Origin of the sequence: Clostridium sp. 7_2_43FAA (assembly GCF_000158375.2) — a bacterium.
Taxonomy (GTDB): domain Bacteria; phylum Bacillota; class Clostridia; order Clostridiales; family Clostridiaceae; genus Clostridium; species Clostridium tertium.
The window spans coordinates 557,588-615,258 of record NZ_JH815222.1 but is presented as its reverse complement, the minus strand read 5'-3'; the positions used below and the strand labels follow the sequence as shown (position 1 = coordinate 615,258).

Annotated in this window: 55 protein-coding genes, 1 tRNA gene, 1 riboswitch and 2 other annotated features (1 of these 59 cut by a window edge); of the genes, 19 read left to right on the top strand and 37 right to left on the bottom strand. The window is 27.0% G+C overall.

Going from position 1 to position 57,671, the window contains the following annotated elements; genetic code table 11:
• Positions 1 to 25 precede the first annotated feature (25 nt).
• Entirely contained in the window at positions 26 to 358 is a 333-nt protein-coding gene (locus tag CSBG_RS04455; protein ID WP_008677440.1) for a hypothetical protein, read from the bottom strand.
• 284 nt (positions 359 to 642) lie between these two features.
• Between CSBG_RS04455 and CSBG_RS04450 the strand changes: the two genes are divergently transcribed.
• Both CSBG_RS04450 and CSBG_RS04445 read left to right on the top strand, forming a co-directional pair.
• Positions 643 to 1,110, top strand: coding sequence for an Lrp/AsnC ligand binding domain-containing protein (locus tag CSBG_RS04450; protein ID WP_008677437.1), 468 nt, complete (start codon positions 643 to 645; stop codon positions 1,108 to 1,110).
• Positions 1,111 to 1,179: 69 nt separating this feature from the next.
• Positions 1,180 to 1,386: a DUF378 domain-containing protein gene (locus tag CSBG_RS04445; RefSeq protein WP_008677436.1), complete on the top strand. Its 207-nt coding sequence runs from the start codon at positions 1,180 to 1,182 to the stop codon at positions 1,384 to 1,386.
• A 99-nt stretch (positions 1,387 to 1,485) separates the two neighbouring features.
• Here the strand turns inward: CSBG_RS04445 and CSBG_RS17670 are convergent, their stop codons facing one another.
• From CSBG_RS17670 to CSBG_RS04430, 3 genes are all read right to left on the bottom strand, one after another.
• A complete protein-coding gene (locus tag CSBG_RS17670) occupies positions 1,486 to 2,844 on the bottom strand; it encodes a DUF2334 domain-containing protein (RefSeq protein WP_008677434.1) in 1,359 nt (452 codons plus the stop codon).
• 119 nt (positions 2,845 to 2,963) lie between these two features.
• The gene (locus CSBG_RS04435) at positions 2,964 to 4,712 is read right to left on the bottom strand and encodes a phosphoenolpyruvate carboxykinase (protein WP_008677432.1); all 1,749 of its coding nucleotides are present in this window, start codon (positions 4,710 to 4,712) and stop codon (positions 2,964 to 2,966) included.
• Positions 4,713 to 5,072: 360 nt separating this feature from the next.
• The gene (locus CSBG_RS04430; RefSeq protein ID WP_008677430.1) at positions 5,073 to 5,786 is read right to left on the bottom strand and encodes a lysophospholipid acyltransferase family protein; all 714 of its coding nucleotides are present in this window, start codon (positions 5,784 to 5,786) and stop codon (positions 5,073 to 5,075) included.
• A gap of 180 nt (positions 5,787 to 5,966) precedes the next feature.
• On the opposite strand from CSBG_RS04430, the gene CSBG_RS04425 reads away from it, so the two are divergent.
• The gene (locus CSBG_RS04425; RefSeq protein ID WP_008677428.1) at positions 5,967 to 6,809 is read left to right on the top strand and encodes a ComEC/Rec2 family competence protein; all 843 of its coding nucleotides are present in this window, start codon (positions 5,967 to 5,969) and stop codon (positions 6,807 to 6,809) included.
• A gap of 61 nt (positions 6,810 to 6,870) precedes the next feature.
• Here CSBG_RS04425 and CSBG_RS04420 read toward each other — a convergent pair whose 3' ends face one another.
• The gene (locus CSBG_RS04420) at positions 6,871 to 7,671 is read right to left on the bottom strand and encodes a ribonuclease H-like domain-containing protein (protein ID WP_008677426.1); all 801 of its coding nucleotides are present in this window, start codon (positions 7,669 to 7,671) and stop codon (positions 6,871 to 6,873) included.
• Positions 7,672 to 7,961: 290 nt separating this feature from the next.
• On the opposite strand from CSBG_RS04420, the gene CSBG_RS04415 reads away from it, so the two are divergent.
• Genes CSBG_RS04415 through CSBG_RS17885 form a run of 3 tightly spaced genes read left to right on the top strand, consistent with a single transcriptional unit; the run spans position 7,962 to position 10,135 of the window.
• Positions 7,962 to 8,183, top strand: a complete 222-nt coding sequence (locus CSBG_RS04415) for a ferrous iron transport protein A (RefSeq protein ID WP_008677424.1) — start codon at positions 7,962 to 7,964, stop codon at positions 8,181 to 8,183.
• 12 nt (positions 8,184 to 8,195) lie between these two features.
• Complete coding sequence (gene feoB / locus CSBG_RS04410) at positions 8,196 to 9,956, top strand: ferrous iron transport protein B (protein WP_008677422.1); 1,761 nt, start codon at positions 8,196 to 8,198, stop codon at positions 9,954 to 9,956.
• Positions 9,957 to 9,970: 14 nt separating this feature from the next.
• Positions 9,971 to 10,135, top strand: coding sequence for a FeoB-associated Cys-rich membrane protein (locus CSBG_RS17885; protein WP_008677420.1), 165 nt, complete (start codon positions 9,971 to 9,973; stop codon positions 10,133 to 10,135).
• Between the two features lie 57 nt (positions 10,136 to 10,192).
• On the opposite strand, the gene CSBG_RS04405 is transcribed toward CSBG_RS17885, so the two are convergent.
• Positions 10,193 to 11,281, bottom strand: a complete 1,089-nt coding sequence (locus CSBG_RS04405; protein WP_008677418.1) for an AI-2E family transporter — start codon at positions 11,279 to 11,281, stop codon at positions 10,193 to 10,195.
• A gap of 163 nt (positions 11,282 to 11,444) precedes the next feature.
• A complete protein-coding gene (gene argS / locus CSBG_RS04400; protein WP_008677416.1) occupies positions 11,445 to 13,136 on the bottom strand; it encodes an arginine--tRNA ligase in 1,692 nt (563 codons plus the stop codon).
• A gap of 61 nt (positions 13,137 to 13,197) precedes the next feature.
• Positions 13,198 to 13,405 (bottom strand) — a binding site (T-box leader).
• Between the two features lie 168 nt (positions 13,406 to 13,573).
• Between argS and CSBG_RS04395 the strand changes: the two genes are divergently transcribed.
• A complete protein-coding gene (locus CSBG_RS04395) occupies positions 13,574 to 15,082 on the top strand; it encodes a Ppx/GppA phosphatase family protein (RefSeq protein ID WP_008677413.1) in 1,509 nt (502 codons plus the stop codon).
• A gap of 155 nt (positions 15,083 to 15,237) precedes the next feature.
• Here the strand turns inward: CSBG_RS04395 and CSBG_RS04390 are convergent, their stop codons facing one another.
• Both CSBG_RS04390 and CSBG_RS04385 read right to left on the bottom strand, forming a co-directional pair.
• Entirely contained in the window at positions 15,238 to 15,885 is a 648-nt protein-coding gene (locus tag CSBG_RS04390) for a site-2 protease family protein (RefSeq protein WP_008677410.1), read from the bottom strand.
• Positions 15,886 to 16,172: 287 nt separating this feature from the next.
• Positions 16,173 to 17,636, bottom strand: coding sequence for an LCP family protein (locus tag CSBG_RS04385; RefSeq protein WP_008677409.1), 1,464 nt, complete (start codon positions 17,634 to 17,636; stop codon positions 16,173 to 16,175).
• Positions 17,637 to 18,233: 597 nt separating this feature from the next.
• Here CSBG_RS04385 and CSBG_RS04380 point away from each other — a divergent pair.
• The 3 genes from CSBG_RS04380 (at position 18,234) to CSBG_RS04370 (ending at position 21,110) form a co-directional block, all read left to right on the top strand.
• Positions 18,234 to 18,878, top strand: a complete 645-nt coding sequence (locus tag CSBG_RS04380; RefSeq protein ID WP_008677407.1) for a hypothetical protein — start codon at positions 18,234 to 18,236, stop codon at positions 18,876 to 18,878.
• A 558-nt stretch (positions 18,879 to 19,436) separates the two neighbouring features.
• On the top strand, positions 19,437 to 20,342 hold the full coding sequence (gene rocF, locus CSBG_RS04375) for an arginase (protein WP_008677405.1): 906 nt from the start codon (positions 19,437 to 19,439) through the stop codon (positions 20,340 to 20,342).
• A gap of 138 nt (positions 20,343 to 20,480) precedes the next feature.
• Complete coding sequence (locus tag CSBG_RS04370) at positions 20,481 to 21,110, top strand: 3'-5' exonuclease (RefSeq protein WP_008677403.1); 630 nt, start codon at positions 20,481 to 20,483, stop codon at positions 21,108 to 21,110.
• A 60-nt stretch (positions 21,111 to 21,170) separates the two neighbouring features.
• Here the strand turns inward: CSBG_RS04370 and pflA are convergent, their stop codons facing one another.
• Both pflA and CSBG_RS04360 read right to left on the bottom strand, forming a co-directional pair.
• Positions 21,171 to 21,884 carry a pyruvate formate-lyase-activating protein gene (gene pflA, locus CSBG_RS04365; RefSeq protein ID WP_008677401.1) on the bottom strand — a complete coding sequence of 238 codons (714 nt, stop codon included), beginning with the start codon at positions 21,882 to 21,884 and terminating at the stop codon, positions 21,171 to 21,173.
• A gap of 312 nt (positions 21,885 to 22,196) precedes the next feature.
• Positions 22,197 to 23,267 carry a GNAT family N-acetyltransferase gene (locus CSBG_RS04360; RefSeq protein WP_008677400.1) on the bottom strand — a complete coding sequence of 357 codons (1,071 nt, stop codon included), beginning with the start codon at positions 23,265 to 23,267 and terminating at the stop codon, positions 22,197 to 22,199.
• A 456-nt stretch (positions 23,268 to 23,723) separates the two neighbouring features.
• Here CSBG_RS04360 and CSBG_RS04355 point away from each other — a divergent pair, with 456 nt between their 5' ends.
• The 5 genes from CSBG_RS04355 to CSBG_RS04335 are packed head-to-tail and all read left to right on the top strand — an operon-like array spanning position 23,724 to position 28,043.
• The gene (locus CSBG_RS04355; protein ID WP_008677398.1) at positions 23,724 to 24,263 is read left to right on the top strand and encodes an XRE family transcriptional regulator; all 540 of its coding nucleotides are present in this window, start codon (positions 23,724 to 23,726) and stop codon (positions 24,261 to 24,263) included.
• A 20-nt stretch (positions 24,264 to 24,283) separates the two neighbouring features.
• Positions 24,284 to 25,336 carry a spermidine/putrescine ABC transporter ATP-binding protein gene (gene potA, locus CSBG_RS04350; RefSeq protein WP_235840783.1) on the top strand — a complete coding sequence of 351 codons (1,053 nt, stop codon included), beginning with the start codon at positions 24,284 to 24,286 and terminating at the stop codon, positions 25,334 to 25,336.
• Positions 25,329 to 26,183: an ABC transporter permease gene (locus CSBG_RS04345; RefSeq protein ID WP_008677395.1), complete on the top strand. Its 855-nt coding sequence runs from the start codon at positions 25,329 to 25,331 to the stop codon at positions 26,181 to 26,183. Before potA ends, CSBG_RS04345 begins: the two co-directional genes overlap by 8 nt.
• Positions 26,177 to 26,989, top strand: coding sequence for an ABC transporter permease (locus tag CSBG_RS04340; protein ID WP_035285020.1), 813 nt, complete (start codon positions 26,177 to 26,179; stop codon positions 26,987 to 26,989). Before CSBG_RS04345 ends, CSBG_RS04340 begins: the two co-directional genes overlap by 7 nt.
• Positions 26,976 to 28,043 (top strand): spermidine/putrescine ABC transporter substrate-binding protein, encoded by a 1,068-nt coding sequence (locus CSBG_RS04335; RefSeq protein WP_035285018.1) that lies wholly within the window; start codon positions 26,976 to 26,978, stop codon positions 28,041 to 28,043. Before CSBG_RS04340 ends, CSBG_RS04335 begins: the two co-directional genes overlap by 14 nt.
• A 112-nt stretch (positions 28,044 to 28,155) precedes the next feature.
• Here CSBG_RS04335 and ndk read toward each other — a convergent pair whose 3' ends face one another.
• Positions 28,156 to 28,566, bottom strand: coding sequence for a nucleoside-diphosphate kinase (gene ndk / locus CSBG_RS04330; protein ID WP_008677394.1), 411 nt, complete (start codon positions 28,564 to 28,566; stop codon positions 28,156 to 28,158).
• A 130-nt stretch (positions 28,567 to 28,696) separates the two neighbouring features.
• Between ndk and CSBG_RS04325 the strand changes: the two genes are divergently transcribed.
• Positions 28,697 to 28,966, top strand: coding sequence for an acylphosphatase (locus CSBG_RS04325; protein ID WP_008677393.1), 270 nt, complete (start codon positions 28,697 to 28,699; stop codon positions 28,964 to 28,966).
• Between the two features lie 173 nt (positions 28,967 to 29,139).
• On the opposite strand, the gene CSBG_RS04320 is transcribed toward CSBG_RS04325, so the two are convergent.
• Both CSBG_RS04320 and CSBG_RS04315 read right to left on the bottom strand, forming a co-directional pair.
• Complete coding sequence (locus tag CSBG_RS04320; RefSeq protein ID WP_008677392.1) at positions 29,140 to 30,105, bottom strand: glucosaminidase domain-containing protein; 966 nt, start codon at positions 30,103 to 30,105, stop codon at positions 29,140 to 29,142.
• 293 nt (positions 30,106 to 30,398) lie between these two features.
• Positions 30,399 to 31,793 carry a sodium:alanine symporter family protein gene (locus CSBG_RS04315; protein WP_008677391.1) on the bottom strand — a complete coding sequence of 465 codons (1,395 nt, stop codon included), beginning with the start codon at positions 31,791 to 31,793 and terminating at the stop codon, positions 30,399 to 30,401.
• A gap of 84 nt (positions 31,794 to 31,877) precedes the next feature.
• Positions 31,878 to 31,978: riboswitch (glycine riboswitch) on the bottom strand.
• Between the two features lie 365 nt (positions 31,979 to 32,343).
• On the opposite strand from CSBG_RS04315, the gene aspD reads away from it, so the two are divergent.
• On the top strand, positions 32,344 to 33,996 hold the full coding sequence (gene aspD / locus CSBG_RS04310; RefSeq protein ID WP_008677390.1) for an aspartate 4-decarboxylase: 1,653 nt from the start codon (positions 32,344 to 32,346) through the stop codon (positions 33,994 to 33,996).
• Positions 33,997 to 34,153: 157 nt separating this feature from the next.
• Here the strand turns inward: aspD and CSBG_RS04305 are convergent, their stop codons facing one another.
• From CSBG_RS04305 to CSBG_RS04245, 14 genes are all read right to left on the bottom strand, one after another.
• On the bottom strand, positions 34,154 to 34,333 hold the full coding sequence (locus CSBG_RS04305; protein ID WP_008677389.1) for a hypothetical protein: 180 nt from the start codon (positions 34,331 to 34,333) through the stop codon (positions 34,154 to 34,156).
• A 330-nt stretch (positions 34,334 to 34,663) separates the two neighbouring features.
• Positions 34,664 to 36,334, bottom strand: a complete 1,671-nt coding sequence (gene leuA, locus CSBG_RS04300) for a 2-isopropylmalate synthase (protein ID WP_008677388.1) — start codon at positions 36,332 to 36,334, stop codon at positions 34,664 to 34,666.
• 53 nt (positions 36,335 to 36,387) lie between these two features.
• Positions 36,388 to 36,585, bottom strand: a binding site (T-box leader).
• A gap of 70 nt (positions 36,586 to 36,655) precedes the next feature.
• Positions 36,656 to 37,615, bottom strand: a complete 960-nt coding sequence (locus tag CSBG_RS04295) for a D-2-hydroxyacid dehydrogenase (protein ID WP_008677386.1) — start codon at positions 37,613 to 37,615, stop codon at positions 36,656 to 36,658.
• A 13-nt stretch (positions 37,616 to 37,628) separates the two neighbouring features.
• Positions 37,629 to 38,261 carry a pyrophosphatase PpaX gene (gene ppaX, locus CSBG_RS04290; protein ID WP_008677384.1) on the bottom strand — a complete coding sequence of 211 codons (633 nt, stop codon included), beginning with the start codon at positions 38,259 to 38,261 and terminating at the stop codon, positions 37,629 to 37,631.
• Between the two features lie 269 nt (positions 38,262 to 38,530).
• Positions 38,531 to 39,421, bottom strand: a complete 891-nt coding sequence (locus tag CSBG_RS04285; RefSeq protein WP_008677383.1) for a radical SAM protein — start codon at positions 39,419 to 39,421, stop codon at positions 38,531 to 38,533.
• Positions 39,422 to 39,432: 11 nt separating this feature from the next.
• Entirely contained in the window at positions 39,433 to 40,197 is a 765-nt protein-coding gene (locus CSBG_RS04280) for an N-acetyltransferase (RefSeq protein WP_008677381.1), read from the bottom strand.
• Positions 40,197 to 40,850: a GyrI-like domain-containing protein gene (locus CSBG_RS04275; protein ID WP_008677379.1), complete on the bottom strand. Its 654-nt coding sequence runs from the start codon at positions 40,848 to 40,850 to the stop codon at positions 40,197 to 40,199. The genes CSBG_RS04280 and CSBG_RS04275 overlap by 1 nt, the downstream gene beginning before the upstream one ends.
• 56 nt (positions 40,851 to 40,906) lie before the next feature.
• Complete coding sequence (locus CSBG_RS18190) at positions 40,907 to 41,044, bottom strand: hypothetical protein (protein WP_008677378.1); 138 nt, start codon at positions 41,042 to 41,044, stop codon at positions 40,907 to 40,909.
• 113 nt (positions 41,045 to 41,157) lie between these two features.
• Positions 41,158 to 42,054: a YafY family protein gene (locus tag CSBG_RS04270; protein ID WP_008677377.1), complete on the bottom strand. Its 897-nt coding sequence runs from the start codon at positions 42,052 to 42,054 to the stop codon at positions 41,158 to 41,160.
• A gap of 333 nt (positions 42,055 to 42,387) precedes the next feature.
• Positions 42,388 to 42,473, bottom strand: a tRNA-Leu gene (locus tag CSBG_RS04265).
• Between the two features lie 227 nt (positions 42,474 to 42,700).
• Positions 42,701 to 44,854, bottom strand: a complete 2,154-nt coding sequence (locus tag CSBG_RS04260) for a YhgE/Pip domain-containing protein (protein ID WP_035285012.1) — start codon at positions 44,852 to 44,854, stop codon at positions 42,701 to 42,703.
• Between the two features lie 202 nt (positions 44,855 to 45,056).
• Positions 45,057 to 46,196, bottom strand: coding sequence for a glycosyl hydrolase family 8 (locus CSBG_RS04255; RefSeq protein ID WP_008677375.1), 1,140 nt, complete (start codon positions 46,194 to 46,196; stop codon positions 45,057 to 45,059).
• 33 nt (positions 46,197 to 46,229) lie between these two features.
• Positions 46,230 to 47,012, bottom strand: coding sequence for a potassium channel family protein (locus tag CSBG_RS04250; RefSeq protein WP_008677374.1), 783 nt, complete (start codon positions 47,010 to 47,012; stop codon positions 46,230 to 46,232).
• Positions 47,013 to 47,200: 188 nt separating this feature from the next.
• Positions 47,201 to 48,244, bottom strand: a complete 1,044-nt coding sequence (locus CSBG_RS04245) for an aldose epimerase family protein (protein WP_008677373.1) — start codon at positions 48,242 to 48,244, stop codon at positions 47,201 to 47,203.
• Between the two features lie 631 nt (positions 48,245 to 48,875).
• Here CSBG_RS04245 and CSBG_RS04240 point away from each other — a divergent pair.
• Positions 48,876 to 49,277, top strand: coding sequence for a bacteriohemerythrin (locus CSBG_RS04240; RefSeq protein ID WP_008677371.1), 402 nt, complete (start codon positions 48,876 to 48,878; stop codon positions 49,275 to 49,277).
• Between the two features lie 53 nt (positions 49,278 to 49,330).
• Here the strand turns inward: CSBG_RS04240 and CSBG_RS04235 are convergent, their stop codons facing one another.
• The 7 genes from CSBG_RS04235 to CSBG_RS04210 form a co-directional block, all read right to left on the bottom strand.
• Complete coding sequence (locus CSBG_RS04235; RefSeq protein ID WP_008677369.1) at positions 49,331 to 49,669, bottom strand: DUF1653 domain-containing protein; 339 nt, start codon at positions 49,667 to 49,669, stop codon at positions 49,331 to 49,333.
• A 10-nt stretch (positions 49,670 to 49,679) separates the two neighbouring features.
• Positions 49,680 to 50,723, bottom strand: coding sequence for an NADH:flavin oxidoreductase/NADH oxidase (locus tag CSBG_RS04230; RefSeq protein ID WP_008677367.1), 1,044 nt, complete (start codon positions 50,721 to 50,723; stop codon positions 49,680 to 49,682).
• Positions 50,724 to 51,081: 358 nt separating this feature from the next.
• Positions 51,082 to 52,224, bottom strand: coding sequence for a glycerate kinase (locus CSBG_RS04225; RefSeq protein ID WP_008677365.1), 1,143 nt, complete (start codon positions 52,222 to 52,224; stop codon positions 51,082 to 51,084).
• A 1-nt stretch (position 52,225) separates the two neighbouring features.
• The gene (locus tag CSBG_RS18460; RefSeq protein ID WP_198007863.1) at positions 52,226 to 52,384 is read right to left on the bottom strand and encodes a hypothetical protein; all 159 of its coding nucleotides are present in this window, start codon (positions 52,382 to 52,384) and stop codon (positions 52,226 to 52,228) included.
• 3 nt (positions 52,385 to 52,387) lie between these two features.
• The gene (locus CSBG_RS04220; protein WP_198007862.1) at positions 52,388 to 52,960 is read right to left on the bottom strand and encodes a ChbG/HpnK family deacetylase; all 573 of its coding nucleotides are present in this window, start codon (positions 52,958 to 52,960) and stop codon (positions 52,388 to 52,390) included.
• A gap of 104 nt (positions 52,961 to 53,064) precedes the next feature.
• The gene (locus CSBG_RS04215; protein ID WP_008677362.1) at positions 53,065 to 54,393 is read right to left on the bottom strand and encodes a 6-phospho-alpha-glucosidase; all 1,329 of its coding nucleotides are present in this window, start codon (positions 54,391 to 54,393) and stop codon (positions 53,065 to 53,067) included.
• A 26-nt stretch (positions 54,394 to 54,419) separates the two neighbouring features.
• Positions 54,420 to 56,018 carry a PTS transporter subunit EIIC gene (locus tag CSBG_RS04210; protein WP_008677361.1) on the bottom strand — a complete coding sequence of 533 codons (1,599 nt, stop codon included), beginning with the start codon at positions 56,016 to 56,018 and terminating at the stop codon, positions 54,420 to 54,422.
• A 216-nt stretch (positions 56,019 to 56,234) separates the two neighbouring features.
• On the opposite strand from CSBG_RS04210, the gene CSBG_RS04205 reads away from it, so the two are divergent.
• Positions 56,235 to 56,972: a MurR/RpiR family transcriptional regulator gene (locus tag CSBG_RS04205; protein ID WP_008677359.1), complete on the top strand. Its 738-nt coding sequence runs from the start codon at positions 56,235 to 56,237 to the stop codon at positions 56,970 to 56,972.
• A 62-nt stretch (positions 56,973 to 57,034) separates the two neighbouring features.
• Here the strand turns inward: CSBG_RS04205 and CSBG_RS04200 are convergent, their stop codons facing one another.
• Together CSBG_RS04200 and CSBG_RS04195 are read right to left on the bottom strand one after the other, a co-directional pair.
• Positions 57,035 to 57,403, bottom strand: a complete 369-nt coding sequence (locus CSBG_RS04200) for a phage holin family protein (RefSeq protein WP_008677358.1) — start codon at positions 57,401 to 57,403, stop codon at positions 57,035 to 57,037.
• Positions 57,404 to 57,549: 146 nt separating this feature from the next.
• Positions 57,550 to 57,671 carry the 3' end of a hypothetical protein gene (locus CSBG_RS04195; RefSeq protein WP_008677356.1) on the bottom strand. The gene runs 169 nt beyond the window's last position, so only the last 122 of its 291 coding nucleotides appear in the window; its start codon lies beyond the right edge, outside the window — the gene reads right to left on this strand; the stop codon is at positions 57,550 to 57,552.

Genomic DNA, 57,671 nt, shown 5'->3' with positions numbered 1-57,671 from the left:
GCCATATTTATATTCAAAACTCAAATTATTTTTTTTGATCTTGCATATGTTTTACTCTGTTAGGTTTAGCCTTAGGTCTTATTTCAATTTTCTTTTCCTTCTTTTTTGGTCCACCAGTACTTTGAATATCAAAGAACCATAAGAAGAACCAAACTATTACTATGGAAAGACCCATATTTATCCATACATTACTTGTCTTAACAAAAAATTGAACTCCAAATAAAACTAAAGATATAGCTAATGGAATCCATTTGTTGATTCTTACTTTTGAAAAAACATATTTTTTCCCTAAAGTAAATAGCATTATCATCACTGCAATAGTCGCTACAATATATGCTATAGAAAATAATATTTGCACGGTATTACTCCTCCTTTAAAAAGCTTCTATATACTATATTAAAAGAAATAATATATATTTTCAAGATATATGCCTTTAAATATTTATAACATTACTATTTTTATTTTATATTATAACTGATAAAATTTTTAATACATTTCAAACACCCATCTTTTACTAATTATTACTAATATATTAATAATTTCATTAAAATTTATTAAATTTATTATAATTCCCTTCTATTTTAATAAATTTTTTGATAGAATAAAGAAAGAAATTATAAAATGTTAATAAGAGGTGATTTTATGAGTTTAAATTTGACCTATCAATTAGATGAATTAGATCTACAAATACTAGATTTATTAATAAAAGATTGTAGAACTCCTTACTTAGAAATAGCAAGAATTTGCCATGTAAGTGGAGGTACAATACATGTTAGAATGAAAAAAATGGAAGAACTAGGAATAATAAAAGGAACTAGAATCCTTTTAAATTTACCTAAGTTAGGTTATGATGTGTGTTGCTTTGTTGGAATATACGTTGATAAAACTTCTTCTTTTGATTCAGTTTTTAATGAATTATCTAGAATTAAAGAAGTTGTTGAATTACACTTAACAACTGGAAATTATTCTATTTTTGCTAAGGTTGTTTGTAGAAATATTACTGATCTTCAAGATATATTATTAAATAAAATTAATACTATTAATGGAATACAAAGAACAGATACAATAATTTCTTTAGATCAACCTATTGATAGAAATATATCTATATAATAATACATAAAATAATTCCTTTTGGTTACACTATTTATTGTAAACCTATTTTAAAAGGAGTGTTTTTTTATGAAAGTTTTAGATTCTATAGCACTTATTTTAGTTATAATTGGAGCTGTTAACTGGGGTTTAATTGGATTCTTTCAATTTAATTTAGTTGACACACTATTTGGAACAATGACTGCATTTAGTAGAATAATTTATGCTTTAGTTGGAATAGCAGGAATATATTCTCTATCATTCTTTGCTAAAGATAGATTTATGGGCTCTAACTAATCAATATAATACAGTGTATTTAATTTGAATTAAGAGGGTGTGATTTTTCACACTCTCTTAATTTATATAAATTTTTATCTTTTATTATATGATGCATTACTATATATTTTTAATATCCTCAAAACCATAACCTAAGTTATCTATACACATTACTATTTTTTTTAAAATTGAATTTTCATTATAACAACATTTTATATTTCCACTATCATCTACTGAAACATCTACACTTTTCACTTCTATACTTAGATGATAAAATAAGCTAAGTTCTTCATCCTTTTTTTTATTCTTTATCCTATCAATCATACCTTTTCCATCATCATCTACATAACTCATTGATGTTGGAATATATTTTGTAACCCTATTATTTGTGCTAGTAATTATCTCTTTATTATATACTCCTATTTGTGGTTCATAAATTATTTTAAAGTATTCTTCAAATATCTTTTGTTGATCATTTGTTACCTTATAATGAGGTGTCTCCCAAAAGTCAATTGGTATATTGAGTTTATCTGATATCCTTATTGCCTCTTCTACTCTTTTTCTGACTTCTTCTTTATCATTATATCCATCATCTCCAAACTCATATCCTGAAACGCTATTACTCTCTTTATATTGATGAGTATATCCATGAAGACCTATTCTACCACTTCTATTTACAATATAATCTAATGTAAATAAAAAATTTGAATTTTGCATTGATTCATTTTTTGATATATCATTATCTATATTATTAGTATTATTTATATATCTTGGTATCCACCCTATACTAAAATCTTCTTCATTTTCATACATATAATCCACTACTGCTCTCACTTTTTCAAGTGCTGATTTTGTAACATAAACATCTCCTGCAGTAAAATCTTCAAACCTTAGAAATCCCTTTTTCTTTTTGTTATCATTTTTAATATTTTCATCATTAAATCCATTTATTAATCTTTTTGATATGTATATATCATTTTTATCGTAATCCCAGTAAGTATTAACCTTTAAAATTTCACATAAGTCAAAAAATGATATATAATATTCATTATTTTTCTTGAATATATCTCCTCTCAAGCTTTTAATTTCATTATCTTCTATGTATGTTCTATTATTTATATCTATATCAGTAATACTTTCTATTTTCAAAGTATCATCATTTGATTTTAAGCTATCTCCAAAATACTTCAAAAATTCTGAAACCGGTATATACAATCTATTGTTTTCATATAATACATCATTATTAAATTTCATTTTTTTATTTAAGAAAATAAAGCATATACTATACGGGACTTTTTTAGTATTCGTCGCATCATTTAAATTTTTTCTATATAATGCTTCTTTTTTCAAGAACTCTGCTCCTCTAGTATTCGAATATTTTGAAATCACTTGATATCTATTTAATTCAAAAAAACTAAATAAATACGAAACATAAATAACTAATAGTATTATAAAAAAAATTTTAACTCTTCTTTTCATAACCCTCTATCTCCCTTATAGATAAATTAATTAGTTTAATATAATTGGTATAATATATACTACTAATTTTATATTCTACATATAAAAAGCCTACTTTTAAAGTAGGCTTTCTTAATAATTTATTTCAATTTCTTTATAATATCAAATAATTCTATTGCAGCTTTTCTTGGTCCTTCTTTTTCTTGACCTTCTAAAGCTAAACAAGTTTTTATTTGTCCAACTTTTACATTTCCATTAAACATATCATCAAAGTATTTTTCTATTAATAGATCTGTTTCCTTTTGTTTCTGAGCTGGTCCAAATGGATTTGCAAAATAGCTTTCAACTAACCCTTTCTCTGAAGTTGTTCCCTTAGCCATCCTTGCTCCTGACTTAAATACCTTTATAGCCTCTTCTGTAGTTTTAAAGTATTCAATTGATTTTTCTCCTTCTTTAACTTCTGTATAGTTATTTGCATAAAGGAATAAATCAACTTCATATCCTTTTACTATTTCCTTATATGGTGCAACAGGCATTACCAGTCTAGCATTTATCTTATCTGGATTCATAAATATACTTCTATCAATTTCTTTAAAAGCATATCCTTGATCCAAGTCATCTAATCTAACAAATGCTCCTATTTCTGTTCCATATCCAATTATCTTTCCATTTACTTCTTTAAATGTTCCCATATCATCAAAGATAATTGTCATATTACTAATATAATCTTCACTTAACGCTCTAAATGCCTCTAAACTTTCTGATTTTCCTGCTCCACTATCTCCCATTATAACAACATTTGCTGTATTTCCATCTTTAAGTTCGATATTAACCATTGCCCCGTGTATAGGTAAATATCCTCTCTTTATCATTACTAGATTGTGTAATGTAAGTGTCATTTTCTTCATATATCCAAAGTAATCAATATCTACAGAATGATTAACGTAACCAACCATAATATCATTTTCTTTATCATCATAGAATACAGTTTTCTTTTCATTTTCATCATCTGTTGCTCCAAATACATAGACTAAATCTGGTTTTTTACCTCTATACTCTTCACATCTAGCCATTTCAAATAAGTTACATAAAGTTATTCCATGCTGCATAAAGTCTCTATGGAAATATATAAATGCTATAAGCTCACCTACTTTAGCTGGATAACAGAACCAATGATCTTTATTTAAAGATGCATATGTCAGTGGGTTAGTATCTATTTCTGTAAAAATTCCACTTCTAGTATTTTTCTTAGGGTATGTTATGAATGGAGTTTCTAATAAGATGCTATCAATAAATTCTATATCCTCTAAAGCTTCATATCCCTTTGGAAGTGGCCATAGAATTTTGTTAATTATAATTGATGCATTTCCTCCAACAGGTATTTGCCTAAATACATTTGGTTTATATCCTAATACATTTTTTTCAACTTTTCTATACAACTTTAATATTAAGTTAGATAATGATGAGTTAGCTTGAGTAAAACTTACTGCTGATAATCCATCTTGACGTTTATTGCTATGAATTATTGTGTATCTTTCTAATCTTCTCCAGAATAAATATAGATCTTCTACAAATGCTATAAAATTATCTTTATCCAAAAATAAATCGTGATAATTAGGATTAGCCTCAACAATTTCATCCACATTCATAACTGTGCAATATTTAAATATTTTAGATAAATTTTTTGATATTTGTGAAACATCTTCTGTTTTTAAACCTGACCTTAAATATCTCCAACTTAATGTAACTTTCTTTTTAGATTTTTTTAAGTAAGTTTCAATTACCTTTCTAAAACCTTCACTTTCTACTAATTCTTCAAATGTACTACAATATTTAGCTGTAAAATTAATTAATACTTTATCATTACTTATTGAAAACTCTTTACGCATACACTTGCCCCCTTTTTTGAAATATATATAATTTAAAAATTTCATTTTCGCACTAATTTTTTATATTATAACATACATTTTGCAAGTTTAGGAAGAAGTCTTTTTCATTTTTCTAAAATTATTATGACTTTTTTATATTTCTTAACAAAGAAAACGTAATCACATTAGTTTTTTTAATCTATTTTTATAAATTCATCAAATTTGCGAATATTTTTATTATAATACTATAAAACATCTATACCCTTCCGAACCTTAAACAAAATATACTTTCTATAATGTGGATATTTTTTTATTTATAAAAAAAACTATACCTTAAATTTCTTTTAACGGTATAGTTTATATATTATTCTTATTATACTTTTATTGTCCTAAATTTTTTGATATTACTTCTCTAACCTTTTCCATTAACCCTTTTTCTTCTTCTCTAGTTAGATTTTCAGTATATATAGGCTTCCCAAATGTAACTGTTATATCTATTGATTTAAACTTTCTATCTATTTCATAAGCCCTATATGCACCATCAATAGAAACTGGAACTACAGGTGCCTTAGCCATTGTAGCTAATTTTAAACTCCCTTTTTTAAATTCTCTTAGCTTTCCATCCTTACTTCTTGTTCCTTCTGGAAATATAGCCATACTATAGCCATTTTTTATATTATCTGCACCTTGTCTTATAACTTTAATTGCTTCCCTTGCATTTTCTCTGTCTAAAGGAACACAATTATACTTTTTCATCCAATACCCTAATATAGGAGCCTTCACCATTTCCTTCTTAGCAACAAACCCCATACACTTTCCTACTGAATCTATTAATAAAGGAATATCTAGAATACTAGTATGATTTCCTATATAACAGCATGGAACATCTGGAATATTTTCTTTTCCTCTTATAGTAACATTCATATTAAGAGTATTATGTATTGTGTATCTTGCCCAATCTTCCCCAACTTTCCCACTATAATCTACTGCTGCTTTTTCACCTTTTGTTTTTTCTAAAATTAAACGCTTTATTGCTTTGAATTGCATAAATATCATATATATACCATAATTTATAATCTTAAAAATACTCATCATTTTTCACCACCATATTTTATTTCTTACTTTATTATAAATGCTTATATTTTTTTCTTCAATTATATTTTTATTATCATATGTCTATAATATATGTATATATTCATATATTATTTTTTTATCTAAAATACTTTGCTTAAATACCCAATAAGTTAAATTTTATTTTATTCGAGGAGATAAAAATTGATAAAAAAATCATTTCATATAATCCTAAATTTCATTCTTATAATTTTACTTTTTCAATGTAGCATAAATACCAAAGAAACTAATATACAAATTAATAAAAATACCCTTCAAGTACATTTCATTGATGTTGGCCAAGGTGATTCTATATTAATTCAAGTTAATAACAAGAATCTACTTATTGATTCTGGACCTAATAAATCTGAAGATAAGTTAAAAAAATACCTGAAAAAATTAAATATATCTAAGTTTGATTATATCATCGCAACTCATCCCCATGAAGATCATATAGGAAATATGAGCTACATAATTAATAATTTTGATGTATTAAATTTTTATGCACCTAAAGTTGAGAATTCTACAAAGGCTTTTGAGACAATGGTAGAATCTCTTATTCGAAAAGATTTAAAAATCAAAGTACTAAAAGCAAATATAAAATCAATAGATCTTGGTAAAAATATAGTAGTAGATGTTTTCTCTCCGCTCTCTAACAGTTATGAAGATTTAAATAATTATTCTCCTATTGTAAAAATATCTTATGGAAATACTTCATTCTTATTTACTGGTGATGCTGAAGAACTTTCTGAAAACGAAGTTTTAAATGCTGGTTTTGATTTGAAATGTGATGTATTAAAAATAGGCCATCATGGATCTTCTAGTTCAACTTCCGAAAATTTTTTAAAGGCAAGTAATCCTTCCATCGCAGTAATTTCAGTAGGAGAAGATAACACTTACGGTCATCCAACTGATACTGTTTTATCAAGACTAAAAGAAACTAAAATTTATAGAACAGATATAAATGGAAACATAGTAATAACATCAGATGGTTTATCTTTAAAATGATAGATGCTCCTAAAATATTAGGAGCATCTATCATTTAAGATTTTATTCTTAAATCAATATTTTAACTTTCTTTTAATGCATCCTTTTCTTCATTTATGCAAGTTTTTTCTTCCGTTTCTTTTATATCTTTAAAGTTTTTATTTTGTATAATAAAAAAATCATCATCTTCTTTTTTATTATCATCTATTTCTTCTATATATTGATCTTCTTGAATTTCATCTTCCTTCTTTATATATGCCCTCCATCTCATATAAATATTATACAAATTGGTAACATCTTGCTCATTATATAGAAGTATAGTTTCTATCTTCTCTTTTGGCATTCTTAGTATATAATCTCTATCTTTTAATACTTTATTAAAAGTTTTAGCCAAATTAGATCCACTAATTAAATCTCCCTCTCTATGAATATCAAACTCTTTTTCTAGATTTTTTAAACCTATAGAGTGTCCATATTCTTTTTCATACTCTCTTTGAATATCTATATCTTCAAATTCCTTAGAAAAATTAAATTCTATTCCATATTTTTTAAACAAGTAATTTATAACTGTATAGTCATTATTTCCTGAGAAAGTAACAATTGCTTTCTTCCCTTTTCTCTTCATATTAACAAAATATCTTTTAGCTAAATCAAGAATTTGAATTACTTCCCCTTTATTTTCAATCATATATTGAGTTACATACAATTTATTATTTTCAAAAACACAGGCTCCAAAGACTCCTATACATTTTGGCTTCTTATACACATAATGCTCTAAATCAAAAAATATTAATTCTTCAGGAGGCCTATTAATTGTATCTGTTTTTAGCATAAAATCTCTTGCTAAATAATCCACCTCTATTATATTCTCTCTTATAATCACATTACCACTCTTTCTTCCTTATCATTTATCACCTTTTAAGTCCTTAGTTTATCTTATAATATTATATCATCTTTTATAACAATATAAAAATAAATATAATTAAATCTTTCTACCTTAATATAATATTATGTAATTTATTATATGTTCAACAAAAATATAACTAAGTTTAAATATAAAAATATTTTATAATTGATAATATTTATCAGTTATACACTTAAAAATATTGACTACATTTTAACATTTTGGTATTATAATAATATGATAATGATTTTCAATACGAGGTGGATGGTATGAGTCTATATGATTTAAATTTAGGAGAAAAAGCTATAATAAAATATATCAATGGTGATGATAAACTTACAAAAAGATTATTAGCTCTTGGTTGTATTGAAGGAACTGAAATTGAACTTAAAAGAATTGCTCCTTTAGGGGATCCAATAATAGTTAATCTTAGAGGATTTGATTTAGCAATTAGAAAAAAGGATGCTAAAAATATATTTTTAGCTGTATAGGGGGAATAACAAATGAAAACAGTAGCATTGCTTGGAAATCCAAATGTTGGTAAGACTACTCTTTTTAATTACTTAACTGGTTCAAATCAAAGAATTGGTAACTGGGCTGGAGTTACAGTAGATAAAAAGGAAGGATTTTTTGGAAATACTAGAATAGTTGATTTACCTGGTATATATGCAATGGATACTTATTCTAATGAAGAAAAAATATCTAAAGCATTTTTAGAAAATGACGACGTTGATGTTATATTAAATATAATAGACGCCTCAAATATTGATAGAAATCTTTATTTGACAACTCAACTAAAGCAATTTAAAAAACCTATTATTTTGGCTATAAACATGATTGATGTTGCTGAAAAAAAAGGAATAAACTTAGATTATAATAAATTATCAGAACTTATGAATGTTACAGTAATTCCAATTGTAGCTTCTAAAGGACAAGGTATTGATAATATAAAATCAGTTCTAGAAAGTGGTAATTATTTATCTAAGATAGATAATAGCAATTATGAATTTAATAATGAAAAAGAAACCTATGAATTTATAGAAGATATTCTTAATAAATGCAATAAAACTATAGATAAATCTAAAACTACATTAAAAGATAAATTAGATAACTTTCTATTAAATCCATGGCTTGCATATCCAATATTTATAATAATAATGGCATTAATGTTCCAAATTACATTTGCATGGATTGGACAACCATTATCTGATATGTTGGATGGATTTTTAAATGATTCTATTTTACCTTATTTATCTGATTTACTTGCTAATACTGCTCCATGGTTTCAATCTCTAATAGTTGATGGTATTGTAGCTGGTGTTGGTGGGATTATTGTTCTATTACCTATAATACTTGCACTATTTGCATGTATATCGATACTTGAAGATAGCGGATACATGGCTAGAGTTGCATTTATCATGGACAAACTAATGAGAAAAATGGGCCTTTCAGGTAAAGCATTTATACCTATGATAGTAGGATTTGGCTGTACAGTTCCTGCTATAATGTCCGCTAGAACATTAGAAAGTGAAAAAGACAGAAAGCTTACAGCTTTATTAGTTCCATTAATGAGTTGTAATGCTAGATTACCTGTTTACGCTGTATTTGCAGCAGTATTTTTCCCAAACTATACAGGATTAGTAGTTGCTCTTTTATATTTATTAGGCGTAATATTAGCATTTATTTTAGGAATAATATTTAAGAATACTTTATTTAAAAAGGATGAAGAACCATTTATTATAGAACTACCTGAATATAAAGCTCCTTCTATAAAAAATGTTGGTAAACAAGTTTATGAAAAAGCTAAGAGCTTCTTAGTAAAAGCCGGAACTATAATATTTGCTATGAGTGTTGTTATTTGGTTCTTATCAAACTTTAACTTCTCAGGTACTGTAGATGTTAATGAAAGTATATTAGCATCAATTGGAAATTTTATAGCTCCAGTATTTAGTCCTTTAGGATTCGGTAACTGGCAAAGTTCAGTTTCTTTATTAACTGGATTATTAGCTAAAGAAACCGTTGTTGCATCAATGGGCATTATATTTGCTGGTGACTTATCAGTAATGCTGCCAGTTTATTTTACTACAGCATCAGCAATATCATTCTTAGTTTTTGTACTTTTATATACTCCTTGTATATCAGTTCTAGGTGCAATGAAAAAAGAGTATGGTACTAAATTTACATTATTTGCAAGTGCATATCAACTTGTTTTAGCTTGGGTAGTTTCATTTATAATTTTTAACATAACTAAATTATTTATATAAAAGAAGGTGTTTCCATGGAAGTATTAATTACTTTAATTATTGTGGCTTTTGCAGGATATACAATATATAAGAACGTAAGAAAATCTTCTAAAGGCGAATGTAATTGTGGTAGTTGCTCAAATCATTGCCCAGCCTATGAAGAAAAAGAAAATGGAATTAAACTTAAGAAGAATAACTAAAAGTAAAATGGCTTAATAAGATTCAATTGAATTTTATTAAGCCATTTTAAATTTCTACTAACTTTTTTCTGCAATCTTTACTAAATCTTCATTCTTTTTCATTATTCTCTCATAATATACTTTTATAGTTGCCGCTGTTGGAGACGCTAAAAGCATTCCTAAAGCTCCATAAAACCCTCCACCTATTAATACTGCTATTATTATAAATAAAGGTCTTACTCCTACTTTATCTCCTATTAACTTAGGATCTAAATACCAACCATCAAATAGTTGAAGTGCTAATAATACTAAAAATACAATTACTCCCTTAGTTGGAGATACAAATACATTAAATAAAAATCCCACTATTTCTCCTATAAATGGCCCAAAGTATGGAATCATATTAGTTATTCCAACTATAACAGCTAATAAAAAAGCATATTCTGATTTAACTATAGTTAACAAAACTAATGCCATAGCTGCAATAATTGCAGAATCTATTGCTTTTATTCCTATATAAGCACCTATCATATTATGATATATTCTAACACCCTCTATTAATTTCTTACCTTTTTTTTCTTTAAGTATTAAGAATGTTACCTTTTTACTTTCTTTTATTAATCTCTCTTTATCTACTAACACATATATAGATATTAATAAACCTAGAAATAATTTAACTATTTGGCTAGAAATAGTAAATATATATGATATTGACCCCTCCAATAAAGTTACTGCCATTGTTCCAAATTGAGTTATTATATGATTGACATTATCCATTGTTCCTGTAGTATTTATAATTTCTTTTACAGATTCATTATTTAAAATTATATCTAACCAATCTTGAGTCTCTTGAATATATATAGGTATTTTTGTTGTTATATCTACAGCACTATCTATCATAATAGGTATTAAGTATATCGATGCTAGTATCAGTAAGGCTAATACTAATAAATAAGTGCTTAATATAGCAACACCTTCTTTTACCTTAAACTTTCTTTTTATAAATTTAACTAAAGGATTTAAAATATATCCAAATAATAAACCATAAACAACCGGCAACATTAAAGACCAAAATTTCTTTGATATACTAAAAAAATATGGGTAATTTTCTATAACCTTAAATCCAACTATACCTAATAATATTGCTATAACACTAGTAATTAACAAATCCTTATTTTTTATATTATTAAAAATATTTATCTACTCCCCTCTTCAATTTCTATAGATTATATCATAATAGTATTATATAGTCTTTCATATTATTATTAACTTTTTATAAATATTAGATACAAATAAGGATGCAAATTTTCGCATCCTCACTTACTATATATTACATCTTATCTACAACTTCAATTCCTAATAAAGCTAAAGAATTCTTGATTACTTGGCATGTAGCTTTTACTAAGCTTAGTCTAGCTTCTTTTAATTCTTCGTCTTCTAAATTTAATACAGAATGTGCATTATAGAATTTATTAAATGATTTTGCAACTTCTATTGCATATCTTGTAACAATTGATGGCTCTAATTTTTCTGTTGCTAAATGTATTTGCTTTGCAAATCCTTCTAATGCTTTTACTAATTCAAATTCTTCTTTTGAAGAAAGCTTAGAATAATCTGCATTTCCCTTAAGCCCTCCTGCTCTTGTTAATATACTATTTGCTCTTGCATATGAATATTGAACATAAGGACCTGTTTCACCATCAAATGAAAGCATTTCTTTCCAATCAAATACTATATCCTTTTCTCTAGAATTTTTTAGATAAGTAAATACTACTGCTCCAACACCTATCTTTTTAGCTACTTCTTCTTTGTTATCTAAATTTGGATTTTTTTCATTTATTACTTCTAACGTTTTATCTATAGATTCTTTTATTAAGTCATCTAATAAAATAACTTCGCCTTTTCTAGTTGAAAGTTTTCTATCTGCAAATTTTACAAGTCCGAAGCCTACATGAACACAATCTTTTGCCCATTCATGACCTGCAAGTTCTAATACCTTGAATACTTGCTTAAAGTGTAGTGCTTGTGGTGTTCCAACTACATATATACTCTTATAGAAATCATATTTTTTCTTTCTATACATTGCAGCAGCTAAATCTCTAGTTGCATATATTGATGCTCCGTCACCTTTTAGAACTATACATGGAGGCATATTATATTCATCAAGCATAACTACTTGTGCCCCATTACTTTCTACTAATAAGTTCTTTTCCTTTAATTCATTTACTACAACATCCATTTTATCATTATAGAATGCTTCGCCTGCATATGAATCAAATTTAACATCAAAAATTTCATATATTCTTTCAAATTCTTTTAAGCTTAAGTCTCTAAATCTCTTCCATAAAGCTTCTACTTCTTTATCTCCATCTTCTAATGCTTTAAAGTAAGCTCTTCCTTCATCTTCAAGTAAAGGATCTTTTTCAGCTTCATCATGAAATTTTACATATATTCTTAATAGCTCATCTATAGCATTCTTTTCTAATGCCTCTTCATTTCCCCATCTTTTATATGCAGATATAAGTTTTCCAAATTGAGTTCCCCAGTCACCTAAGTGATTTATTCCCTCAACAGTATATCCTTCTTTTTTAAATATCTTATATAAAGAATTTCCTATAGCAGTTGTAAATAAATGTCCAACATGGAATGGCTTTGCTATATTAGGTGATGAATATTCAACACAAATAGTTTTTCCTTCTCCTACATTCGATGAACCATATTCATCTCCTTCTGCTAATACTTTTTCTATTGTATTTTTAGTAAATACACTTTTGTCTGCAAAGAAATTAACATATGGCCCAACATTAATTATCTTTTCGAATCCATCATTGTCTATTTTACCAGCTAACTCCTCTGATATCATATTAGGAGCTTTTCTAAAAGTTTTTGCTAATTGAAAGCATGGAAATGCATAATCTCCCATATCACTCTTTGGTGGAATTTCTATTAATTTTTCTATGTTTTCAATATCCATATCAACATATTTACTTATTGCTTCTGCAACTTTTTTCTTGTAATCCATTATGTATCCTCCTTAATTTTTACTAATAATTTGAAAAATAAAAAATCCGTCTCTTAAATAAATAAGAGACGGAAAAAATCCCGCGGTACCACTCTGATTGCATAAAATGCCACTCAATGCTTTAACGCAGCAATACGAACTATCCTACTAATAAAATTTCAGTAGCTATCTCCAAGGCTCTCTTCCTAATATTCTATCTTATAAGGCTTACACCACCCCTTACTCGCTTAAAGAATCAAATATAGTACTCTCCTCTTCATAGATATTAATACTTATTCTAATTTAATATAAACATTATACATAAACAAAACTTTTATTGTCAATAAAAAAGGTATACTTATATAAATATATTTAACTCTTACCTATACTTTATTAATTAAAGTGATATAATATCTATAACAAAAATAATTTTCATAATATTTACTTAAGGAGTCAATATGGATAGAGTTGGTATTATCGATATAGGTCCAAGTTCTCTTAGACTTATGTTAACTGAAGTTAATGAAAATGGATATTTTAAAATAATAGATGAATTAAAAACATCTATCAGATTATGTCATGATTTAGTTACTGATTACGGAATATGTAACGAAAACTCTAAAACTATACTTTCTACACTTAGAGCATATAAATCACTTTGTACTGTTTCAGGTGCAAATAAAATATTTGCTGTTGCTACTGAATCTTTAAGGGAAGCTAAAAATAAAGATATTCTTCTTCCTCTTATTAAAAAAGAATTAGATATTGATATTAGAGTTTTAAGTTGCGACGAAGAAATTTACTATAACTTCCTTGGTATAAAGAGAAGTATTTATATAGGCAATTCCTTAATGATTGAAGTTGCTGGCACTGATACTCATTTAGCTTGGGTCCAAGGTGATAAAATACTAAAAAGTATTACATTGCCTATAGGAAGTGTAAATCTAACATATAAATTTAATTTGAGAGATAGAATATTACCTCAAGATTTAACTGATACATTTGAATTTATAACCTCCAAATTAAATGATATTGATTGGCTTATGGAGACTAAGTTCGATTCTATTATAGGCATAGCATCTACAGTCAGAAATCTTGGTAAAATAGATAGAGTCAGAAAGCGATATCCCTTTGATATTCCTCATAACTATGAACTTTCTGATATTGATGTTCAAGAAATATTTAATTTATTAAAATGTAAGGACTATAAACAAAGACAAAAGCTAGATGGAATGGAACCAGAACTTGCAGATATAATCGTTGGTGGAACTGCTATCTTTAAGAGAGTAGTTAATATGGTTCAATGTAACAAAATAATTATTTCAGGAAGAGGCCTTAGAGAAGGGTTAATGTATGAATATCTTGATAATAAATACTCAATACCAGAAGATATACTAAATTATAGCATAAACGAAATATTAGAAACTTTAAATTGTGATAAAAATCATGCACTAAATGTGTTTAAAATAGCTTATAATTTATTTAATTCTTTAAAGCCATTACACCATTTAGGCGATGAATATTTAAATATTATAAAAACATCTTCAATGCTTCATGATTGTGGAATTAGCATTAACTATTATGGGCATCATAAGCATTCATTTTATATAATATTAAATTCCTATATAAATGGATTAACCCATAAGGAACTTCTTATGAGTGCTGCTATCGCCGCTTCTCATAGATTTAATAGCTATCAAACACCTTTATCACCATTTTCTTCAGTCATTAGCCAATTAGACTTACGATCAGTAAAACTTATTGGAGTTCTTATTAAAATAGCAGAAGGTTTAGACAGAAGCCTCGTTGGCGCAGTTAAAAAGCTTCAAGTGTCATTTGATAGTCATACAGTAACAATTAAAGTTTCTTCAGATATAGATGTTGACTTTGAAATTCGTCAAGCTTTAAGAGCAAGCGAAAAATTTAGAGAAATATATGGAAAAGAACTTATTATTGAAGCTATTTAAATTATTATTTTAATAAAAACTTTTTATTAATTAACCGTGTTCGGGAGAATTTATAAAATTATAAAAAATAAAAAAGTATATTCATCTAAGTGTAATTAAAAGTTCATAAAATCTGGCTTTTAATTACACTTCTTTTTATAGAATCTACTTTTATACTAAAATATTATCCCTACAACTCCAAATGCTATTTTACTAAATATAGTAAAGATTAAATTTGATGGTATTGTTAGTATAAATTGACCTACTAAAACAATACCTAAAAGAATAAACATTTGATATTGATAAAGCTTATCTGCAACTTTATAAAAATTTTTAGGACTTATTTCTCTAAATAACTCAAACCCTGCAAGTCCTGGAAGAGGTATTAAATTAAATACAAATAAATTTATATTAATAATCGAAATAAATTTTAATGCTAATCCAATTATATTGAATGCTGATGACGGCAATTTATAAGCAACATTAATCCATATCGCAAATATAAACATTCCAATAAATCCTACTAATAAATTTGCAAGAGGAGCTGCCATAGTTACCTTTATTGCATCCTTCTGACCTCTTTTATATGCACTTGGATTTGTATCTACAGGCTTAGTCCAACCAAACCCCACTAATAAAATCATAACAAACCCAATAATATCGATATGAGCTGCTGGATTTAATGTTAATCTTCCTTGAAATCTTGGTGTTTTATCTCCTAATTTATCTGCTACTTTAGCTTTTGCATATCCTTGCGCAACAAAAGCTATCAAAATTGCAGGTACTGTTAATATCTTCATTAATAAATAATTTGATCCTAACATTCTAGTCCTCCTTATTCTTTTTTATGATTATACCATATTTATCAAATTTAATACTTCTTGTTTACATTTTTTTAATAAAAAAGTAAGCAAACTTCATATTTATTTTTCATTTATAAGTCTAAGATATATTAAAATAGAATTTCCTACCTTATTTGATAAAAGTAACAACTCATTACCTATATATGTCGTGAGCTTCAAATTTTGAATAATTTTCAAGTATCACAAGTAAATTTAACATTTCTATAATATTAAAAGGGACTTTACTAATAGTAAAGTCCTTTAAGTTTTTATTGATTTGGTTTTTCTCCTTGAGGTTTTTCAAGATTATTTACATTACCGTTATTATTTTCTCCATTTGTTGGTGGTGTTGTTTCATTTCCTCCATTTACTGGAGGTTTTGTTGTTTCATTTTCCCCACTTGCTGGTGGATTAGTTGTTCCATTTCCTCCACTTGCTGGTGGATTAGTTGTTCCATTTCCTCCATTTGCTGGCGGTTTTGTTGTTTCATTTCCTCCACTTGCCGGTGGGTTATTTGTTCCATTTCCTCCATTTGCTGGTGGTTTTATAACATCTTTATCTGGAGTTGGATCTGGAATAACATCTTTATTTTTATCATCATACTCCTCTGGTCTTATGTTATACATGGAGTTATATCTAGCTTCTTCAGAATTATAAGCTGCAGCAACATTTTCAACTGCTAATAAATCAAACTCTTCTGGATTAGGTAGCTTATTATTAAAAATAAAATCATGTAATACTTTTGAGTTCTGTTCAAAATCTATTAATAAGCACCAACCTCTATCTTTATATAAATTATCTCTTGCAATAAGCTCTGTTTGTGGTATTTGTAGTTGTTCAAAATCTAAACTTGGTAACTTATAAATTGTATAAGCTAAATTTAAAGCTTCTGGTATATCTATGTTAGTCTTCACTTGCTCTGATAAAGTATTGGCTATACCTACATATTTTAAAGGATTTACCTCTTTTAACTTTTTAGCAACCTCATGTAATACCTTACTTTGTCTCTCTCCTCTTTCAAAATTTCCATTTCCAACATATCTTATTCTTGCATAAGATAAGGCTTGTTGTCCATTTACCTTTTGAAGTCCTGTTTCAGTAATTGGAGGTGAATTTACACCTGTAGCTTCACCTATATATTTATTTACTTCATCTATCTCATAATCTTTTATATCTACTTCAATTCCACCAATTTGATCTATTATAGCTTCAAATCCCCAAAAGTTTACTATAATATATTTATCTAAATGTAAACCAAAGTTTTGTTCGATAGTATCCATTAGTAAAGCTGCTCCACCTTCAGCCCCTTTAAGTTTTCCTTTATCATCTTCTTCAGAACTTCCAAAGGCAAAGGCAGCATTTATTTTATTTTCTCCATATTCAGGTATATCAACTAATGTATCTCTCATTATTGAAGTCAACTTAACTTTTTTATTGTTATTATCTAATGTTGCAATAATAATAGAATCTGATCTTGCTGGCTCATCTAAAGTTCTTCCATCAGTTCCTATTAATAAAACATTTGTAATTCCATCTACCTCATTGTAGCTAACTTCTTTTTTATTTTCTGGCTTATATTCTACATAAATTTTATTTCTAATATGATTATAATACCCCCAAGCTGTTGCTATAATTATTGCTAATACACTTAGGATAGATATTAATATAATTTTCTTTTTATTTCTCTTTTTTTTCTTAGAACTTTTTCTTTTCACTGAATCATTTTCACTCATCCTAATTCCTCCCTTTAATTTATTATATAACCAAGACCTTCATTTTTACAACAATATCCATTATATTATACTAAATTTATTTGTCATCTTTGTTACAAATATATAACAAAATATAATATTCTTCATATTTATATTATTTAAATTATTTATCTACATTATTTATACTAAAATATTTTTATATTCACGTATTTTATAAGCTAAATTAAACTTAATAATATTTAACTTTTATATAAATTTGATTTTAATTTATACATACACCTCTTTTATTTGAATTATTCAATTAATACTTCAAATGGTTGAGTATGATAATATTTAAGCATCAATGATAATTATTTCAGTAAAATATCATACTTGAAAAGACTTTATTATTTAATCCTTAATAAGTTAATCCTTAATAAGTTAATAAATATTTACTTTATTAAAATTAAATTATTTACTCATAAATTAATTAAATATATATTCTCCCCCATATATAAATTATTTGCTATATTATAAAATTTAATCTTAATCATAAATATCTAAAAAATAATACATTCTTATTTTATAATGTTTAAATTTATGCTTATTTGTTAATAATAGGAATAAGGGGTGATAAATATGGATAATTTAAATAATAATTCAAACTTAAAATCTACCAAAAAGAATATTAATAAAAAACAAAAAGCTGCTATGCTTGTTTCATTTATTTCATTATTAGCAATTTGCTTTTGCTTAAGTTACTTTATAACTGATTATATAACTGATCCCAATAGAGATATAACTAATGCGGAAGCTCAAAATGAAACTGTATATAGTGAAAATAATAAATATTTAGATAATAATATCTATGTAATGCTAAAAACAAATGATAATATAGATATGGCTGAAAACCTAATTAATTTGAAAAGCAAATTAGATTTAAGTGAAAATATTACTAAAGAAGATTTAAGTGAAGAACTGTCAACCCAAGGATACGTTCTTTCTGAGTGGGACAATAATAAATTAGTTTACACAAGAGATGCAGCTGTAAATACAAGTAAATTTAAATCTGATAAATACTATTTAGGTGAAGAAAATGGTTTTATAAGCTTATTCAAAACAGATTCTAATGGTAATATAATTGAATCTGAAAAGAAAGTTTATTCTGATTCTAAACCACTATCAAATTTGCCAGAAATAGATCAAAACTATATTAAAGAACATAAATTTTCTTTTGATACAAAAGAAGAAGCACTACAAAAGTTAAGTGAAATGATATCATAATAACTACCTTCATTACCAAAAGGGAGCACATGCTCCTTTTTTTGATTTGTAAATAAGGCATAACAAATCTTAATAAGGGAATAAATAAATTATAAACTAATTTATTTAGGAACATTATTAATTTATTACTATACACTATACATTTCATTCATAATACTTAGTAGTAGTGGAAATACTAGGGCTTTAAAAATTGCGCATTAGCTAAATAATATGTAAACACATAAGGTGAATAGCAAATTTAAGAATATACTTAGAAAATAATTACAATTTTCACTAATATTGTTAGATATATCAGAAAACACTATATCATTACATACATATAATTTTATATAGGTCAAAGTAGAATTTATATTTTTTTCTTTCTATTTTGATTTTTTTTCACATTTTAAGACAAAAAAGTATAATTATAATATGTATTTAGTTAATATTTTCATAATATATTTTAAAATTGTGTAATTGTAATAATTTTTTCACATTTTTTTATTTACATATCGATATAAAGCTATTAATATATATTTATTGCCCTAAAAAAATTATTCCAAATCGGAGGTTTGTTTTATGAATATTAGTATTATTGATATGCCTATATTCTATGGATGTGATAATCCTGGAGTTGAAAATGGGCCAAAAATTTTAAGAGAGAACAACCTTCTAGATATCTTTAATAAAAGCCACCAAGTCTGTGATATGGGCGAAGTTCATGTAAAAAATGTTTCTTCAAATGATAAATACGCAGCTAACGCAAAAATGAAGTATTTAGATGAAGTTGTGAGATCAAATGTTGGACTAGCTGATAAAGTTTATGAGTCATTAAGTAAATCATATCTTCCTTTAGTTATAGGTGGAGATCATTCACTTGCTATAGGTAGTGTTGCTGGCTCAAGTAAATTTTTTGATGAAGATCTTGCAGTAGTTTGGGTGGATGCTCATGGTGATATAAATACACACGAGACTTCCCCATCTGGAAACATTCACGGAATGCCTTTAGCTAGTTCCATGGGAATAGGCCATGAAATTTTGACTAACCTTTATTCTTCTAGCCAAAAGGTTAAACCTGAAAATGTATTTTTATTAGGTTGCAGAGACTTAGATTTAGGTGAACTTGAATTAATCAAGGAATATAATCTTAACGTATGGACCATGAAAGATATTAAAACTAAGGGCATAAAAATTGTATTAAAAGAACTTTTAGAAGCTTTAAAAATGAAAAATGTAAAAAATATTCATTTTAGCTTTGATATTGATAGTCTAGATCCTTCTTATGTTCCAGGAACAGGTACTCCAGTAGAAGATGGACTAACCTTCTCAGAAGGAAAACAAGTAATTGAAACTATAATTAACACTTCATTAGTTAGAGCTATGGATTTTGTAGAATTTAATCCAGCCTTAGATGATAATAAAAAGACATTGGAAACTTGTCTTGAGTTATTAAAGGTTATATCTAAAGCTTTTGAAGGAAAATAAATAAGAAAAATAACTAATAGATTTCTATTAGTTATTTTTTTATTATTAAGTATATCTTGTAGTTCCATAATTATGTTTTAGGACTTTTTTTAAATTTATGTTATTATATAATAAGAAACTTAATCTTAGGAGGATAAAATGAAACTACTATTTTTTGATACAGAGACAACTAGCATAAAGCCAGGTAATATATGTCAATTAAGTTATATAGTTATAGATGCTTCAGTAAAACCGCAAAAGACTATTGGAAAAAACTTTTTCTTTACAGTAGATAGCATGGATGAAGGTGCAGAAGCTATTCATGGATTTTCACTTGAAAAATTATATGACCTTTCAGAAGGTAAAGAATTTTTAGATTGTGTCCATGAATTTATGCCAGATTTCTTCGATGCAGATTTTATAATAGGACATAATGTTCAATTCGATATAAAATTTTTAAAACATGAGTTACAACAGCTTTGGGAAGCAGGTCTTATAGATACAACTTGGGAGCCTAAAAATACATTTTGTACTATGGCATATTATAAGTCTCCTTGTAACTTACCAAGTCCATCTGGAAATATAAAAAATCCTAAGCTTGCAGAAGTTATAGATTTTCTTCAAATTTCTGAAGATCAAATAACAAATAAGGCAAATGAATTATTTGAAGGTAGTGGAAACTACCATGATGCTAGATTTGATACAGCTGCTACTTATTTAACAGTTATTCAAGGTATGAAAAAAGGATTAATTCCTGCAGGATATTTTTCAAATCTATTAAAAAAATAATTTTTTAATAATAAATCCCTAGAATAGCCTCTAGGGATTTATTATTGCTTAAAATAGATTTTAAAACTCACTAAAAAACTTTTCTTTAAGTAATTTACACTTTTCTTTATCCATAGCTGGAGTTCCATCTAACCTATATTTTAATCCTAATGTTTCATATTTATTTACACCTAATAAATGATATGGCAATAATTCTACCTTTTCAACATTTTCTAATGAATTAATAAACTCTTTAAGTTCTTGCATATACTCTTCACTATCTGTCTTTCCTGGTACAACTACTTGTCTTATCCAAAGCTTAGTACCTGACTTTTTGCATGCATCTAAAAATTTATTTGTTTCATCTATTTTAAAACCTGTCATATCCTTATATCCAGCTTCTGATAAATGCTTGACATCATATAATACTAAATCAGTATATTTTAAAATTTCATCATATTCTCCAAATCCAACACCTGATGTATCTAAACACGTATGTATTCCTTCAGCTTTACATTCCTTAAGAACTTCCAATAAAAACTCTGGTTGTCTTAATGGATCTCCACCTGAAAAAGTAACTCCACCACCTGAAGTAGCAAAATAACTTTTATATCTTTTTATTTTTTTAACCAATTCTTCTGAAGTATATTCATTACCTTCATTTTCACTCCATGTATCTGGGTTATGACAATAAAGACATCTTAATTTGCAACCTTGAAAAAATACTACTACTCTAATACCTGGTCCATCAACTAGACCCATACTTTCAATTGAATGAATTCTACCTTTTAGCATATCTATCTTCTCCTCTTTTGGGAAATTAACAATAAAATTATATTCTCTTATTCATTATAAGTTCTATATAAGAAATTGTCTATTATTTAAAGAGATGTATAAGACACCCCCTTAGTTAGAATATAAAATATTAGGTTTTAGTAGTGTTCTATAATGAAATGCATAAATTTATATTTTTTTAGCCTATTTTTATTACTCTATACCTCACTCTTTAATTCTCAAACATCTACTAGCAAAAAGATATACCTACATAAATAGATATATCTCATATGATTCTATATATTTTTTAGATTTCATAAATAACGCTATATATTATATAAACCCAAGTTCTTTATATAACTCTTTGCTTATATCTTCACCAACTAATTTCTTAATAATTTCTACACAAAGCTCTATAATCCCAATCATATTTGAAGCAAACATTAATTTCCCGTTATCAACAAATGACCTCTTAATTTCAATTGCCCCCTCTATTTTCCATTTAGATTCAGGAATTGCAACTCCGTTTATATCATTAAACTTATCGAGAAAGTAAATTCCATTAGAAAATGCAGTTATATAATCACACTCATTATATCTTTTTCTTATATAATTCATAAGAATACTATCATTGGTAGCTATAGATGCCCCTACTCCTCCTGGGATTATAACTATGTTTGGATTAAATATATCAGTACCTACTATTTTATCAACTGTTATGTCTATATTATTTGATTTAATTTTTGCCTTACTTGATACCGAATGTATTTTAAAGTAATCATCTTCCAAAAGTTCATTTATCTTTGCGAATATATTAAATACAATCGAATATTCCATTATATCCATATCATCATACGCTAAAATAGCAATTTTTTTCTTATTACTTATTTTACAATTTAAAAAGTTATTCTTAGTTAATTTATATGTGTATTGCTTTCTAAAATTATTTATTTCTTCAAATCCGACTTTCTTTAATAAGGATTTAGCCTCATTTGTTCTTACTGTATCTATTATAGCTTCTCCCCCGAAGTCTAAAAAATAATACTCTAACAGTAATCTTAAGGCCTCTTCTCCATATCCCATTCTTCTATATTCATGATGTATTTTTATATTTATTCTCGCTACCTTAGTTGCAGAATTGTATCCATGAAAACTCACTTCTCCAATAGCCTTATCATCAGTTGTATATATCAAGCAATAAAAGTTTTTCCCATCAGTAGGTTGTATCATTTTGTTATAAAACATTTCCCATTTTTCTCTTGGGAATGAATATGCCTCACCAATATCACCCATATTCTCCTTATTTCCCCATAACTCTTTAACAAAAGATAGCTCTTCAAAGCTAGGTTTCCTTATATAAGCTATCTTTCCATTTCTTCTATATAAACTTAACTTTTCATTCATTATCTCACCTATAAATATTACTTTATTCTTCCAGTCAACATATAGTTTACTATCTCATAAAATCGATGTTTTATCAAGCTATATAGACTTAATATAAGAAATAAGCAATTTAAATTTAATATTTTTTTAATAATACTAATTAATCTTATTATAGGTAATAAATTGAAAATGTAGATTTCTTCTATATTTTAAAGCTATAATAATTTTCAGTAATTTCAGACAGTCTATTTTTTTACTTAGTATTTCTAAACTTTTAGTGTTGTTTTATTAAACTAATTTTTAAAGAAATCCAATGTACTTTAATAGAATCAACACTTTCAGGAAAATTTTTTTATATGTTTTTTCACAAAAAATATTGATTTATATATAATTAAAATATATAATATCTATTGTTTGTTTAGTAATTTTAAACCTAAGGTTTAGTATTATAAAATTTATTGAAGTAGAGGTGTAGTTGTGGAAATCGGAGAAAAGATACGTAGATTACGTATCGAAAAGCAATTAACTCAAGAAGAACTTGCTAATAGATGTGAACTGTCTAAAGGATTCATATCTCAAGTAGAAAATGATTTAACTTCTCCATCAATAGCAACGTTAATAGATATCCTGGAGATACTTGGAACTAATCTTACAGAGTTCTTTAGTGAGGCTAGTGAGGAAAAGGTTACATATACATATGAAGATATGTTTGAAACTGAAAATGAAGATTTAAAATATAAGCTAATGTGGCTTATACCAAATGCTCAAAAAAATGAAATGGAACCAATTATGATAACTTTAGAACCAGGTGGGCAATATATAGAAGAAGAACCTCATGAAGGTGAAGAATTTGGTTTTGTTTTATCTGGAACTATACTATTACATTTAGGAAAAAAGAAGTTCAAAGTTAAAAAGGGCGAAAGCTTCTATTTTAAGCCTAGATCTAATCACTATATTTCAAACGGAGGAAAAACCCAAGCCAAAGTTATTTGGATAAGTACTCCACCATCATTTTAAATCAACAGAAAGAGGTGTTTATTTTGAAACAAAATATAATTGAAATAAAAGGTGTTTCTAAAACCTTTAAAGATAATTGTGTTTTAGACAACCTTTCATTAAATATTAAAAAGAATGAATTTTTAACATTACTTGGCCCTAGTGGATGTGGAAAAACAACAACATTAAAAATAATTGCTGGATTTGAAGATGCAGATAAAGGTGAAGTTTTATTTAACGGAACCGATATCTCAACTTTACCTCCCTATAAAAGGCAAGTAAACACCGTATTCCAAAAATATGCTTTGTTTCCTCATATGAATGTATATGAAAATGTTGCATTTGGATTAAAAATTAAAAAGACTCCTAAAAATGAAATAGATTCAAAGGTTAAAGAAATGCTTAAATTAGTTTCTTTAGAAGGATTTGAAAAAAGAAGTGTTGATTCCTTAAGTGGTGGACAACAGCAAAGAGTTGCAATTGCAAGAGCTTTAATAAATGAACCTGAAGTTCTTCTTTTAGATGAACCTCTTGGGGCACTTGATTTAAAACTTAGAAAAGAAATGCAAATTGAACTTAAAAGAATACAACAAAGACTTGGAATTACATTTATATTTGTAACTCATGACCAAGAAGAAGCTTTAACTATGTCTGATACTATCATAGTTATGAACAAAGGTAAAATTCAGCAAATGGGTTCTCCCGAAGACATATATAATGAACCAGCTAATGCTTTTGTTGCTGACTTTATAGGTGAAAGCAACATTTTAGATGGTACTATGTTAGAAGATTTTAAAGTAGAATTCTGTAATAAAACTTTCGAATGTGTTGACAAGGGATTTAATCAAAACGAATTAATTGATGTAGTTATAAGACCAGAAGATATAAAAATTGTATCTCCTGATAAAGGAATGATAAAAGGAACTGTTAAATCAATAATTTTTAAAGGTGTTCATTATGAAATAGAAGTTGAAGAAGGAAGTAATACATGGATAATCCATAATACTAAATTTGCAGAAGTAAATTCTGTTATAGGATTAGATATTTATCCAGAAGATATTCATATTATGAGAAAGGTTTCAAATAATGAGTAAGGCAAATAAAGCTAATAGAAACATTGCTGCATCTCCTTTCATAATCTGGAGTGCCCTATTTATTGTAATTCCTTTATTAATAGTTCTATTCTTCGGCTTTACTGTAACAACACCTGAAGGAGACTATTCTTTCTCCTTAGAAAACTTTACAAGACTACTTCAACCTCAATATATAAAGGTTTTTGGACGAAGCTTATGGCTTGCTTTATTATCTACAATATGGTGCTTAGTTTTAGGATATCCTGTTGCATATATTATATCTAAAATGAAACCTTCTAAAGGTAACATTTTAATAATGCTTTTTATAGTACCTATGTGGATGAACTTTTTACTTAGAACTTATGCTTGGTTACCTATATTAGGTAAAAACGGATTTATAAATAATATTCTTGGATATTTCGGAGTTGGTCCTTTTACTTTCTTATATAATGACGGTGCTGTAATACTTGGTATGATTTATAACTTTTTACCATTTATGGTACTACCAATCTATACTGTATTAACAAAAATGGATAAAGACTTATTAAATGCCGCTGCTGATTTAGGTGCAAATAGAAGTGAAATATTTAGAAAAATAGTACTTCCATTAAGTATGCCAGGAGTAGTTTCAGGAATAACTATGGTATTTATGCCTGCTGTTTCTACATTTGTAATATCTAGATTACTTGGTGGCGGACAATATATGCTTTTAGGTAACTTAATTGAACAACAATTTACTATGATGGGTGATTGGAACTTTGGTTCATCTATCTCAATATTTATGATGATAATAATATTAATTTCTATGGCTATAATGAGTAAATTTGATAATTCTGATGCTAAAGAAGGAGGCGGTCAATTATGGTAAAGAAACTAGAAAATTTTATTAAAAAGTTTTATTTATTATTAGTATTTATCTTTTTATATACACCTATAGTTGCCTTAATAGTATTCTCCTTCAATGATTCTAAGACTATGGGAAAATGGTCAGGCTTCACATTTAAATGGTATGGTGAGCTTTTTAAGAACGAAAGAATTATGCAAGCTTTATTCTTTACAGTTGTTATAGCTGTTATTTCTTCTATAGTAGCTACAATAATTGGTACTTTAGCAGCAATTGGAATAAATAAAATGAAAGGTCCTAAAAAAGCCCTTTTATTAAATATAAATTATCTGCCTGTATTAAATCCTGATATAGTAACTGGTATTGCCTTAATGAGTTTATTTATATTCATTAGACCACTTACAAAATTAGATTTTGGATTTACTACAATGTTACTAGCTCATATTACATTTAATATTCCTTATGTTATATTAGCAGTTTTACCAAAGCTTAGACAATTACCTGAAAATATTGAAGAAGCTGCATTAGATTTAGGAGCTACACCGTCTTATACATTAAGAAAAATAATATTGCCTCAAATTAAACCTGGTATCTTTGCTGGTATGCTAATGGCATTTACAATGTCTATTGATGATTTTGTTATTAGTTTCTTCACAGCTGGCCCAGGAGTTACAAACCTTTCTATAGAAATTTTTGCTATGGCAAGAAGAGGTATTAAACCTGAAATTAATGCCCTTTCTACTTTAATGTTTGTAACTGTTCTAACTCTTCTATTAATTGCTAATAGAAAAGAATTTACATCAAGAGGTGATAAAATTGAAGAAGCTTAAGAAGTCTATTGCTATTTTATCTTCATTATTTTTAATATCCTCATCTTTTGTAGGATGTTCTAAAAATGAAGATAGCTCTAAAAGTACAAGGACCCTCAATGTATTTAACTATGGGGATTATATAAATGAGGATTTAATTTCAAAGTTCGAAGAAGAAACAGGTATAGATGTAATCTATGATACCTATGAATCTAATGAAATTATGTATCAAAAAGTTAAAAATAGTCCCGGTACATATGATTTAATTTTTCCTTCTGATTATATGGTGGAAAAAATGATTAACGAAGATATGTTAGAAAAAATAGATTTTAATAACATCCCAAATTATAAGAATATTGGTGAAGACTTCAAAAATCTTCCTTATGATCCTAAGAATGAATATTCTGTTCCTTATATGTGGGGAACAATAGGTATAATATATGATGCTGATAAAGTTGATGATCCTGTTGACAGCTGGGATATTTTATGGAATTCTAAATATAAAGGTGAAATATTTATGTTTGATTCAATAAGAGATACCCTTGCAATTTCCTTAGTTAAACTTGGCTATTCATTAAATTCAGTTGACAAAAATGAATTAGATGAAGCTGCTAAAGAATTAATAAGACAAAAACCATTAGTTCAATCATACGTTATGGACGAAGTTAAAGATAAGATGATTAATGGTGAAGCTACATTTGCTACTGTTTATTCTGGAGATGCTATATTTATTCAAGAAGAAGCTCCTGATTTAAACCTTCAATATGTAGTTCCAAAGGAAGGTTCTAATAAATGGTTTGACGTTATGGTTATACCAAAGGGTGCTAAACATAAATCTGAAGCTGAAGAATTTATAAACTTCTTATCAGAACCTGAAAATGCTAAAGAAAATGTTGAATATATAGGCTATGCAACACCTAATACAGCAGCTTATGAATTATTAGATGAAGAAACTCAAGAAGATGAAACTGTTTATCCTCCTGAAGAAGTTCTTGATAAATGCGATATATTTAAAGATCTAGGGAACAAGATAAAATTATATGATGATGCATGGTTAAAAGTAAAAATAGACTAAAAAATATTCCATAATACAATTAGAAATATGGTAGCATTTTATACCGAAAGGCTACCATATTTTTTTAATTTTATATACTAAATTAGGTGTTCTTTGCAATATATTTTTTAGTTTATAAGTTTGAATCTCCAAACCATAATTTAATTTCTCTTTTAGCACTTTCTATGCTATCAGATGCATGAACACAGTTTTCCCTATTATTTGTTGCATATAATTTTCTTATAGTTCCTTCTTTAGCTTCTTCTGGATTTGTACTACCATTAATTTCTCTTATCTTCTCAATTGCATTTTCTCCTTCTAAAATTAATGCACATAAGGGACCTTTAGTTATAAAAATTATTAATGGTTCAAAAAAACTTTTCCCAATATGTTCTTCATAATGCCTACATGCAAATTCCTTAGATATCGTTTCCATTTTTAGTGCAACTACTTTAAGCCCATTTTCTTCATATTTATTAATTATCTTTCCTATTAAATTTTTTTCTACAGCATCTGGCTTTATAAGTACTAATGACTTTTCCATAATACTCCCCCTCTTTTAAAATCCTCATCTAAATTATACCATTTTTTATATAAAATATTAATCCTTTCTTCATAATAATCTTGTACTTATGATATAATTTTTATAATTATTCTATTAAAGGAGTGATATTATGGTAAGATATTATATTATTGTTGAAGGCAGAGTTCAAGATGTTGGTTTCAGATATTTTTGTCAAATGAATGCAACTAACCTAAACTTAACAGGATGGGTTCGTAATATGGATAATGGTATGGTTGAAATGGAAGTTCAAGGTAATGAGAAAATATTATTAAAATTTATTAGTATAATAAGTAAAGGAAATTATTTTATAAGAATAGATTCCGTATCAAAAAAAGAAATTAATTTAGTTCCATCAGAAACTAAATTTAAAATAAAATAGAGGCTGTCGTACAATTAAAAATGTAAAATTTAGAATGTAGAATGAAGGTAAAAACTACTGAAAGTAGTTTTTTAATAATATAAATTTAAGTATTTCAGTATGAAATATCACCTCAATTTTAAGTTTTACATTCTACATTTTACCTTAAATAGCTTTATACGATAGTCTCTATTTTATTTTCTTTGTACCTTAGTATCATATAACATTAAATTATTTTCTTGAATAACTCTTATTAACTTATCTCCATAAATTAGATTTCCTTCTTCATCTTTTGCAGTGCTATAACCTGCATTTTCTAAAGCTTGTGCTTGCTCTTTATAACTTTTAGCTTCAAATAATCCATTTGCAGAATACCTTTCATTTTCCCATAGAAATTTACCATGATCTTTTATTGATGATTTTAAATCTTTATATGATCTAAACGCTCCAACAATAACATCATCATAATTTTCCTTAGTTTGAAGATCAACACTATCTCCAATCCATCTTTCATCAGCCTTTATACCAAAAAGATTATTATATTGTGATGACAATGTAGACTCACCCCATCCCGACTCCAAAATAGCTTGAGCAATAGTTATTGAAGGTAATATCCCATAACTTTTATAATTATCAAAAGCAATCTCCGATATATTATCTATAAATTCAAGCTTAGAGCTATCTTTTGCTAACTCTCTATGAATATAATTATTTTTTAATCCTTCAAGATATTTATTAGCTGTTTCTTCTTCTTCATTATTTAATTTTAAAGATTTAACTGCTGATTTAAAGCTATTTAATTCAATAATATTTCCACTACTATCTTTTTTGTAAAATGAATTTACTATTTTATTTATAACATTATTATCTATCTCAAAATTTCCATTTTTTATAGTTCCACTTATTGCAGCAATTTCTTGCCAATTTAATTGAAATCCTCCACTACTTGCATCATCACATGTATTTATATATTTATTTATATCATCATTTGAAAGTAAAGTTTCTTCACTAACACTCTTAATAAATTTAGAAGTCATAAATACTAATGTGCTTATAAATGTAATAATAAAAATTATTGTTAATAGTATCTTCTTTATACCACCCTTAATATAATTTTCCTTATAATCACTGATACCTTTATACGTACCTTTATATTCCAAAAACTCACCTCCAAAATTGTTTTCTTTATAAATATATATATTCATTATAAATAATATTTTATTTGTATAAAGTTTATTATGAAAATTTAATTAATATTTAAGAAATAAATATTATACATTCTTTGATTTGTAATATTTTACTTAACTAAGTATATTAACTTTTTAAAATAATACTAATTTTATTTATGTGGATTATTAATTTTAAAATATATATTTAACTATATACAGTACTAATTCTTTTATTATACAGTACTAATTCTTTTATTTATTTAAAAAAGGTGGACTTCTCCACCTTAAACTGTCATTTTCTCTTCAACTGCTGAATCACCTTTTACTCTTAAATCATTAAAGAATATTTCTGTCTCTGAAACTATCACATGTCTCAGTCCTATCAATCCAATTAGATTTGGAAATGCCATAAGTCCATTAACTATATCTGCTATAATAAATATCATCTCTAATGGTAAGAAAGGCCCTATTGCTACTAAGACTATAAATATAATTTTATAAGGTTTTATTCCTCTTACTCCAAATAAGTATGCTATACATCTTTCACCATAATAATTCCATCCTAATATAGTTGTAAATGCAAAGAATATTAATCCCATATTAACTATATACTTCCCTAATATGGCTATTGGTAAACCATTTTCAAAGGCTGCTGTAGTTAAAGCAGCACCTTCTAAATTACCACTAAAACTTCCCGTAACAACTATAACTATCCCAGTCATTGTACAAATTATAATTGTATCAATAAATGTCCCTGTCATAGAAATTAATCCTTGTTTAACAGGAGAATTTGTTTTTGCTGCTGCAGCTGCTATAGGAGCACTACCAAGTCCTGCTTCATTTGAAAATACTCCTCTTCCAATCCCTCTTTGCATAGCAATAGAAATTGTTATTCCTACTGCTCCACCTAAAGCAGCTTCAGGATTAAATGCACTTCTTATTATTAAACTAATAGCTGAAGGTATTTTCGTAAAGTTAAATATTAGTACCAATATAACTCCTACTATATATAGTATAGCCATAAAAGGAACAACTTTTTCTGATACACTTGAAATTCTTTTTATTCCTCCTAATGTAACTAAAGCAACTAGTATAGTTACTACTACAGCTGTAGCTACTAATGGAATATTAAACCCTATTTGTGCAGCATCTGCAATAGACTTCACTTGCCCAAATGTCCCTATTCCAAGCAGAGCAACACCTACTCCGAATATTGCAAATAATTTAGCTAACCAATTTAGTCCCAGTCCATTTTTTATATAATACATCGGTCCACCAGACATTTGACCATTTTCATCTACTTCTCTATATTTTATAGCAAGTAATCCTTCAGCATATTTAGTAGCCATACCAAAAAAAGCTGCTATCCACATCCAAAATAGCGCCCCTGGCCCTCCTGCTTTAATTGCAGTGGCTACTCCCACTATATTACCTGTTCCTATAGTTGCAGACAAAGCGGTACATAATGCTCCATAACTAGTAACATCACCCTTTGCATCTTCATCATTGTCTTCATCTTTTGAAAATATATATTTTAGTGCTAATGGTAATTTAAATATTTGCAGAAGTTTTAGCCTCCACGTCAAATATATTCCTGTCCCTACTAATAGTATTAACAATGGTGGTCCCCATATTATACTATCAATAGTGCTTAAAATTGATTGAATTTGATTTAACATAAAAAAATCCCCCTTAAATTTAAATTTACGGAGGAGAATAGATAGGTAAACAAGCCTAATAAAATAATAAAACTTTATAGACCTATCTTATCCCCTGTCCTTTTACCTGAGAGTTTCAATAATTTAAAATTTAAATTATCTTGCTCCTTCGGTGCTCATCTCTGAGTCTCTCCAGAGGTTCGTCCAATAGCGGTCCTAATACCTGAAAGATTTACTTCTTCGGTGGATTTATCTAAAAATCTCTCTCCCACTATCTTCAACCGAACGTTATTAACTTATGCTATAATTATATACGCTTATATTAAAAACTTCAACCATTCATTATATTAATTATAAAATATCTACTTAATAATTTTTAATTTTATAATTATAAATATTTAACATATTAATAATTTTATATCTTTTATGACTTATATATTTTAATTAATTAACATTTTTTGAATCTTTTATTTCACTAATTATATTTTTTGCAAGAATTCCTTGATTTTTTGTAGTGGGGTTATATACTATTAATAGGAATTAATAGTATATTTGAAAAGGAGTACCCATAATGGATATAACATTAACAAAGGAACACTTATCAAACCTTTATGGTAAAATAAGTCCTTTCGAATTTAAAGATAAATTAATAGAATTAGCTAATCTTAATAAGGAAAAATTTAATGGAAATATTTTAGATGCTGGCAGAGGTAACCCTAACTGGACTTCCTCAACTCCTAGACAAGCATTTTTCACTCTTGGACAATTTGCAGTTTTAGAATGCCAAAGAAATTTATGCATAGATGATTTAGCTGGTATGGTCAGCAAAAGTAGAATTTATGAAAGATTTTTAGATTATTATAATAAAAATACTAATTTACTTGGAATTAATTTATTGAAAGAAATAATAGATTATTGTATAAAAGAATTTAATTTTAATCCAGATGATTTTCTATTTGAAATTACTGATGGAATTATTGGTGATAACTATCCAGTTCCAGATAGAATGCTTATACATATAGAAAAGATAGTTAATAAATATTTACTAAAAGAATTATGTTGCGATACTAAATTTAATAACAAATTTGACGTTTTTGCTGTAGAAGGCGGAACTGCTGCAATGTGTTATATATTTGATTCTTTAACATCAAACAAGCTATTAAATAAAGGTGATAAAATTGCTTTAATGACACCTATTTTTACACCTTATCTAGAAATTCCTCACTTACCTAACTATAATTTTGAAGTTGTAAGAATTCATGCCAATGAATTAGATGAAAATAATAATCCAACTTGGCAATATCCAATTGAGGAACTAGAAAAACTTAAAGATACTGACATAAAAGCACTATTTATTGTTAATCCAAACAATCCTGCTTCAATAGCATTAAGTGATAAATGTAAAAATGATTTAATTAATATAGTTAAAAACTACAATCCGAATTTAATGATAATAACTGATGATGTTTATTGTACATTTGTAGATAATTTTAAATCTATAATTGCTCACTTACCATATAACACTATAGGTGTATACTCTTTATCAAAATACTTTGGTGTTACAGGCTGGAGACTTGGTGCAATCTTTCTAAATGAAAATAATGTATTTAATAATCTTTTATTCAATCTTTCACCTGATGATAAAGTTGAGATAAATAAAAGATATAAACATATGTCATCTAGCCCTAGTGATATAAAATTTATTGATAGATTGGTAGCAGATAGTAGACAAGTTGCTCTTAATCATACTGCTGGTTTATCAACTCCACAGCAAGTTCAAATGGCTTTATTCTGTGGATTTGCTCTTGTTGATAGTAGTAATAAATATAAAAATCTTACTATTGAAATATGTAAAAGACGTAAAGCTCTATTATTCGAAGGCATGCAATTAGATATTATAGAAAACCATAATGATGCTTCTTATTATACTGAATTAAATATAATTGATTGGGCAAGAAATAAATTTAACGAAGATTTTTCTAACTATATATTATCGAATTATACTCCATTTGACATATTATATGATTTAGCTAAAAAGTATTCTGTAATTTTATTAAACGGAGATGGATTTGCTTCATCTGAATGGTCCTTAAGAGTTTCACTAGCAAATCTTAATGATAATTGCTACTATATCATTGGTAAAGTTTTAAGAAAAATTCTTGATGACTTACTTAGAGAATGGCAAGAAAATAAATGGTCAGAAGAAAAGGCTGAGAATCTATAAAGCTATTTAATACTTTCATATTCAAAAACCACACAAAAAAGGTCGAGTTTATGCTCGATCTTTTCTAGTTTGTAATATATTAAAGTTGTTTATTATCATAGCCTTCGATAAAAATATTATCTTAATCTTACTTTTATGATACATATTTTATTGGAAATCATTTTTTGAAAAAATATTTATAGACAGTTGTAGTAGCTAATAAAATTGATGCGATAGTTAAGAACACATTAAAAATAACAGTTATTTCTCTATATGTGCAAAAAATTATTATTTGTATTACAAAAAAAATTATCGCTAACTTATATCCTAATTTTTCTATTTTCTTTTTAGTTACCATATAACTCCTCCCATTTAAATATAAATAGAGAATAATTTAATACTCTTGCGAAATGCTTATTTAATATTATAACAACACAATTTTCAAATATATTCAATTTGATTTTTCTGATTTATTCACATAAAAAATCACATTAAAGTTCACAACATTAATAAATTTATTAACGCTGCGAACTTGTTTTTAATTTACATGTGTTTTTTATAAAAAATAGCATTAAAACTAGTTAAATAGTTACTTTATAACTATTTGAATTTTAATGCTAAATTTAATGTGATTTTAAATTTTCAACCTAAAATTTGAGCTCGCTAAAATACTCTAATATCTAATTTTCTAATTTCTATAAAGTCTATTTATAGCACTAAATACTGCTTTTATTGATGCTATAGTTATATTACTATCTACCCCTACTCCAAAAGTAACCTTAGAATTATCTAACCTTTTCATCTCAACATAAGCAGCTGCTTTAGCCTCTGATCCTTCTCCTAAAGAATGTTCTCCATAATCCAATATTGTAGTTTCTACTAAATTACTTTTAATTAATGCTTTCTTTAATGAATCTATTGGTCCATTTCCTTCTGCTATAAGGCTTTTTTCTTCTCCATTAAATAAGAAAGTAACACTTATTTTAGTATTTTGACATTCAATGTTTATACTATCACTATCTTCTATCTTAAGCTTTAATAATTTAAATGGTCCTACAACATCTAAATACTCTTCTTTAAATTTCTCCATAATCACCATTGGTGATATTTCTCCACACTTTTCTGTTACCTTTTGTATTATAGCTCCAAACTCTTTATGCATATTCTTAGGCATCTTATACCCAAAATGGCTTTCTAAAACGAAGGCTACTCCACCTTTTCCTGATTGACTATTTATTCTTACTAAGGCTTCATATTCTCTTCCTAAATCACTAGGATCTATAGGTAAATATGGAACTTCCCAAATATCATTATTTCTCTCTAGATACTTTTTCATGCCTTTATTTATTGCATCTTGATGAGAACCTGAAAACGCAGTAAATACTAGTTCTCCTGCATAAGGATGCCTTATATGAACAGGTATTTTGCAACACTTCTCATATACATCTATTATTTTATTTATATTATCTAATTGAAGCTTAGGATCTATTCCATGAGAAAACATATTATATGCTAAATTTAATATATCTACATTTCCTGTTCTTTCTCCATTTCCAAACAAAGTTCCTTCAATTCTATCTGCTCCTGCTAACATTGCAAGCTCTGCAGTAGCAACGCCAGTCCCCCTATCATTATGTGGGTGCACACTCAAAATTATTCTATTTCTATTTCTAAAATTTTTAACCATCCATTCTATTTGATCTGCAAATACATTAGGTGTATCCATTTCTACTGTAGATGGTAAATTTATTATTACTTTATTTTCATTAGTAGCTTCCCATGCATCTAATACAGCTTCACATACTTCAAGAGCATAATCAACTTCTGTACCTGTAAAGCTCTCTGGTGAGTATTCTAAATATAATTTCCCATTAAAAGACTTAGCGTGCTCCTTAACTAATTTTGTTCCATCTACTGCTATAGATTTTATTTCATCCTTACTCATATTAAATACAACATCTCTTTGTAATATAGATGTGGAATTATATATATGAACTATGGCCTCTTTTACTCCTTCTAACGCTTCAAATGTCTTTTGTATTAAATGTGGCCTAGCTTGTGTTAAAACTTGAATCTTTACCCCTACAGGAATCAAGTTATTTTCTACTAATGTTCTTAAAAAGTCAAACTCTATTTGAGATGCTGATGGAAAACCAACTTCTATTTCTTTAAATCCTAATTCTATTAAAAGATTAAACATCTTTAGTTTTTCTTCTACTGTCATTGGATTAATCAATGCTTGGTTTCCATCTCTTAAATCAACACTACACCATATCGGTGCTTTTTTAATTTCATTATCTGGCCATGTTCTTTCCTTTAGCTTAATTGTTTGAAATCTTTTATACTTCTTATAATTCATTTAAATGCCCCCTTATATATATGGAAAGTTAAAAACCGCATAAACCTACTCCTAATTGGAGCGATTTACGCGGTACCATCCAAGTTTTAACTTAATTGAAATAACGGCATAACTTTACCGACAAAACCTACTTCCCCATTCAGTTTTGTAGCTCCTGAGCGAGTTCAAAAGCGATAATATGCGGGCTCTCACCATATCCCTACTCTCTTTAACATCTCTTACTTTCTACTACTCTCATTCTAAGCTTTTCAATATTGAGTTAATTAGTAATATACTATAACCAAAACCTTTTGTCAAATATTTCTAAATAATTTATTAATCTTATAATTCAACTCTTCCTCTTATTTCACCATTATAAAAGGCTTTAATATTATTAATTACTTCTTCAAATAATCTCACTCTTGCTTCTACACTTGCCCAAGCAATATGTGGTGTTACAACTAAATTTTCTTTATTTCTTATAGATATTAATGGGTTATCTTCTTTAATAGGCTCTACTTCAAATACATCTAAAGCAGCACCAGCAATAAGTTCTTCATCTAATGCTTTTGCTAAATCTGCTTCAACTACTATTGGCCCTCTCCCCATATTAACTAATATAGATGACTTTTTCATATTCTTAAGTGCATCATAGTTAATTAAACCTTGCGTATCTTTGTTTAAAGGAGCATGAATAGAAATTATATCTGATTGATCTAATAATGCCTTAAAATCTACTCTCTTATATTCACTATTTGAATTTTTTCCTGAAGTAGAATAATAAATTACATTAACTCCAAATACTTCTGCTATTTTAGCCACTTTTTTTCCTATTGCTCCAAAGCCTATAATTCCCCATGTTTTACCCTCTAGTTCATAAAAAGGCTTACTTACATTAGTGAAAAGACCTGACTTAGCATAATCTCCAGATTTAACATAATTATCATAATAAGATAATTTATCATATAAAGATAATACTGTTGCAAATGTATGTTGAGCTACTGTATTTGTTGAATATCCTGCAACATTTGTAACTGCAATATTATTGTTCTTTGCATATACTATATCAATATTATTAAAACCTGTAGCAGTTTCACATATAAGTTCTAAATTTTTAGCTTCTTTTAAATTATTTTCATTTAATACTACTTTATTAGTTAAAACTATATTAGCATCTTTTATTCTTTCTACTACCTCTTCTGGTTTTGTAGTATCATAATAAGCTAATTCCCCAAATTCTCTTAATTTATCAAAGTCTAGTTCTCCTAAAGTTTTTCCATCTAAAATTACTATTTTCTTCATTTTACCCTCCTAGTTATAATAAATTTAAAATATCTATTGGTTTATCTATAAAACAATCTGGCTCAGATTCTTTTAATTTATCCATTCCTATAAAAGTATAACTCACTGCACAAGTCTTACATCCTGCTGATTTTCCACAATATATATCATAATGACTATCTCCAACCATAATAGCTTCATTTGGTTCTATTCCTAATTCACTACATGCTTTAAGTGCTGGGCCTGGATTTGGTTTATGAAGTTCTGTTGATTCTGGAGTTATAATTATATCCATAAAATCATATACTCCTGCTATCTTCATTCCTCTTATAGCAAGCTCAGCTCTTTTAGATGTTACTATACCTATTTTAATTTTCTTTTCTTTAAGGCTAGTTAAAAGCTCTTTAACTCCATCAAAAGCAAAGCACATAGTATCATGTATTGCCTCATTATATTCTCTATAATAGGCTACTAAATCTGCAACATCTTCTTCCTTAGCATGCTTTTTAAATGGATCTCCTAATGGTCTTCCAAAAAAGTCTACTATTTCTTCTCTTTTTAATTCCATTCCTAGTTTATCTTTAAAAGTTTTATCAAATGAATTATAAATTAATTCGTTTGTATCTAATAATGTTCCATCTAAATCAAATAATACTGCCTTAATCATATTTCTCCTCCTGAAAGTGAAGCTTTTCATCATATGCTAATAAACTTTATACTAATAATAACATATAAAAGATGCTTGTACAAAATTAACTCCATGAAATTAAGCCCAAATAGATAATATGTAAATTTTCTTATTTCCCCATTTCTATGAACATTTATATAAGCCTTCATATTCCCAGTTGAAATAGAAAACTATAAAAGACTAACCTTTTTACAGTTTACTAAAAAATAAATAAAAGATACCCAAATTAAGGTATCTCTATTTTATAATTATATATTAAATAAGCTTAGTTGCTCATTACTATATCCATTTTTGTAACCATCAATTATATCATTCATTTTATAAAGCAACCCAAATCTTTCACATTCATTCTTAAATGTTTTATATAAAATTCTAGCATTAGGACTATTACACATATAATCATTACTAAAACTTTTCATATATTTTTCTTTTATCTTAGGAAAAGATTTATCTATTATATCAAAAAAGTGCTCTCTTTGATTAGATCTTAAAGTAACTCCAAAGGCAGGATATATAAATTTAGCCCCATTTTCTTTTGCTAGTCTTATAATACTAACTATATTTTCTTGTGTATCATTAATAAATGGCAAAATAGGCATTAGTAAAATTCCCGTATAAATATCATTCTCCGATAATCTTTTTACTGCTTCAAACCTCTTAGATGTAACTACAACATTTGGTTCAATCTTTCTACACAAATCATCTTCTGCTGTTGTAATTGTAATTTTACAAAGTACTGGTGAATGTTTTTTAATTCTTGTTAAAATATCAATATCTCTTACAATTAAATCACTTTTTGTTGCAATTGCTACTCCAAACCCATTATTATCAATGCTTTCTAATGCACTGCGTGTTAAAGAAAACATCTTCTCAAATGGATTATAAGGATCACTCATAGCCCCTGTTCCAACAACGCCTTTTTTCCTTTTGGATTTCAATTCTCTTCTTATTATATCTGAAGAATTTTCCTTAACTTTAACTATATCAAAATTTTCTATACCATAGCACTCACTTCTACTATCACAATATATACATCCATGATTACAACCCTTATAAATATTCATATTATAATTAATTCCAAACCAATTATTACTTTCTCTATATCCAGATATAATACTTTTTGCGACTATATAATCCATATATAACTCTCCTAAATAATCCCCTTTTCAATAATAAATTTATTAAACTTGCTTTCTGATAATATTTCATTTGTTATAAATTCTCCATTATAAAATAAACTATAAGTCGTAAAAGGACATGGAGAATTTTGTGCTTGCTCTTTAGTTTGAAACTTAATTACCTTTATATCTATTCCTTTTTCCTTCGAAATCTTCCTTATTAAATTAACATATTTGCTTGTATGAGGACATTGATCAGAATAATATATTATTAGTCCATTTTCATCACTTCTTCCACGCTTTGCATAGTTTTTAAATTTAGGCACGTTATATTCATCTGAAAATGGTAAATATAATAACTCATAGTAAGGATCAGCAGTATCACATACTTTAAAACCTTTGTATTTTAGATATTCTGGATCTGATAAAAATGGCATTTTCCTTTTTGATGAAAGAGCTATAATCCCTTTCTTTCCCTTACTCTTTGAATTATCAATACATTCATTTAATAATCTATTAGCATACCCTTTTCCCTTAAACTTTCCAGATACCCAAAAACAATTTATAAACATATAATTATTACCTTCAATAGGTACCCATGCATTTTCTATTGGAATATATTCAATAAATGCTTTCCCTCTCACATTTATTTTATTAAATATTAACCCATCATTAAATCTTTCTTTTAACCATTCCTTTTTTAAATAAACTCCACAATCACCTTTTTTATCTGATAAAGAACAACAAATATGTTCACAATTAATATTGTTATAATTTAATGTTATAACTTCCTCCATTACTCCCTCCTAACCGGGTGTCTTATAACAGTTTTCATCTTTTCTTTATTAACTCTTCTAGGATCTGACAAATATATTTCATGGTGCCCCCTTACACTTCCCTTTTCATAAACACTTCCTATATCATTAATCAAGTTATTTTCTAATATAAATTTGTCGATTTTTTCAATAGTTACGTGTTCTTGATCAAATGGTCCTATATGCATACATTGAACACATAATCCTTCATCAAATACTTCTAATCTTGCTTTAGATACATCAATATGAGGCTTTTTCTTTTTAAGTTCATCACAAGCAAAATCGAATATTTCCTTTGTTACAAATTCAGGTTGGCGTATCATAGAAGTCCAAATATATTTATTCTTTTTGCTAAAATCCATATCATCATCTTCTAACCACCATAGACCTTCAAGGGGTGGTACAACATAATCAAAATAGTCCTCTATTTCATTTCTTATCTTTTTATTCATCTTTATTGTATAAGACAAAGCATATAATAACTCAACAGCAGCCTGATATTCTCCATCTTTATCATTTGGATTTCCTTTTCCATCTACCATTATAAATGTCATTGCAGGTACTGTTATTTCCATAGGTTGTGTTTTGGGTAAATATAAGTCTTTAGACTCTTTTTTATAATCTAATTTATCCATTATAACTCTCCCTTTATTTTCATCGTATACTTAAGCAAAAAATTTTCTCAAAAATTTTATAATATACTTTCTAAGTATTCTTTAAAGCTCATTGATAGGCTAATTTTGTTTTCTAAACCACTTTCACCTTTGCTTAATAAATTTTCAACAATCATGGCACCTATTTGTCCTGTTGCCCCTAAAATTATATTCATGATTTACCTCCAATTATATAAATAATCTATAGATTAGAAGTTAGAAATAAACTTCTATAATTAATAACTATAGCTATATTATATAAATATTAATATGACACCACTATGTCATATTAATATTTTTTTAGAGCATACATCAGTTTCTTTTTTATTTCATCTCTTATATTCAAAGGCTCAAGAACTTCTATATATTCTCCAAAGGACATTAGATATCCAAATAGCCAATCCCCTGATGGAAAATCTAAATTGACTATAAAATCACCATTATCATCTAAAGAATAATTATGGAACTCATCATATATTCTAAATGCTAGCTTCTTATCTATCCTTAATTTAAGGTGTATTAATTCATTATAATATCCCGTATCTTCTTCTGAAAATATTTTATTAGGAACCGTTCTATTAAAATTTTCTAAAATTATATTTATATTACTCATTCTTGTAAGCTTAAAAAATCTATTATCCTCTCTTTCTCTACAGTAAGCATACAAGTACCATCCCTGCCCCTTAAAAACTAGTTTTAATGGTTCAACAATTCTCTCTAATAATTTTCCATTTGAATTAAAATACTCAAAGGATATTAAATTTTTATTTATTATAGAATTCTTTATAGTTGTAAATTTTTCTCCTAAAGTATTATTTTTATCCCAATTTGAAAAATCAACTTCAATCCAGTTTTCATTATCTCCTCCTAAAAATGAACTTAGTTTAGATAATACTCCATTAAATTCACTTTTATTAACAGCATTAAGACCTTGCATAGCTGCTAGTATTTCCTTCTTTTCTTCTTGTGATAAAATTGCTTTATTTAATATAAAATCTGATAAAAGACTTATCCCGCCACCTTTTCCTTTAGTCATATAAATTGGAACTCCAGACTGCGATAAATCTTCTATATCTCTATAAATAGTTCTTTGGGACACTTCAAAATGTTCAGCTAATTCCTTTGCTGTGACATTCTTTTTATCTAGTAAAATATATATTATTTCAAATAGCCTATTTCCTTTCATATTCTTCACCCAAACTTAATTTATTAATAATAAAAAAGACTACACTCTATAATCACTTAGTAGAAATGTAGTCTAGAAACGTCACTTTTTATTTCTCTTATATTAAATATTGTCCTATATAACAAATAATATAATCAAATTTATATAGTAAACTCTTTACTTTTATATAATACTTATGAATTACTCTTAGATTTTACAACCAGTATCCAAATTAATTTGTCTTAGCAAATCCATAAATATGATCTCCTTTCATAAAAAAGTATATCAAGAAAGGAATCTCTATACCCGTTAATTCCTGTACGGGTTTAATCGGATTTAAATATTTATTTTGTTTGGTGCAGATGGCGGGACTTGAACCCGCACGAGGAATTCCCCGTCACCCCCTCAAGATGATGCGTCTGCCATTCCGCCACATCTGCACAATATATATTATATTGTAATTTATATAATATAACTTTTCAATAATTTATTAAAATTATAAATTTATAAATTTATAAATTTATAAAATCATTATATAATTATATAAGCCTACATAAATATAAAACCATGTATAACAAAATATTAACTACCTTTTTATACATGGTTGTTTATTTATAAAGTACTGTAAATAAGTTTAAAGTAATAATTATTTATTTTTTAGCTCCTGTTAATGACCTACTAATCCACTTTCATTTAGTTTATCAATAAACTTTTTGCTAATCTTATTTATAGGCCCTTTAAGAAATAATCCTATTATTATAGATATTACTCCATAAATAACTATCATAGTTATATCTCTAGTTAAATTTGATTTTACAATTCCTGCTACAGCTTCTCTCATTGCTGAAATAGAATATGTAAATGGTAAAAATGGATTTACTTTTTTAAAGAAACTAGGCATCACTTCAACAGGAAAAGTTCCTCCTGCTCCAGCAACTTGTATTACTAATAATATAACTGCAATCGCCTTTCCTACATTTCCAAATATAGAAACTAAAGTATAAACTATTAATATAAATACTAAGCTACTTAAAATACTTATTCCTATAAATAACCATTTATTCAATACGTAACATTTTAATAAATATATATCACCTAAACTTAGTATTAAAGATTGACATATTCCTATAAATGCAAAGGTTAAAAACTTTCCAAAATATTTTTCATAAGGCTTAAAATTTACTTCTTCATTAAATCCATATGGATTTGTTGTTAATAAAGAAACTAAAATTAACGCTCCTACCCATAAAGCAAGTGTTGAATAAAATGGAGACATTGCTGAACCATAATTAGGAATAGAAAATAAAATTTCTTCTTTTATTTCTACTGGGCTACCTAAAAAGTCACTTATTGCCTGCCAATCATTCTTCAGTAAACTTAATATTTTATTTATTTCTTCCTCATTATTTATAGAAGACAATTTTGAAGATATATTAGCTAAACTTGATTTTATAGTTGGCATTTCTTCTTTAAGCTTTCCTATATCTTCTCTTCCTACTTTAAGCCCTTTATCTAATTTTTCTAATAAACTTGCTATATCAGGAATAGAACTTGTGGCTTCTCCAACTAGTTTAATACTATTATCAGCAATTATATTCATTTGATCAATTGCTTTATTGATGGCAGGAATATATTGTGAATCATAATTATTTAAAATATTAGTAATTATATTTTTATTACTTGTTACTAAATCCTTAATTTGTTGAAGCCTATTTTTATCAATTGGCTTATTATTAGATACTAAATTTTGAATGTCTTTTATAATACTATTAATTGATTGTAATTTTGAACTTGCTAAATTTAAATCATTTATTACAGCTTTTAAGTTATCATTAAACTTTGATAGTGGATCTAAAACTTTTATTATATTACTAATCTTATCGTTAACTTCAGTAATATGTAAGCTTACATTATCAAGGCCCTTTATTATTGCATCCTTATCAATATTAATATTTATCAATCCATCAATAGCATCTTCTACTCCACTAAGAGCATTTTTTATAAATTCCAAATCATCCCTTATTACTGGAGCAACTTCTTTTAAACCTTCTTTAGACTTTTCTATTGCATTTTTAGTGTCTGCTAATAAATCATTGCTAGTATTTAATGTATCTTGCAATAAAGGTAAATTATCTTTTACTTTATTAACTAAATCATCAGCCTTAGCACTACCATCATATGCTTGATTTATTATATTTTCTATTTCTGGCATTCTACTATTAATGCTTATTACACCATTAATCAATCTTAATATTTTATCTCTTGAGCCTTCAAGGCTAACTCCAGCTTCATTTAATATTTTAAAGATAGTTCCGTCTACAGTTTCAATTATATTAGTATCAACTTGAGATTTTATTGTAGTTACACCTTTATCAGTTATCTTAGGTGCAATAGCATTGCTTTTTTGATTTACCTTATACATTAAAGTAGGTCTTTTTATTTCCTTACCCATTATAGATAATGTTTCTTCCGTAAAGTTTTCAGGTATTACTATAGTTGCATAATACCTTCCTTTTTCTACGCCTTGATTGCCCTCTTCTTCGCTAACAAAATTCCATCCGAGGCTACTATTTTCCTTAAGTTTATTTACTAATTCATCCCCTACATTTAAGGTTTTATCCTTAAGGCTACCACCTCTATCTTTATTTACTATAGCTACTTTTATTCCTCCTGTATTTCCGTACGGATCCCAACTAGCTCTAATATTAAACCATGCATATAAAGATGGTAATATCATAAGTCCAACAATAATTACTAATGCAACCCAGTTAGTTGTTATGCTTTTTATATCTCTTGAAAATATTCTAAATATATTCTTCATTTGTAACCCTCCAATAATATCCTCTGCAACTAGTTCTATTTTTCTCATATTGCATTTAAATTATTATATAAGTGTAAATAAAGATTTTCTTATTTAGTTAAAATATCATCAAACATTAATACCTAAATAAAGTTATAATCTTATTCCTAATATAAAAATCAAATAATATTATGGATTTATACTTAAGAATATACTGCAAAGTTTATCTATTAAACCCTCTTCTAAAGGCTAATAAAGCATTTAAATTATCATAAGAATACACATCCTCTGTCTTTTCATTACCAAAAGATCCATATATATTACTTTTTTCATTTATTACTTGAAAGTTTTTCATTTTATTAATTGCCATATTATAAAGTTCCTCATCATTTATAACCTTTGCTATTTGAGCTATATTTGCATAAATTGATGTAGATTCAATTTTACTTTCATCCAAAGTATTTATATTGTAAGATGTCGATATGTATCCAATATACTTCAATCTTTCTTTAATCCAATCTACACTTTTACTTATATCTTCATTGACTTCAGCCTTATTAAGAATAACTAAAATAGATAGTAGAGTATCGATATTTTCTTCATTATCAAAGATTTCTATATTTCCATCATAATACTTTCTATATAAAGGTAATTCATCACTAATATATCCATTATTAATAATTTCAAGTGATTTAGTATATACATCATTCCATTTATCATCGAATAAAGAGAATAATTTTAATGCATATAAATCCAAATAACATAATGTAGTTACATTACTTTTGCCATACCCATCATGAAAATCTATTAATCTATTTTCTTGAATTAAATTTTTATAAATTCCATTTGATATTTTTATTCCATAATACCTATATTTCAAATTATCGAATTCTTCTGCTCCTATTATTAAAGCTCTTGCTATTCTTAAATCATCTATAGTTGCAGAAACATCTGAGCTTTTATTATTTTCTATTCTCCAGCTTATAAGCCCATTTTTTAAAAACATATTTTCCTTTATGTATTTAAATGAATCATTAAATTTCTCTTGATCATTTTTATATAAACAATAATTTAACATCATTCCTTGAGATTCTGATAAAATATCATGTCCTTTTGTTAAATCCCCTTCTGTAGATATATTATTGTAATTGGTATATATCCCACCATATTCATCCATTAATTTTTCATTTATAAACTTATTTAATATTTCTTCTTCTTTAGTTACTTCTTCCATTGAAACAACTGAATTTATTTCAATATTTTTTATATATTTAAACAAATATATATAACTTAAATAAATACAGCTTATTACAAATAATAATAGTACTATTATAGTAATAATTTGTTTATTAGTTTTTTTCATATCTTTTTTCTCCTTAATAAATGTTTTTTAATACTATTTCTTTTTTTCTGATTTTAAAGTCTTTAATGTTTTATATATATTATCCAATTCAGAATCGGATAAAGAATCTAAATTATCTATTTTGTACTTAATGAAATCTATAGTTTCAGTCTTAAAATCTTTTTTTCTTTTCTTTTTTCCATCATTATTTATTATATAAGCAGCTATAGTACTTGTCGTTACCCCTATAAACCCTATACCAAAAACCATTAAGAAAATTGCAACCACTCTACCTAAGTTAGTAGTAAGTAAAACATCACCATATCCAACTGTAGTAAATGTGACAAAACTCCACCAAATTGCATCAGCAAAGCTCATATTTTCTAGTAAAGAAATAATTACAGCTCCTATTATTATTATAATAGTTGTTAAAATCAACATGTAATTAAACTTATTTAATCTTACTGCTTCTTTTATTTTATTTTTAAACTTAATTACTAAAATTATCAATAATGTAACTTTAAATAATTTTAATAATAACTTTATATCTATAGTAACTCCTATATTTAAAGCATAAACTAATTTTCCCATACCAATAATGGGTATTACGGAGATTAAATCTATAATATTTTTAAATAAAAATTTAATTTTATTTATAGATAAAACTAATCTTAATATATAGTCTATAAGAAATATACAACAAATTATTAAATTTATATAGTAAAAGCTTTCTATTACACTAATTGGAAGTTTATACATAAGATCTAATATTATCATTATTGCACTCATTAGCGATAATAAACCAATAAATATATCATAAGCTAATCTCTTTTGCATATAAATACCTCTCCACAGTTATCTACTTATATTTTATATAGTAACTTTAGAAAAAATGATATTTAAGAAAAATATAACTAAAAAAGTTAAATAAGCTACTTATGTCCTAAATTGTTTTTTGCATATTACCAAAACAAAACATATATAATAAGCAAAAAGGCAATACATTAATAGCATTGCCTTTTTGTTTATATAATAGAAAATTTATATATTGTTTCTTTATCGTATTCTTCACCTTTTCTTAAAATAGAGTATTTAACAAAAATATTATCTTCTCCTATAGGTGGACATTGTGTTTCTATAGCTAATGCATCTCTTCTTGCCGGCTTTTTACCACACTCTAAAAGTTCATCATCTGGGAAATTAAGTGAGTATAGTACTACACTATTTTGATTTGTATAAACGTCCATTTGTCTACCAGATGCTTTATGATACAATTTAAGTTTTATATCATTTCCTCCATTTAGAATCCATGGATGATCGTATCCTTGTCCAATTTTAAGCTGATAGTCATCCTCTTCTATATCTCTTCCTATTGTCTTAGGATTTGTAAAATCAAATGGAGTTCCTTCTATATTTATAATTTCTCCAGTTGGAACTGAGTTTTCATTAAGCTCAATTAAAAAATCGCTATCTATATATAGGTAATGGCTCAGTATATCTTCCTTACAATTTCCACTCAAATTGAAATAACTGTGATTTGTTAAATTAACCAAAGTATCTTCATCACTTATTGCTTTATATGATATTTTAAATTCATTATCTTCTGTAATGGTATACCTTACAGTTAAATTTAAGTTACCAGGATATCCTTCTTCCCCTGATGGACTTAAGTAATAAAATTCAACAAATGCTTCATTTTCATTAGCATTTGTTTTTACCTCTAATAATTTCTTATTAAATCCAATATCTCCTCCATGTCCTTGATTCAACCCGTAATTTTTGTTAAATGATAAAACGTTACCATTTAATAAAACTTTACCCTCTGCTATTCTACCAGAAGTTCTCCCTATTAAAGCTCCATAATAAGAAGGATTTTCCTCATATACATTTAAATCTTTGTATTTCATAATTACATTTTCGATTATTCCATCTTTATCTGGTACTAATAAATCAGTTAATATAGCTCCATAATTTAATACATTTATTCCAAATCCTTTTGAATTCCTTAAATTATAGCTTTCAATAGTTTTTCCCTTAAACTCACCAACTAACACTTTTAAAATTTCCATAGTTTCACTCCTAAAACTTATTTAAATATTTTATTATGCTATATTTCATTTGTTATTTTATATATTTATTGCTTAATTTAAAATATTAATAATTTATTTCTATACCTATTTTTATTACCATATTGATAATATATACCCATAAAATAGAAGAGTCAATTAGTTAATTAAATTTTTAGTAAAATTTCTATATTTTTTTATTATTTTTTACTTCTTTAAAAAACAATATAATATTTAGCAATAATATAACATGTTACTATAAATGTATTTTTTATATAGTAAATTATTACTATATTTTATATTATGTATATTAAATTTGTATTATTAATTAAATTATATAAAAACTATTACATATCATTAATTCACCCTACTTCATAACTTCTTTGTCATGTTTTTCTTTTATTATTGTACATTTAATTTCCACATATTATAATAAAATTATATATTATTCAAGTCATACTAAAATTATAAACTTCCACTAAATATTTAACATAAACTTGAATGATTAACATAAAAAAATTAAAATATATGTTTCAATTTTATACATTATTTAAATGACATAATCTTTTATAACTAAAATCATACTTTATATCATTTTTTAATTGAATCATATATATTATACTGGGGGTATAATATGGGATCTTGGTCTGAAAACTTTTCTGTAAACATAGAAGTTATCGATAATCAACATAAAGAATTATTCGATATCCTTGATAGTTGCTATGAGCTATTACTTAAAAACCATGATGATGATAAATATGATAAGATAATAGCAATTTTAGAGCAACTAAAAGATTATACTATCTATCACTTTAAAACTGAGGAAGAATTTATGCGTAAAAATGGATATTCTAAATTCTTATCTCATAAATTTGCTCATGATTCATTTATAGATCAAATTAATTGTTTTGATATCTATTCAATAGATATCGATCAAAAGCAGTATATCAACAATATACTGGATGTTGTTTCTAACTGGATTAAAATGCATATACTAGAAACAGATAAAAATATACATAAATATCTAAATTTGTAACAAAAAAATAACTGATAGTAATTTTATTATTATTACTATCAGTTATTTTTTAATTAATATTTAAGTAATTCAAATCTGTATTCTTGCTTTACTTCTGGATATTTCCCTCTATCTACTTCACTTAAAAACATTTCAATGGGCCTTGCATATATTCCCTTATCATCATAAAGTGCCTTATATAATACCAATTCCCTTGAGTAATTTTCTAAGTGAAAATATAAATTTTCCTTTTTATAAATATCTATTGTTGAATTTAATTCGGTATGAAAAGCTTGTAGTACCTCGCTATCATTAAGTATATTTTTATCTTCTTGAATATTACTAACTCCCATAACGGCATAATAATTATTTTTAAAATGCTTATAAATAGCTGGATATTTTAAATCTCTCATGTCATTCCCCTTATTTATTTTGAATATTTCTTGGAAAGCCCAACTTATATTGTTTAGGTAAATCAGTTTTCTTATTCAATTTTACAGCGGCTTGTAATGCCCAGTATGGATTTCTAAACATAGCTCTTCCAATTGCTACAAGATCAGCTTCTTCATTACCTATTACAGCATTTGCAAGCTCTGGTTCATCTAACTTTCCAACTGCAATTACCTCTGTGTTTAATGCTTCTTTTATAGCTTTTGCATATGGAACTTGATAAGCTGCATGAGTACCTGGTCTTCCTGCGGCTGCTATTGGACCTTCTCCACCTGCACTTATATGGAACATATCTGCACCTGCTTTTTGATATGCCTTAGCAAGTTCTATTCCTTTTTCTATTCCATATCCACCTTCAACATACTCTCTTCCCGAAATACGCATTATTAGAGGCATATCTTCTGGCATTTCATTTTTAGCTGCTTTTATAACTTCTGATCCAAACTTTGTTAAATCTTTTCCATACTCATCACTTCTTTTATTTGTTAATGGAGAATGGAATTGATGTATTAAGTATCCATGTGCTCCGTGAATTTCTATAGCGTCAAATCCAGCTTTAACGGCACGTCTAACAGCTAATCTAAACTTTTCTATCATTTTCTTTACTTCTTCTGTAGATAATTCTCTAGGAGTTTTACTTGAATGATCAAATGGTATTGCTGAAGGAGCAACAGGAATTTCAGCATCTTCTGCTTTCCTACCAGCATGAGCAATTTGAACCGCAACCTTTGCTCCATATTTATGACATTCATCTATAATTCTTTTTAATGGTTCTATTTGATCATCACACCATAATCCTAAATCATAATCAGTAATACGTCCATCTGGTTCAACATCTGTCATTTCTACTATTATTAAACCTGTTCCACCTATTGCTCTACTTACATAATGCATATAATGCCACTCTGTTGCTATTCCATCTTTATTTTCAACTGAGTATTGGCACATTGGTGGCATAACTATTCTATTTTTTAATTCTAAGCCCTTTATTTTATAGGGCGTAAATAAATCTTTCATCTAAAATTCACCTTTCTTTATTACTTAATATATATTTAGTATAGAAAATATGCCTTAATAAAACAAGTAGGCACTTTTATGTTAGTATAGCACTATTTACTATTCTACAATATTCTTTAAGGGTGTTCGCGAATTTTATTTGTTTATAGTAGATTAGTCGTAGATTTTATCTTGTTTTAACCTAGCTAATATATCTCTTAATTTATATTTATGCTTCTTTAGTGCTTGCTTTTATATTTAAGTTCATAAACTGTCATTCCATCTACTCCATGGCTAGCTTTATTTGATTTTTCTGCGAAATAGGAACATATACATAAAACATCAGATTCAAATCTGATGTTTTCTAAAAATTTTCTATTTATTGTAATAGTTTTAAAATTATTCTTCCTATGTTTTCACTACTCTTTACTAATGATTTATACCCATCAGCAATTGCCCGCTCTAAAGTTTTAGGCTTATCTTGTATAGAAAATATACTTGTTATTCCTATATCATACAAATCATCTATATCATCTTCAACACAACCTGCAAGTACTATCATTATTTTATTAGTATTTTTTACCCTTTTTGCAATTCCAGAAATCGTTTTTCCATACTTTGTTTGATTATCTATAGATCCTTCCCCAGTAATTATAATATCACATGATTCTAACTTCTCTTCAAAATTGCTTAACTCTAAAATAATATCTATTCCAGAGCTCATTTTTCCATTTAAAAGATAAAATGCACCTCCAAGCCCTCCCGCTGCTCCAGCTCCAGGTATATTAGAAATATCAATATTACATTTTTCCATTAGTTTATTAACATAATTCATCATTCCAAGTTCTAAAATATCGACTTCTTCATCTGTCGCTCCCTTTTGCCTTGCAAAGACATGAGTAGCTCCATTTTTTCCTATAATAGGATTATTTACATCGCAAGCAATAATAAACTCACTCTTATGCAATCTTTCATCCAATTTATCTAAACTAATATCATATATATTAATCAACTCTCCACCTATTGGATTTATATCATTACCCCTATTGTCAACAAATCTCGCTCCAAGATATTGTAACATTCCAACTCCACCATCATTAGTTCCTGAACCACCTAGACCTATAATAAACTTTCTATATCCCTCATCTAATAAAAATGAAATTACTTCCCAAACCACTCTTGAGCTTGTTATTATAGGAGTTCTTATATTTTTATCTAACATTTCAATACCACAACAACTTGCTACATCTAATATTGCTGTTTTATTTTCCTTTAAAACTCCATATTTAACTTCCATAACCTCACCCATTTGACCTATGCAAGTTAAAGTCTTCATTTCTCCATTGCAATTAGAGGTTATTACTGATGCAGTTCCTTCTCCACCATCTGCCATTGAAATTTTAATAATCTCTATATTTTTAATTGACTTTTTTAAACCCTCACTAATTGCATCACAAACTTCCGGTGATGTTAAGCTTCCCTTAAAAGAATCAGGTGCTATAAGAAACCTCAATTTCTCCATGCTATTTCCTCACATCATTATATGTAATTAAATTCACATTATTTTTTTTTATTAAATTTTTTATTACATCAGAGGTCAAGAATTCAACTTCATTAGTTCTTTGAACATTATATGATGAGTTATTATTTAAACTATAGTCTACGTATCCTGGATGTGTCATTATTTAAACATATTCATTTTTGATTATATCTTCAAAAAACTCTACTATATAATCTAATGTAGGTTTTGCATTATAATTTCTATAATTAATAAACTCTACATGATTATATGCTTCAATATCAAAGTTCCTCATTGGTATATCATTTTCTAAAGCAAGCTCAGAAGCTATTTTCCTCATTAGTGGTACTTTATCAGTACTAAATAAATGTGAGTCTAAATGAGATGGTTTTTTACCTACAATATTTAAATACTTTTCATACTGCGCTCTCACTTCAGCTCTTAATTCATCTTCATTGTACAAATATTCTTTATGTAAACTATCCGGTTTCATAAAATATCCATTTTCATCAACTAAAGTTTCTCCATCGGTTAATGGTTTTCCTAGCGATATATTTAAATGTAGTCCTACTGAAAGTTCTGGATTTTCTTTCATAAGCTCAACTGCATGCATTGTTCCACTCATAGTAACCATCAATGTTGTCGATGTTAATACTCCATTTTTATACGCATCTATTATTCCATAATTTACTCCATTGCTATATCCAAAATCATCTGCATTTAATATTAAGTTCGACATAAAAAACCTCCATTATATACTAAACTTTTATATGCTAAATTTTATTTTATATTTATAGTAAATCAGTGATGCATACTCCATCACCAATTTACTATATGATGTATTTACTTTAACTCTGGCCAATATCCTTTATTTACTTCTATTAATCTATCTAATATTTTTCTTGCCTTTTTAGCATCAACAATAGTTCTATTTAAAGTAAGTGCTTGCAATGCCTTTGTATAACTTCCTTCTTCAAAGGCCTCTACGGTTAATTTTTCATAAGCATATTGATTTTCTAGTAATCCCTTATAGAATGTATCTATTTCCCCTACATGGAATGGTATTACTCCTCTATTTCCAAGAATACATGCTACCTCTACAATTGCATCACTTGGTAAATTAGGAATTATTCCATTATTCTCAACCATTACAATATAAATTTTATTCTTATTATTGTGTATTGTATCAGCAATTTCTACTATCATTTCTCCATGTGCATCATTGTGTACTACATTACTTCCTATGGTTGTGCCAACTTTAACAGCTTCTCTACACTCTTTAAAAACTCTTCTCTCTCTTCCATTTATAACTTCATTTGCACGGGTATATTTAGGATCCAATTTACTTGCTTTATATTCAGGATATAAATAGTATTGTACATAAGTACTTGGTACATACTCTGGGAAATCTCTAACCATATCTTCAACAAGTGCATAAGTATCTAACCATGATTTCTCTCTTTGCTCAGCATCTTTTGGCGCAAATCCCCCATTTAATATTAACTTTTTTAATTTTGGAAGTAAATCTTCGCCACTCTCATCGTATATTTTAGTGAACCAACCAAAATGATTTAATCCAAAATATGATGGTTGAATTTGAGCCTCATTTATACCTAATATTTTTGCCATTGATGTTATCATATTGATTGGCTGATCACAAATGTTTAATATTCTCTTATCATCTCTAAAAGCTCTAGTTAATCCATATGCTACTATAGCAGCTGGATTAGTATAGTTTAATATCCAAGCATTTTTGCTATACTTTCTTATATCCTTAACCATTTCTATCATATCTCTTAAAGATCTAATTCCATAAGCAAATCCCCCTGCACCACAAGTCTCTTGACCTACAACACCTTCTTCTAATGGTATTTTTTCATCAAGCTCTCTCATTTTATATCCACCTGTTCTTATCTGGCAGAAAATATAATCCACATCTTTATATGCAACTTCTTTATTCGTTGTATGAATAAAGTTCACATCTGGACATAACTCTTTAAATAAAAGCTTTCCAAATTCCCCAATAGGTGCTTGACGTTCTTCATCTATATCATAAAGCACTATTTCTTTTAGCGAAAGTGAATTAGTATATTTTGTTATTGCCTTTAATATTCCTGGAGTCCATGTTGAACCCCCTCCTACTATTGTAATTTTTGTTCCACTATTAATCATATCTATTCCTCCATTTACTACTTTTATTAGCTAACTATATTTAAATAAGACTTTACTTCACTTGAAATTTGGTCAACCTTTAACCCATAAACTATTTGAATATTTTCTTTAGTTGGTCTTACAAACCCTGACGCTCCTGTTTGCTTTAAAATATTCTCATTAATAAGTTCTGATTTATCTACAACTACTCTTAATCTTGTCATACAGTTTTCTACACTAACTATATTATTTTTTCCTCCTAGGGCATCTACTATGGTTTTTGCTAATGTAGTTGCTCCTTTACTTTCCGTTAATGTAGACTCTACATCTGAATCATCATCTTCTCTTCCTGGCGTCATTATATTATACTTTCTTATTAAATATTTAAATCCGAAATAATAAATTAAAGCCATTACAATACCAATTAATATTATAAAATACCACTTTGTATCTGTTCCTCTTAAAAGTCCAAATACAGTAAAATCAATTAATCCTGCTTGTACTCCACCTACTGCAACCCCTAAGATATCTGTTAACATAAACCCTAATCCATACATAACTACATGGAAAATGAATAATATTGGTGAAATAAACATAAATGTAAACTCTAATGGTTCTGTAATACCTGTTAATATAGATGCGGCTACTCCAGCAACTATTAAAGCTTTAACTTTCTTTCTATTCTTATCTTTAGAACATTTAATCATAGCCAATCCCGCTGCTGGTAGTCCGAACATAACTGATATCATATGTCCTTGTCCAACATATCTTGCACCAATTTTAACAACCTCATTTCCTACACCAGATGTTGATCCTATAGCCGAATTAAATATATTTAATGCTCCTACTACCGTTTCCCCATCTATTGTTGCTGTTCCCCCTATCGGGGTAAATCTTACTATTTGATTTAAAATATGATGTAGTCCTGTTGGAATTAGTAATCTATTAACTGATCCATAAATATATGGCCCAAATGGTCCTGCTGTTTCAATTCCTTTACCTAATCCTGAAATTATAGAATCAACTATTGGCCATGCATAATAAGAAACTAGACCTATTACTGGAATTACTACTAATGTAATTAAAGGTACGAATCTTTTTCCTCCAAAGAAATTAATTGAACTTGGTAATTGTATTTTATAAAATTTATTGTGTAAGAATGTCACTACAAGACCTACAATAATCCCTGCAAATACATTCATTCTATAAGTAAAGTATCCTAAAACTGTTTCGTATTTTGCATTTACTATACTTGCATCTATTTGTGATAATCCTTGATTCCCCATAAGGTACTTTACTGATGTGGTTTCAGCTGTTAATCCATCTAACCCTAATAAATAATTTAATGTTAAATGAAAAACTAAAAAACCTATTAACGCTGAAAAGGCTGCTGTTGCTTTTTCTTCTTTTGCCATTCCTAAAGAAATTGAAATTGCAAAAAATACTGGAAGGTTTCCAAAAACTAATCCTGATAACTTCCTAATAAATCCAATAAAATTTTGTACACCATCTAAACTTGCGAATGTTTCTCCTACTATTGCACTATCTTGTAAAGCTGCTGCTAATCCTAAAAATATCCCTGCTGCTGCTATAGTTGAAATAGGTAGCAATAAAGATTTACCAAACTTTTGCATAAAACTTTTCATTTTATTCTCCCCCTTAATATTTTTACAAGACAAGTATAACAACCTAAAACACTTCATACAACGTTTACAAGAGTGTTTATATGTTTTGTACACAATATACAATTTTCACATTGTGTTATATTTTTTACAAATATCTCTATATATTGGCCTAATGATTTGAAAAAAATTAAATTTATTATATACTATCTTTATAATAACTATTCGAGGTGACGTAATTTGAGTTTTTACGAAAGATTTTCTAATGAAAATATACATATAAATAATACTGAAAAAAAAATTATAGAATATATCTTAGAAAGAGCAAATTCATTTTCTAAAATAAAATTAACAGATATCGCAAATGATCTATTCTTATCATCAAATACAATAATTAGATTATGTAAAAAATTGGGGTATTCAGGTTTTTCAGAGCTTAAATATGATATCATTAATAACAACTATGAAAAGGTTTCAGATTCAAATGAACATTCTCACATAACAATTCAAAATAGCATACTTCAAACATTATCTCTTAATAAAAAAGAAACATTTAAAGAGTGTGCAACATTAATTAAAGATTCTAATAAAGTTATTATATTTTCATTAGGACTATCTCAATATCCTGCTTTATCATTTGCTAAAAAACTACAATATTTTAATAAGATATGTTTAGTTCCTGAAGATAGAGATGCTACTACACTCTTTGCAAATAATCTTAAGGATGGTGATTTAGCCATAATAGTAAGTAGCTCTGGTAATACAGATATAATGAGGAAAATCTCAAGTATAATAACAACAAAAAATGTTTCAATTATATCTATAACAGGTTTCTCACAAAACATTGTATCTCACTTTAGTGATATCTCTCTTTATGCATACTTAAAAGACTATAATATAGATGGTCATGATTTAACTTCACGAATTGGTTTTAATATTATATTTGATTTACTATTTGAAGAATATTCAAATTTATAAAATAAGAACCCTCATATTGAGAGTTCTTATTTTAGACTTTAATTTAACATATAAATTTATAATTACATAACCCTTGATGGGAATATAGCATCTAATACTCCTATTACTAATGCAGCTATTAGTGCTCCAAATATTGAAACTCTCATATTAGGAACTAAAAATTGTGCTAAATATAAAATCACAGCTGCAATAACAAATCCCTTTACTCCCTTTCCAAATGGGGAAGCATCTACACCCATAAACGTTTCTACTAAATAATCTAACACAGTTATAACAACTGCTGCTAATAAATAAGACCATAGCCCATTAATACTGAATCCTGGAGTAAAAAATGATGTTATCCCTAAAATAACAGCTACTAATATTAATCTTCCAATCCATCCTAAGATGCTTCCATTTTTATTTTCATTTACATTATTACTTTGTCCCATAATAATTCCTCCTTCGTAAGATTGTATTAGTTATTTATAGTATTAACTAAATTTAAAAAAATTATTTTCTAAATTAAAAAATTATGAATTTAAATTTAAATTTAAATTTAAATTTTCAAATTAACTTTGCTATTATTTTTATAAAACTAACTTCCATTTTTGTTTACTGTACCTATCTTAACTAAAAGATCGTGTATAAAATTTGATCCTCTACTTATTAATATTCCTGTCAACATTATTCCTAAGTATGGTATATTGGACTTTATAC

Coding starts and splice junctions, on each gene's coding strand:
- CSBG_RS04450 (WP_008677437.1), top strand. CDS start 643: ATGAGTTTAAATTTGACCTATCAATTAGATGAATTAGATCTACAAATA.
- CSBG_RS04445 (WP_008677436.1), top strand. CDS start 1,180: ATGAAAGTTTTAGATTCTATAGCACTTATTTTAGTTATAATTGGAGCT.
- CSBG_RS17670 (WP_008677434.1), bottom strand. CDS start 2,844: ATGAAAAGAAGAGTTAAAATTTTTTTTATAATACTATTAGTTATTTAT.
- CSBG_RS04435 (WP_008677432.1), bottom strand. CDS start 4,712: ATGCGTAAAGAGTTTTCAATAAGTAATGATAAAGTATTAATTAATTTT.
- CSBG_RS04430 (WP_008677430.1), bottom strand. CDS start 5,786: ATGATGAGTATTTTTAAGATTATAAATTATGGTATATATATGATATTT.
- CSBG_RS04415 (WP_008677424.1), top strand. CDS start 7,962: ATGAGTCTATATGATTTAAATTTAGGAGAAAAAGCTATAATAAAATAT.
- feoB (WP_008677422.1), top strand. CDS start 8,196: ATGAAAACAGTAGCATTGCTTGGAAATCCAAATGTTGGTAAGACTACT.
- CSBG_RS17885 (WP_008677420.1), top strand. CDS start 9,971: ATGGAAGTATTAATTACTTTAATTATTGTGGCTTTTGCAGGATATACA.
- argS (WP_008677416.1), bottom strand. CDS start 13,136: ATGGATTACAAGAAAAAAGTTGCAGAAGCAATAAGTAAATATGTTGAT.
- CSBG_RS04395 (WP_008677413.1), top strand. CDS start 13,574: ATGGATAGAGTTGGTATTATCGATATAGGTCCAAGTTCTCTTAGACTT.
- CSBG_RS04390 (WP_008677410.1), bottom strand. CDS start 15,885: ATGTTAGGATCAAATTATTTATTAATGAAGATATTAACAGTACCTGCA.
- CSBG_RS04385 (WP_008677409.1), bottom strand. CDS start 17,636: ATGAGTGAAAATGATTCAGTGAAAAGAAAAAGTTCTAAGAAAAAAAAG.
- CSBG_RS04380 (WP_008677407.1), top strand. CDS start 18,234: ATGGATAATTTAAATAATAATTCAAACTTAAAATCTACCAAAAAGAAT.
- rocF (WP_008677405.1), top strand. CDS start 19,437: ATGAATATTAGTATTATTGATATGCCTATATTCTATGGATGTGATAAT.
- CSBG_RS04370 (WP_008677403.1), top strand. CDS start 20,481: ATGAAACTACTATTTTTTGATACAGAGACAACTAGCATAAAGCCAGGT.
- pflA (WP_008677401.1), bottom strand. CDS start 21,884: ATGCTAAAAGGTAGAATTCATTCAATTGAAAGTATGGGTCTAGTTGAT.
- CSBG_RS04360 (WP_008677400.1), bottom strand. CDS start 23,267: ATGAATGAAAAGTTAAGTTTATATAGAAGAAATGGAAAGATAGCTTAT.
- CSBG_RS04345 (WP_008677395.1), top strand. CDS start 25,329: ATGAGTAAGGCAAATAAAGCTAATAGAAACATTGCTGCATCTCCTTTC.
- CSBG_RS04340 (WP_035285020.1), top strand. CDS start 26,177: ATGGTAAAGAAACTAGAAAATTTTATTAAAAAGTTTTATTTATTATTA.
- ndk (WP_008677394.1), bottom strand. CDS start 28,566: ATGGAAAAGTCATTAGTACTTATAAAGCCAGATGCTGTAGAAAAAAAT.
- CSBG_RS04325 (WP_008677393.1), top strand. CDS start 28,697: ATGGTAAGATATTATATTATTGTTGAAGGCAGAGTTCAAGATGTTGGT.
- CSBG_RS04315 (WP_008677391.1), bottom strand. CDS start 31,793: ATGTTAAATCAAATTCAATCAATTTTAAGCACTATTGATAGTATAATA.
- aspD (WP_008677390.1), top strand. CDS start 32,344: ATGGATATAACATTAACAAAGGAACACTTATCAAACCTTTATGGTAAA.
- CSBG_RS04305 (WP_008677389.1), bottom strand. CDS start 34,333: ATGGTAACTAAAAAGAAAATAGAAAAATTAGGATATAAGTTAGCGATA.
- leuA (WP_008677388.1), bottom strand. CDS start 36,334: ATGAATTATAAGAAGTATAAAAGATTTCAAACAATTAAGCTAAAGGAA.
- CSBG_RS04295 (WP_008677386.1), bottom strand. CDS start 37,615: ATGAAGAAAATAGTAATTTTAGATGGAAAAACTTTAGGAGAACTAGAC.
- ppaX (WP_008677384.1), bottom strand. CDS start 38,261: ATGATTAAGGCAGTATTATTTGATTTAGATGGAACATTATTAGATACA.
- CSBG_RS04285 (WP_008677383.1), bottom strand. CDS start 39,421: ATGGATTATATAGTCGCAAAAAGTATTATATCTGGATATAGAGAAAGT.
- CSBG_RS04280 (WP_008677381.1), bottom strand. CDS start 40,197: ATGGAGGAAGTTATAACATTAAATTATAACAATATTAATTGTGAACAT.
- CSBG_RS04275 (WP_008677379.1), bottom strand. CDS start 40,850: ATGGATAAATTAGATTATAAAAAAGAGTCTAAAGACTTATATTTACCC.
- CSBG_RS18190 (WP_008677378.1), bottom strand. CDS start 41,044: ATGAATATAATTTTAGGGGCAACAGGACAAATAGGTGCCATGATTGTT.
- CSBG_RS04270 (WP_008677377.1), bottom strand. CDS start 42,054: ATGAAAGGAAATAGGCTATTTGAAATAATATATATTTTACTAGATAAA.
- CSBG_RS04260 (WP_035285012.1), bottom strand. CDS start 44,854: ATGAAGAATATATTTAGAATATTTTCAAGAGATATAAAAAGCATAACA.
- CSBG_RS04255 (WP_008677375.1), bottom strand. CDS start 46,196: ATGAAAAAAACTAATAAACAAATTATTACTATAATAGTACTATTATTA.
- CSBG_RS04250 (WP_008677374.1), bottom strand. CDS start 47,012: ATGCAAAAGAGATTAGCTTATGATATATTTATTGGTTTATTATCGCTA.
- CSBG_RS04245 (WP_008677373.1), bottom strand. CDS start 48,244: ATGGAAATTTTAAAAGTGTTAGTTGGTGAGTTTAAGGGAAAAACTATT.
- CSBG_RS04240 (WP_008677371.1), top strand. CDS start 48,876: ATGGGATCTTGGTCTGAAAACTTTTCTGTAAACATAGAAGTTATCGAT.
- CSBG_RS04235 (WP_008677369.1), bottom strand. CDS start 49,669: ATGAGAGATTTAAAATATCCAGCTATTTATAAGCATTTTAAAAATAAT.
- CSBG_RS04230 (WP_008677367.1), bottom strand. CDS start 50,723: ATGAAAGATTTATTTACGCCCTATAAAATAAAGGGCTTAGAATTAAAA.
- CSBG_RS04225 (WP_008677365.1), bottom strand. CDS start 52,224: ATGGAGAAATTGAGGTTTCTTATAGCACCTGATTCTTTTAAGGGAAGC.
- CSBG_RS18460 (WP_198007863.1), bottom strand. CDS start 52,384: ATGACACATCCAGGATACGTAGACTATAGTTTAAATAATAACTCATCA.
- CSBG_RS04220 (WP_198007862.1), bottom strand. CDS start 52,960: ATGTCGAACTTAATATTAAATGCAGATGATTTTGGATATAGCAATGGA.
- CSBG_RS04215 (WP_008677362.1), bottom strand. CDS start 54,393: ATGATTAATAGTGGAACAAAAATTACAATAGTAGGAGGGGGTTCAACA.
- CSBG_RS04210 (WP_008677361.1), bottom strand. CDS start 56,018: ATGAAAAGTTTTATGCAAAAGTTTGGTAAATCTTTATTGCTACCTATT.
- CSBG_RS04200 (WP_008677358.1), bottom strand. CDS start 57,403: ATGGGACAAAGTAATAATGTAAATGAAAATAAAAATGGAAGCATCTTA.